This is a genomic window from Streptomyces sp. NPDC060000 (assembly GCF_042737375.1).
Lineage (GTDB): Bacteria > Actinomycetota > Actinomycetes > Streptomycetales > Streptomycetaceae > Streptomyces.
On the sequence record NZ_JBHWUU010000005.1, the window covers coordinates 1 to 57,671 of the forward strand.

Below are 57,671 nucleotides of genomic sequence, written 5' to 3' on the forward strand. Positions count from 1 at the left end.
GCGGAGGCGGATGCCGAGGTGGTGCGGGTGGAGGACCTCGCCGGTGAGCTGGCGGCCTGCCCGGCCGGCCGCCCCGCCGTCCCCCTCCACCCCGACAACCCGGCCTACGTCCTGTACACCTCCGGCTCCACCGGCCGGCCCAAGGGCGCGGCCAACTCGCACCGCGCGATCACCAACCGCCTGCTGTGGATGCAGGACCGCTACCGGCTCGACGGCACCGACCGCGTCCTGCACAAGACGCCGATCGGCTTCGACGTCTCCGTCTGGGAGCTCACCTGGGCCCTGCTGACCGGCGCCCGGATCGTCATGGCCGACCCGGACGGCCAGCGCGACCCCGAGTACCTGGCGCGGGCCGCCGCCTCCGCGGGGATCACCACCACCCACTTCGTGCCCTCGATGCTCAAGGTCTTCCTGGACACGGCCGAGTCCGGAACCCGGCCGGCACTGCCCGCACTGCGCAGGGTCGTCTGCAGCGGCGAGGAGCTGACCGCCGAGGTGGCCGCCCAGTTCCACCGGCTGTTCCCGGAGGCCGAACTCCACAACCTGTACGGACCGACCGAGGCCTCCATCGACGTCACCGCTCACGAGGTGACCGCGCCCGTCCCGGCGGGCCGGGTGCCGATCGGCGCACCGATCCGCGGCGCGCGCATTCACGTCCTGGACGGGGCGTTGCGGGTGCAGCCGGTCGGTGTGGCCGGTGAACTGTGCATCGGTGGGGTGCCGTTGGCGCGGGGGTATCACGGCCGGCCGGGGCTGACGGCGGAGCGGTTCGTGCCGGACCCGTTCACGGCCGGTGGCCGGTTGTACCGCACCGGCGATCTGGTGCGGTGGCGGGCGGACGGCACGGTGGAGTATCTGGGGCGGCTGGACCATCAGATCAAGATCCGCGGGCAGCGGATCGAGCCGGCCGAGATCGAGGCCGCGCTGACCGGTCATCCGGCGGTGGACCAGGCCCTGGTCACCACCGCGCCCGGCACGGACGGCACCCCCGAACTCGTCGCCTACCTCAACAAGCGTGACCTGCCCGCCCAGAGCGCGGAGAGCGAGGGAACGCAGGTCGGCCGGTGGGGAGAGGTCTTCGACCAGATCTACCGGGCCGGCGACCAGCAGACCGAGGACCCGACCTTCGACATCTCCGGCTGGATCAGCTCGTACACCGGCCGGCCGCTCGGCGCGGACGAGATGCGCGAGTGGGTCGACTCGATCACCGGGCGGGTCCTCGCCCTTCCGCACCGAAGGGTCCTGGAGATCGGCTGCGGCACCGGACTGCTGCTCTTCCGGATCGCGCCGCACACGGACTACTACTGCGGCACCGACGTCTCCGAGGTCGCCGTCCGCGACCTGACGGCGAAACTGCCTCTGCTGCCCTCGGGTTCGGGGGAGGTGGAGCTGCTCCAGCGCTCCGCCGAACAGTTCGACGGGGTGCCCGACGCCGCCTTCGACCTCGTACTGATCAACTCGGTGGCCCAGTACTTCCCGAACGCCGACTATCTGGCGGAGGTCCTGACCAAGGCCCTCCGCGTGGTGCGCCCCGGCGGCAGCGTGGTCATCGGCGACGTACGCGATCACGCCCTCCTGGAGACCTTCCACGCCTCGCTCCAGCGGGCGCAGGCGCACGGCCAGGACGCCGACGAGAACACGGAGTCCTTCGACCAGGCCGTCGCCGACCGGGTGGCGGCCGACGCCGAACTCGTCGTCGATCCGCACTTCTTCACCGCGCTGGCCGCCGACCGGCCGGAGATCGAGGCCGTCTCGCTGCTGTCCAAGCGGGGCGGCCACCGCAACGAGTTGACCAAGTACCGCTACGACGCGATCCTGCACCTGGCAGGCGGCCCCGCGGAGTCCGCCGACGCCGTCACCGGCACGGATGCCCTCACCGCCACGGACGCCGACGCCGAACCCGAGCAGTGGCCGGCCGCACCCGTCGCGGACCTCGCCGCCAGGCTGCGTGCCGAGCGCCCCCGCAGCGTTGTCGTCGGGGCGGTCACGGACGAGCGGCTCGCGGCCGACCTCGCGGGACCGACGGGAGACACCCTCGATCCCTCCGCGCTCGAAGCCCTGGTGGCCGAGATGGGCTACCAGGTCGTACCGGCACTCCACCTCGAGCGGCGCGGACGCCTCGACGTCCTGATCACCCGCTCGGCGGCCCGGGCCCTGCGTCCCGTGCGCGAACTCCCCCTGACCGCTCCTGAGCAGGGCTGGGGCGCGTACTCCAACAACCCCATGGAGGCGGCCTGGCGCAGCTCCCTCGTGCCCGAACTCCGTCATCATCTGCAGTCCCGGCTGCCGGCCTCCATGATCCCGCGCCACTTCCTGGTCCTGGACGCCTGGCCCCTGAGCGCCAACGGGAAGCTCGACCGCAAGGCACTGCCGAAGCCGGGCACCGGCCGGGAGACGGGCACCGCCGTGTACGTCGCACCGCGTACCGACACCGAGCGAGCCATCGCCACCGTCTGGTCGGACATCCTCGGTGTCGCCCGCGTCGGCGCCCTCGACAACTTCTTCGACCTGGGCGGGCACTCGCTGCTCGCGACCAAGGTCGCCGCCCGCATCGGGGACCTCTGCGCCACCGAGGTCCGCCTCGGTGCCTTCTTCCAGCATCCGACGGTGGCCGACCTCGCCGCCCACATCGACGAGGAGGCGGCCACTCAGGTCACCCGCGCACCGGTCCGGCGGGCCGACCGCAGCCGCTACCGCGGAGCCAGGACGGCACCCGTCCCGGCCTCCGCAGCCCTTCCCGCAGAGGTGGAGGCCTGAGAACCGGGCCGAGCCGAACAAGGAGAACGATCATGACTGTGATCCAAGAGACCGTTCAACGCGCGCCGGCGCCCCCCGGCCCGCCCTGCTGCGGCTGTGGGGCGACCGTCTGGCTGACCGGCCTGCCCAGCTCCGGCAAGAGCACCGTCGCCCGGAACCTCGCGGCGCGGCTGCGGGAGGCCGGTCGGCGGGTGGAGGTACTGGACGGCGACGAGATCCGCCGCTTCCTCTCCGCGGGACTCGGCTTCTCACGCCAGGACCGGGATGCCAACGTCCGGCGCATCGGGCTGGTGGCCGAAGTGCTCGCGCGCAACGGCGTCCTGGTGCTGGTGCCGGTGATCGCGCCGTACGCGGACAGCCGGGAGGCGGCGCGCGAGCGGCACGCGGCGAGCGGCACCACGTATCTGGAAGTGCATGTGGCCACTCCGGTCGAGGTGTGCGCCGAACGCGACGTCAAGGGCCTGTACGCCGCACAGGCGGCCGGCGAGCTGTCGGGGCTCACCGGGATCGACGACCCGTACGAGGCGCCGGACCACCCCGACCTGCGCCTTCAGACGCACCAGCAGAGCGCCGGGGAGTCGGCGGACGCGGTGTGGGACCTGCTCGTCGAGAGGGGACTGGTATGACGACCGTCGTGCCGACCGCGGAGCCGACCGCCGTCGGGGCAGCCGACCGCACCGCGTTGCGCAGTGCGCTGCGGCTCCCGCCGCTGACCCACCTGGACGTCCTGGAGTCGGAGGCGGTGCACATCTTCCGCGAGGTCGCGGGGGAGTTCGAGAAGCCGGTGCTGCTCTTCTCCGGCGGCAAGGACTCCATCGTGATGCTGCACCTCGCCCGGAAGGCCTTCGCGCCCGGGCCGGTGCCGTTCTCGCTGCTGCATGTGGACACGGGGCACAACTTTCCGGAAGTGCTGGAGTACCGGGACCGTGTGGTGGACGCACATGGGCTGCGGCTCCATGTGGCATCCGTACAGGACTACATCGACCGCGGTGTGCTGAAGGAACGTGCCGACGGGACGCGAAATCCGCTGCAGACCGTCCCGCTTACCGAGGCGATACAGCGGCACCGGTTCGACGCGGTGTTCGGCGGCGGGCGCCGGGACGAGGAGAAGGCGCGGGCCAAGGAGCGGGTGTTCAGTCTGCGGGACGAGTTCTCGCAGTGGGATCCGCGCCGTCAGCGCCCCGAACTGTGGCAGCTCTACAACGGCCGGCACGCCGTCGGCGAACACGTTCGGGTGTTCCCGCTGTCCAACTGGACCGAGCTGGACGTGTGGCAGTACATCGCCCGCGAGGGCGTCGAACTGCCCGGGATCTACTTCGCCCACGAACGCGAGGTGTTCCGGCGGGCCGGCATGTGGCTCACGGCGGGCGAATGGGGCGGCCCCGCCGACGGCGAGCACATCGAACGGCGGCTGATCCGCTACCGGACCGTCGGTGACATGTCGTGCACCGGCGCCGTCGATTCCGACGCGACGACCCTGGACACGGTCATCGCCGAGATCGCCGCGTCCCGGGTCACCGAGCGGGGCGCGACCCGGGCCGACGACAAGCTGTCCGAGGCCGCGATGGAAGACCGCAAGCGCGAGGGGTACTTCTGATGACGACGACCGACATCGGCGCGACGGACCCGGCGGTGACAGCGTTCGCCCACCGGCCGGGGGCATCCGCCCCCACCGTGGTCGACACACTGCGGCTCGCCACGGCGGGCTCCGTCGACGACGGCAAGTCCACCCTGGTCGGCCGGCTCCTGCACGACTCGAAATCCGTTCTCGCCGACCAGCTGGAAGCCGTGGAGCGGGTCTCGCGCAGCCGCGGCCGGGACACCCCCGACCTGGCGCTGCTCACGGACGGGCTGCGGGCCGAGCGCGAGCAGGGCATCACCATCGATGTGGCCTACCGCTACTTCGCGACGTCCCGGCGCCGGTTCATCCTGGCCGACACGCCGGGCCATGTGCAGTACACCCGCAACATGGTCACCGGCGCCTCCACCGCCGACCTGGCGATCATCCTGGTCGACGCCCGCAACGGCGTCGTCGAGCAGACCCGCCGCCATGCCGCGGTCGGCGCCCTGCTCCGCGTCCCGAACGTCGTCCTCGCCGTGAACAAGATGGACCTCGTCGGCCACCGGGAGAGCGTCTTCGCCCGGATCGCCGACGAGTTCACGGCGTACGCGGCCCGGCTCGGCATCCCCGAGGTGACGGCCATCCCGATCTCCGCGCTGGCCGGCGACAACGTCGTGGAGCCGTCCCGGCACATGGACTGGTACGCGGGTCCCACCGTTCTCGATCACCTGGAGACGGTCCCCGTCGGCAGCCGCACCACCGAGGCGGCGGCACGCTTCCCGGTCCAGTACGTCGTACGCCCGCAGACCGCCGGCCTTCCCGACTACCGCGGGTACGCGGGCCGGCTGGACCGTGGCGTGCTGCACGTCGGCGACCGGGTCACCGTCCTTCCTTCCGGCCGTACGAGCACCATCACCGGCATCGACGTCCTGGGCCGGGCGAGTGATGTCGCCAGAGCCCCGCAGTCCGTGACCCTGCTCCTCGCGGACAGTCTCGACATCTCCCGGGGCGACCTCATCGCCCCGGCCGGCGCCGGCCCCGCCGTCACCCAGGACGTCGAAGGCACCGTCTGCCATCTCACCGACCGTCCGCTGCGGCCGGGCGACAGGGTGCTGGTCAAGCACACCACCCGCACGGTCAAGGCGGTCGTCAAGGACATCCCCTTCCGGCTGTCCCTGGACGATCTCACCCAGCACCGGGATCCGGGGCAACTGGTCGCCAACGACATCGGCCGCGTCGTGGTCCGCACCGCGGAGCCGATAGCCCTCGACCCGTACCGCGACTCCCGCTCCACCGGCTCCTTCCTGCTGATCGACCCGTCGGACGGCACGACGCTGAGCGCCGGCATGGCGGGGGAGGGGGTCGGCGGCTGCTGAGCGGAGGCATGGCGGGCGAGGGGACCGGCGGCTGCTGAGCGGGGGCCCGGCAGGGCGCACCTCGGTGCACGGCCCGCCCGCCTCGTCCACGTGCGGGAGCCGGTACGCAAGCCGGGCCCAGCCCTCGATCGGTTGAGCGAAAGGCGCCTGCCGGGCGAAAGCCCCGGCCAGGCGCCTTCCTTCGGGTGCCTGGAAGAACGCCAGCCTCTTCGCGAGTAGCTCACCAGCAGGTTCTTCGCCTGAGGCACAACTCTCGCTTCAGGCACCCGACTTCGGGTCCTGGCAGAACCCGGGTTTCAGCGGTCTGGAACAACAAGGGACATTCTTCGTCTCCGGGTGTGACGCCTTGCATGTGGTTGACCTGTGGAAATAGCCTCTGCCAAAGCCGGTGGAGGGTCGCCGGCCCGGGAATGGTCCGGATCATGGTCGGAGGCGCGATCCGGCTGATGTCCGTAGTCCGCTTGGGCAGGAGGCCCCAGTCCGGATCCTCCACCGATTCCGGAGCGGTTCAGTGCGTGATGTCGGCCTTCTGGTGCTGGCGCTGTCAGCAAGTTGCGCAGTCCGGGCAGCGTGGTTCAACGCTCACGCTGCCGCAGCGGGCGGGAGGCGAGCCGATACGGGCCTGCCGCGTGACGAACGTGGGCCGAAGAACCGGCCGCCGGGCGAGGTTCGCGCTGTTCGGCTCCCGGCATACTCCGTCACCGGGCGGCGCGACGGCCTCGGCGCCCCGACCGATCGGCGCGGGCGTCCGGTGGCGGCACGCGCGAGAGCCGGCCAGTGGGCAGAGACGCCGACGTGGTGCGCGATACGCGAGTGGGCGCGACAGACGGGAGAGGCCCGGCCGTGACGCCTGCGCGGGTCCGCGAGTTCCAGGAGCCCTCAGGGCCACGAATTCCTCGGCGGGCTTGTACAGCGTCCGTACCGCACCGGGAAAGCCAACATGCCCGTACAGTCCTTCATCCTGCCGGCCCCCGCCTCACTGCAACCACTGCCATCGGTACCGCGCCGGGAACGCCGGTCGCCCGGACCGGCGAGGTACCGCGTCCCGCTCCTCGCCATCGTCGCCTTCCTCCCCCTGTACTGGGGGTGGGACGCCGTACTCGCGACGGGCGGCGGTGACCTCGCCGCGCAGTACGCGTGGGCGGGATTCGTGAGCAGGCACCCGGACACGCCCTTCGGGCTTTTCTGGTTCGGCGGGACCCACACCGTCAACTACAGCGTGATATCACCGCACCTGATGGCACTGCTTGGTGTCCGTGCTGTCTCCGTGCTGTCCGGGGTCACCGCCACCTGGCTGCTGGCCGTACTGCTGGAGCGCACCGTTGCGCGTGGGTCGCTGTGGCCCGCGCTGGTCGGTGCGCTGGCCCTCTGGTACAACGTCGTGCTCGGCCGCACCACGTTCGCCCTCGGTCTGGCCTTCGCTCTCGCGGGCCTGCTCGCGGTGGCCGGCCGTGCGCCCCGGCCCGCCCGGCTTGCCGCCGCCGTGTTCGGGGCGCTGTTCGCGACCATGGGCAGCCCGGTGGCCGGGCTCTTCCTGCTGGTGGCGGGTGCTGGATATCTGGTCGCCCGGCAGTACGGCAAGTGTCTCGCCCTGACTCTCCCGCCCGTCGCCGTTGTCGGCTTGACGACCCTGCTGTTCCCCTTCCAGGGCGAACAGCCCATGGCCGCGGGCCGCATGGTCCTGCCCGTACTGCTGTCCGCCGCCGTGGTGTGGGCGTCCCCGCGGGAGTGGCGGGTGGTGCGGGCAGGCAGCGCCCTGTATGCCGCCGGGGTCGTCCTCACCTGGCTGGTCCCCTCCCCGATCGGCAACAACGTGGAGCGGCTCGCCGTGCTCTTCGCCCCCGCGGTGTTGCTCGCGGCCGCGCTGCACCGCCGCTCCGGAGCCACCCGGAACGGCGTACGTCGAACCCGTATGCGCGCGATGGCTCTGGTGACTGCTCTTTCCGTCTCCTATCTCTGTGTGACGTCGCTGACGCATCTGCGCAGCCCCGACCCGGTTCCGGGCTGGGTCACGCACACCGACGGAGTGCTCGCCGCGCTCGCCCGGCTGGGCGCGGACCGCGGCCGGGTCGAGCTGCCGACGGATCTCGACCATCGCGGGGCCACCCTCCTCGGCCCGCACGTCGAACTGATGCGGGGCTGGAATCAGCAGTTGGACGTGGAACGGGGACGCCTGTTCTACGAGGGCCACCTCGACGGGCCGCGATACCACGCCTGGCTGCGCCACTGGGCGGTGAGCTACGTCGTCCTGCACGACGGCACGCCCGATCGGTACGCGGAGCGCGAGACCGCTCTGATCAAGGAGGGACAGAACTGGCTGGAGCCCGTCTGGCACGACCGCTACTGGAAGATCTATCGCGTCCGCGACACTCTGCCGCTGGTCTCCGCCCCGGCCGAGCTGCAGCACGCGGGAGAGGCGGAGCTGACGCTGAGGATGCCTCGCGCCGGGACGAGCGTTGTGCGGATCGCGTACTCGCCCTGGTTGCGGGCCGAAGGAGCGTGCGTCAGCGCGGACGGCCCGTGGACCCGGCTGACCGCGTCCCGGGCGGGCGTGTACCGGCTGACCTCCGACTACACCGAAGGACCTGTCGACGAACGCGGCTGCCGGCCGGCAGGGTGAGGGATTTCCGTCTCCGCCGGGTACGCATTCCACTGGATACGTCCGTTGCGTACGCTGAACGCAGCAGTGTCCGGTTCTCGCCAGTCCGCGGTAAATGCCTGGACCGAGGACCTCCCCCGACGGGACACTTCCGACTTGCGAACCTTCGGGAGTGTGATGGGGACCACAGACACGCAAGGGCCGACGCCGGGCAGGAGCGCGGTCGTTCTGGCACTGCGCCGCTACGGCCGGGAACTGCTGCGACTGCGACGGCTGGCCCTGCCCGCGCTGCTGCTGCCGGCCGTGGGCAACATCGGCATCCGCTACGTCGCCCCCCTGCTGATCGCCAAACTGGCAGGACAGGCCGCCGACGACGGTCTCACCCTCAGCTCGGCGCTGCCGTACGTGCTGGGCTTCGGCGTGACGCTGCTGCTCGCCGAGGCGGTGTGGCGGGTCGGGCAGCACTGCCTGAACCGCGTGGACGCCCTCGGCATGGAACGCCTGTACGTGAGCGGCATGGACGAACTCCTCGCCAAGGACGCGGCGTTCTTCCACGACAACTTCGCCGGCTCCCTCACCAAACGGGTGCTGAGCTACGGCAAGCGCTTCGAGGACTTCGTCGACACGGTGACGTACCGGATCGCGGGCAGTCTCATCCCCCTGCTGTTCGGTGCCGTGGTCCTGTGGAGCTACGAACCGATGCTCGTCGCCGGCCTTCTCGTGATGATCGTGCTGACTGTGGTGGTGGCGACACCGCTGATCCGTCGCCGACAGAGGCTCGTCAACGACCGTGAGGCGGCGATCGCCCGGGTCTCCGGCCACGTCGCCGACAGCCTCATGAACATGGAGACCATCCGGGCGTTCGCGGCCGAGCGGCGGGAGGCCGACGAACACCGCAGCCGTGTCGCGGAATCCCGGCGTCTGACGCTGAGGTCGTGGGACTACGGCAATCTGTGCGTCGACACCCTGATCGCCCCCATGTCCGTGCTGACCAACGTGCTGGGCCTGTTGGTCGCCATCGCCTTCGGTGGCCCGGGCCAGGGAGTGGAGGAGGTCATCGTCGCTTTCACCTACTACTCCAACGCGACCCAGATCATGTTCGAGTTCAACCAGATCTACCGGCGTCTGGAAAGCTCGATGACCGAGGCGGCGCAGTTCACTGAGCTGCTGCTGGATCCCCCCACCGTGCTCGACCCGACGGAACCCGAACCCCTCGCACCGGGGGACACCGGCATCCGCTTCGAGGCGGTGACCTTCGCCCACGCGGGCGCGAAACCGATTTTCCAGGCACTCGACCTGGACGTGCCCGCAGGCGCACGGATCGGTCTGGTCGGCAGGTCCGGCGGCGGCAAGACCACACTCACCCGGCTCCTGCTGCGGATGTCGGACATCGACGACGGACGCATCCTGATCGGTGGGCAGAACATCAGCCGGCTGCGTCAGAGCGACCTGCGTTCACTGATCGCCTACGTCCCGCAGGAACCCGCCATGTTCCACCGCAGCCTGCGGGACAACATCGCCTTCGCCCGGCCCGGCGCCACCGACGAGGAGATCCACGCAGCGGCCGCGGCCGCACACGTCACGGAGTTCGCCGACCAACTCCCCGACGGCTTCGGCACTCTGGTGGGGGAGCGGGGAGTGAAACTCTCGGGCGGCCAGCGCCAGCGCGTCGCCCTCGCCAGGGCCATCCTGCGCGACGCCCCGATCCTGCTGCTCGACGAGGCGACCAGCGCGCTGGACTCGGAGAGCGAGCTCCTCGTCCAGGACGCCCTGTGGCGGTTGATGGACGGACGTACGGCCCTCGTGGTCGCCCACCGTCTGAGCACCGTCGCCGGCATGGACCGTCTCGTCGTCCTCGACCGCGGAAGCGTCGTCGAGCAGGGCACCCATGACGGGCTGCTCGCGGCGAACGGCGCCTACGCCAAGCTGTGGCAGCACCAGTCGGGCGGTTTCCTCGGCGAGAGCACCGAATCGGCCCCCGGACGCCCGGTCCCAGCAGCCGGTTCCAGCGGGCTGCCCGGGCCGCCCGACACGGCGCCGGACGGGGACCGCAGGACGTCGTCGCATGCTCGTACGACCACCGGGTCCACGTGACCGAGTCGGCGGGGGAGCGGGCTTGTCGGGGCGTCCCCCGAGGACCTCGGCCTGTCCGTCCCCGCCGTCGACGACCGGCTGAGCGGCATGCTGCGCGACGGGCCGGGCCGCGACAGCCTCGACGGCCCGCGCACGCTTCAGGTCCTGGCCGAACTCGGCGGATCCTGCTGGCCGGCCGCTGCACCCTCTTGGACCAGTCGGCGCTGGACGACGTCCTGCGCGCCGCGCACGAACTCGGCAGAAGAGTGCTGGCGGTGGGTGTGTTCAACTCGGGACTGCTCTCCCGCGACCGGCCCGTCGGAGGCCTGAAGTACGACTGCCAGGACGCCCCGCCGGCTCTGGTCGCCCTGGCTCGGGCGAACGCCGAGGTCCGCGCGGCGCACGGCACCACTCCGGCCGCGGCCGCGATCGCCTTCCCGTACACGCATCCCAGTATCATCGGCGTCACCCTCGGCATGCGGACTCCGGAACAGCTCGGGCGAAACGTGGAACTCATGATCAGCGGGTCCCGGACGGTCTCTGGGACGATCTTCGCACTCAGGGGCTGATCGGGGCGGACGTGCTCACGGGGCACGGTGGGGGGAGGGATGAGCGGTGTCTCTGACGGACAAGGCCATCGAGGAGATCCGTGAGCTGATCCGGACCGGTGCCCTGCCTCCGGGCTCCAAACTCCCCCCGGAGCCGGACCTGGCCGCGCAGCTGGGGCTGTCCCGCAACCTCGCCCGCGAAGCGGTCAAGGCGCTGGCTGTCGCGCGGGTCCTGGAGGTCCGGCGGGGCGACGGCACCTATGTGACCAGCCTCCAGCCGAGCCTGCTGCTGGAGGGGCTCGGCGGCGCGGTGGAACTCCTGCAGGGCGACTCGGTCGCCCTGCAGGACCTCATGGAGGTACGGCGGCTCCTCGAACCGATCGCCACGGCCCTTGCCGCCACCCGGATCTCCGACGCCCAACTGGCCGAGGTGAAACGGCATCTGGACGCCATGCGCGAGGCCCGCGACGACGTCGGAGAGCTCAACGCCCACGACGCCGCCTTCCACCGCGCCGTCGTCTCGGCCACGGGCAACGAGACCCTCCTCACCCTCCTGGAAGGGATCTCCGGCCGCACCCTGCGCGCCCGTATCTGGCGCGGTCTGGTCGACGACAAGGCCGCGGGCCGCACTCTCGCCGAGCACGAGGCGATCTTCAACGCCCTGTCCACCCGTGACTCCGCCCTCAGCCAGGCCGCCGCACTGCTGCACGTGAGCAACACCGAGCAGTGGCTGAGGGAACACCTGCGCTCCGGTGAACCGTTCCTCTTCGGAACGACAGCGCGGAAGTGACGGGCGGGCGCTGCCTGCCGCGGTGTCCCGCAACGCCGGCGGACGGTGCGGCGGCGAGCGCCGGCGGCAGCGAGGAGAGTGCTGCCGCCAGGGTGGGCAGTCTGCGGCGCATGACGGTACCTCGGTTTCTCACAAAGAGGCGTCCGGTGGTCGGCGGTGGGTGTGGGGAGCGCGCCCGTCGGAAGCGCTCCCCACGGCACGGTCCGTCAGCAGGTCGAGTTGGTCTGGGTCAGGAGGCCGAGCCGCCACGGGAGGAGGTTGTAGTCGCCGCCCGCGTTCGGATTCAGGCCCTGGTAGAGGTACTGGAGCCGGCATGAGGGAATGGTGAGTGTCTGGTCGTAGCCCGCGCGGATCATCTCGCCGTGGCTGACGTCCCGGGTCCAGGCGCCCGCGGGGAAGGTGACGTTGTTCGCCCGTGCGAAGGGATTGCTCTCGGATGCGGCGAGCTGCGTCCAGGAGCCGGCGAGGCTGGTGGCGGTCCAGGAGCGGAAGTAGCGCCGCCCGTCGGAACCGATGGCCTCGACGAGGAGCAGGTACTGGTTGCTGCCTTGCACCTTGTACACGTTGCTCGCTTCGAACAACGCGTTCTTGGAGTCCTGCAGCGCGATGACCGTGTTCGTGAACCCGTTCGGGAACTGGCCGACGGTCGTCTGGGACCGGTACAGGTGTCCGTTGTCGTCGGAGGAGAACAGGTAGCAGTTGGCGCTGTCGCAGATGACCCACATGTCGACCCAGTAGCCGTTGCCGATGTTCTGCCGGATGATGTCCGGCATCGACGAGTAGAAGTTGCGCGGAGCGCTCCACCCGTTGGGGTTGCTGATGTCGGGGTTCGTGGAGTACGAGGCGTTGCCGGTCTGGTAGACGAGGTACCACAGGCGTTGCGGCGCGTTGTAGAAGACCTGTGGCGCGGCCCGGTAACCGGACCCGATGGCGGTGCGGTCCAGGTAGTGGTGTGTGGCCGAGCCGGCCTGGGACCAGTCGCTGAAGCTCAGGTAGACCAGGTTGTAGCCGGAGGAGCTCGCGGTACTGGCGAACACGTGGTACTTGCCGTTGTACTGGACGACCGTCGGGTCCTTGATGCCGGCGATGTTGTGCGTCGAGTCCGGCTTGGGTGCGATCAGCGGGCCGCTGGAGCTCCACGAGTACCTGCTGGGCAGGGCGGCGGCGTCGGGGGCGCCGCGGGTGGTGGCGGGCGTGCCGCCCAGCGTCGTCAGCGCCGCGTTGTACGCCGCCTTCTTGTTGCCGTTGCGGTCGAACAGCAGCGGGTTCTCGCTGCTGCGCCAGGAGTCGCTGTCGCGGATGCCCCAGACGGTGATGCCGGTGCAGCGCGAGACGTTCATGCATGCCCTGACCGTGTTCGCGTACGCGGTCGGCGACGCCTGCGCGATGTCCAGTTCGGTGATCTGGACGTCCACGCCGAGGGCGGCGAAGCTCGAAATCGTCGTCTGGAAGCTGCCGGGAGGACCGCCGGCGCCGAAGTGGGCCTGGAGGCCGACGCAGTCGATGGGCACGCCGCGTGCCTTGAAGTCGCGCACCATGCGGTAGACGCCCTGGGTCTTGGCGGCGTTCCAGTCGTCGATGTTGTAGTCGTTGTAGCAGAGCTTGGCCGCGGGGTCGGCGGTCCGGGCCGTGCGGAAGGCCTCTTCCAGGAAGCCGTTGCCCAGCACGTCCCGGAAGACCGAGCTGCGGAGCTGGCCGCTGCCGCCGTCGGCGAAGGCCTCGTTGACCACGTCCCAGGTGTAGATCCGGCCCTTGTAGTGGCCGGCCACCGTGTTGATGTGGTTGTTCATCACGCTGCGCAGGGTGTTCGCGTCCCTGATGGAGCTGACCCAGCCGGGCAGTTGGGAGTGCCACACCAGGGTGTGGCCGCGCATGCGCTGACCATGGGACGTCGCGCGGTTGACGATCTGGTCGCCGGGGCCGAAGTTGAACGAGCCGCGGGACGGCTCGGTCGTGTCCCACTTCATCTCGTTCTCGGGTGTGACCATGTTGAACTCACGGTCCAGGATGCGGGTGTACGTGCCGTCGCCGAGCCGGCCTGCGGCCACGGCGGTTCCGAAGTACCGTCCGGACTGGGCCGCCTGGGCGCCCAGGGTGGAGGCCCGAACGGTGTCGGTCGGGGCGGGCGCACCGGTCGCGGTCCCGGGTGTCACCAGGACGGTCGCGGCCAGCAGGCCCAGGATCGAGGCTCGGCGACAACCGAGCCGTTTCAGCGGGTTCATGGTTCTCCTCGTGGGGTGGGTGGGGGGTTGAGTGGTGCGATCGGTGGACCTCTTCAGGGCGTGGTCAGCTCGAACCGTGCGATGCGCACCGAGCCGCCGAGTGCCTGGGTGGCGTGGTTGAAGAGGGCGAATCGGTAGCCCATGAAGAACCGCCAGTCGTTGCCCAGGGAGAAGGCGGGGCCGAGACGGGTGAAGGTGGTGCCGTCGGTGCTGTAGGAGAAGGTGCCGAGGCGTCCGGTGCCGGGACGGATGTCCGCGCTCGCGCGCAGCCAGACGCGGCCGCCCGACACGGCCGCGCCCGCGACCTCGGTGCCGGTGCCGGTGGTGTTCCAGTTGGTGTCCATGGTCAGCCCGTTGACCATGGAAACCCGCGTCCCGGCGCCGTCGCGCTTGACGCCGATCCAGGCGGAGGAGTCACGCAGCAGCGCGAGTCCGGCCCGGTCGCCGTCCCGCATCGCCGTGTGGTCGAGCTGGACCGTGGCGGTGGAGGTGGGGCCCTGGATGCGGTGCGTGAGGGTGTTGCGGGCCCAGTAGAGATCGTTGGTGACGGTCGCGGTCCGCAGGGTCAGGCCGTTGTTCACCGACCATCTGGTGTTGTCCGGGTTGTGGTTCCACTCCCAACTCGGTTTGAGGGCTGTGCCGTCGAAGGTGTCGACGCCGATCATGGGGGTGACCTGCCGGGGCGGGGGAGGCACGGCTGGGCTGGGATAGGTGGAGCCCCATGCGCCGTTGGCGAGTTGGACGACGGGCCAGCCGTCGGGGGTCCAGGTGACCGGTGCCAGGGCGGGCATCCGGCCACCGGGGTAGGCGTCGACGAAGGCCATGTAGTACCAGGCGCCGTTCTGCGTCTGCACCAGCCCGCCCTGGTGCGGGACGCCGCCGCCGGGGATCGGCCCGCGCAGGTCGAGGAGGACCTGCCGCATCGTGTACGGGCCGAAGGGGCCGCTGGACGACTTGAGGATGTACTGGCCGTTCGCGGGGCGGGTCAGGAAGATGTAGTACTGCCCGTTGATCTTGTAGAAGCGGGAGCCCTCGAGGGTGCCGACGCTCGGCGGTGTGGTGAACACCTGCTGTGTGCGGACCTGGTCGCGGCCGTCGGGCGAGAGCTGGGCCACGTTGATGGTGGTGTTGCCGTACGCCACGTAGAGGGTGTCGTCGGTGTCGACGAGCAGCCCCGCGTCGTAGTAGGGGGTGCTGATCGTCGTGAGTCTGCTCCACGGCCCCTCGGCGGCGGTGGCGGTGTAGACGTACGTCCGGGCGAAGTCGATCTGGCCGAGCCAGTAGAAGGTCCGGTTGCTCGGCCGGTAGGCCAGCGACGATGCCCAGATGCCCCGGACGTAACCACGGGCGCCGTTCAGGTCGTACTTGGCGCCGAAGTCGAGGACGGGCACCGAGTGGCCGGCGATCTCCCAGTTGACCAGGTCGTACGAGCGCAGGACGGGTGCGCCCGGCGAGTAGTGCATCGTCGAGGCCGAGGCGTAGTAGGTGTCACCGACGCGGATGACGTCGATATCCGCGAAGTCCTGCCAGATCACCGGGTTCGCGAAGGCCGCCGCGGTCGCGAGGGCCGGTCCTCGGGCGGAAGCCGTGCCGGGGGCCGCTTCCGGAGGAAGCAGGGCACCGACGGCCAGGCCGGTGGCGGCCGTCAGTGCGCGTCGACGGGGCCAAGATTGATGAGTCCATGACATCTGCACGTGTGGCGATCCCCTTCCGTGGCCCAGCCGTTGGTGGCTGGAGTTGTCCGGAGGTGCCCTGCTGGTTCGCGCGGAGCGGCTGCTCGGTATACGAAATGTCGAACATGGATCGGCTTGTCGAGCATTCTGGATGATAGGGGGCCGGTGAATCCCGTCAATACCTCTCGCATGAATCGTCTGTGACTTCGAAACATTCGAAGAGGTTTGATCCCATGTCGCTGCCGGTCGGTTGCCCGGATGGTGCAGATCCGCCACCTTCCGCACGTCAGGATGGCCGGATCGTGGAGCCAGTGCGGTGATGGGTGTTGACATGTTCGACGGCCTCCCTAGTATCCGTGAGGCCTCAGTTTCCGATTGGCTCACGAAATTTCGAACCCCCCATCCTTCTTCTGGCAGTGTCATGGACGTGACATCGATCTTCGCGTCACCCGCCCGTGGCACCCTTCCGCGAAAGGAGCCCTTGGTGCCCAGACGGTCAGGCGGACGACTGTTCCGCCTCCTCGCGACCATCGTGCTGACGGTCACCGCGTCCGTGACGGCTTCCGCTCACTCCACTGCTTCGGCAGCGCCCGGCAGCCCGGCGCTCACTCCACCGTTGGGCTGGAACAGCTGGAACAGCTTCGGGTGCGGGGTCACGGAGGCGCAGGTTCGCCAGGCCGCCGACGCGATGGTGTCTTCGGGGATGCGGGACGCCGGTTACCGGTACGTGGTGGTCGACGACTGCTGGTTCGACCCGCAGCGTGACGCGGCGGGCAACCTGCGGGCCAACGCGGCCAAGTTCCCGAGCGGGATGAAGGCGCTCGGGGACTACATCCACGGCAAGGGGCTGAAGTTCGGCATCTACCAGGTGCCGGGCGAGCGTACCTGCGCGCAGTCCAGCGGCGCCTATCCCGGGTCGACGGGCAGCAGGGGGCACGAAGCCCAGGACGCCGGCACGTTCGCCGCGTGGGGTGTGGACTACCTCAAGTACGACTGGTGTTCCTCCAGTGGCACCCGTGACGAGCAGGTCGCACGGTTCACGGTGATGCGCGACGCACTGCGTGCCACCGGGCGGCCGATCGTCTACAGCATCAACCCCAACAGCTTCCACGCCATCACAGGCGCCACGTACAACTGGGGCGAAGTCGCCGACCTGTGGCGGACGACCGAGGACCTGCTCGACGTCTGGCAGAACGGCAACACCAACAGCTATCCGATGGGCGTCGGCAACGTCCTTGACGTCACCGCGCCACTGGCGGCGCAGTCGGGTCCGGGGCACTGGAACGACCCGGACATGCTGGTCGTGGGCCGTCCCGGCCTGTCGCTGACCGAGTCCCGCTCACACTTCGCCCTGTGGGCGCTGCTGGCTGCCCCGCTCATGGCCGGCAACGACATCCGCACCATGTCCGCCGACGTGAGCGCGATCCTGCGCAACCCGCGTCTGCTGGCGGTGAACCAGGATCAGCTGGGCGCGGGCGGGCGCAGGGTGCGCGACGACGGCAGCACCGAGGTGTTCGCCAAGCCGCTGTCCGACGGCTCGGTAGCGGTGGGCCTGTTCAACCGGGGAGGCGGCACCGCGGCGGTCAGTACGACAGCAGCTCAAGTCGGCTTGTCCGGCGGGCCGTTCACCCTCACCGAGCTGTGGACCGGCGGCACGTCGAGTTCGGCGGGGCAGATCTCGGCGAGCGTCCCCGCGCACGGCGTGGCCGTGTTCCGGGTGAGCGGTGGCAGCCCGTCGGCCGCCACTACTTCGCGGCTGCGCGGCAACGGTTCCGGCCGCTGTGCGGACGTGGACAACGCCTCCACCACCGCCGGGGCGACAGTACTGCTCTGGGACTGTCATACGGCCGCCAACCAGCTGTGGACCACGTGGGCCGGCGGCGAGATCCGCGTCTTCGGCGACAAGTGCCTGGACGCCTACGACCAGGGCACCACCGACGGCACCCGTGTCATCACCTGGCCCTGCAACGGCCAGGACAACCAGAAGTGGTCCGCCGGTTCCGACGGGTCGATCCGCAACGTCCACGCCGGGCTGTGCCTCGACGTCGACCGGTCCGGCACCGCGAACGGGACCCCGCTGGTGCTGTGGACCTGCAACGGCCAGGCCAACCAGAAGTGGACCCGCGCGTGAGCAACCGCGGCTTCAGAAGGGGAGGTTCACGATGACGAGGACAAGATCCCTCTTTGTTCCGCCGCGGTCGCGGTGGTGGTCGTCCTGAGCATGGGAGGCACGGCACTGGGCCGCGGCCAGGGCGAGAACACCCCGCGCGGTCTCCGCCACGGCAGCCGCATCCGCCGGCGCCGCCGCCCCCACCGCGGGGTGCGGCAAGGCTCCCGCCCTGGCGAGCGGGACGCACACGATCCAGAGCGGCGGCAAGCACCCGGAACTTCATCCTGCGCGTCCCCGACGGCTTACGACCGCAACCGCGCCCACCGGCTGGTCTTCGGGTTGCGCAGCGCGTCCTCGTACGTCTTCATCTCCGGGTCGGCGGGTCGGCGGGTCGGCGGGTCGGCGGCCCACTGCGGGTCGGCGGGGTCCTTGAAGGAGGACCGCGAAAGGAATTCGGCCCGGCGGCGAAGTGAGCCGGCGGGGGCGGTCCGCGTCGATGCCTCGACATCCGTCGGCCCTCCGCCCGTCGGCCCACCGGCCCGTTGCCTCACCGGCTCACCGGCCCGTCACCGGGGACCGCCCTCGACCCGTCACCGTTCCGGAGCCCTGCCTGTGTGCCCCATACGTGGACGACCCGGCGACTGCCGGGCAAGGCGGCGCCGGACCGGGCCGCCGACTGTGGAGGAGGTGGTCGCTGTCCGATGGACGCGAAGGAGCCACACCAGGCGCGGCGTCCGAAGACCCGCTGACAGCGGACCGTCGGGCCTGCGTGAACACCCGCGCCCGCCGCGGCGGCCGCGCGCGCGGCCCCACCGGGTTCACTAGGCTTAGGTGTATCAGCGGGTCAGCCGGCGGTGGAGATGCGGATGACGGAGCTCAGCGCAAGCCACGACGATCCGTTCGCCCCGCGCCTCGCCGCCCTGGCGGTGCTCGACGACCGGGGTGCCGTGGTCGGCTGGAACCGGCGGGCGGAGGAACTGCTCGGCCATCCGGCCGCAGCCGTGCTCGGCCGTCCGGCCTTCGAGGTCCTCGTCGACCCGCGCGATCTGCCGGCCGTCAGGGAGGCCGCCGCGAGTTGCCGCGGAGCCGGCGGTTGGTTCGGAGTGCTCAAGGTGCGGCACCGCGACGGACGGTTTGTGGAGATGGGACTCAGGGCCCAGACGTTCTCCCGCGACGACCGGGTCCGCGAGTGGCTTGTCGCCGGATCTCCCGCGGCCGACGTCCTGGACTGGCAGCGGGATCGCGCGATTCTCGACGGGTTGTACCACCAGTGTCCGATCGGCCTGGTCGTCCACGGCCCCGACCTGAGACTTCTCCGGGTCAACCGGGCCATCGAACGTTTCACCGGCGTACCGGCAGCAGATTTTCGAGGCCTGCCGAGCGGCTACATGCTCCTTCCCGACGACGCGCGCAGAGCCGCGGACCGTGTACGCCAGGTGCTGGAGACCGGGCGGGCGTTGATCTACTCCGAGCAGTTCGCCCGCCTCGAGCTGGACCCGGCACGCGAGCGGGTCGCACTGGTCTCGTCCTTCCGGATGGAGGACCCCTCCGGCCGCGTCCTGGGCGTGGCCGAGATGATCGAGGACATCACCGGACGCCACCGGGCCCAGCGTCGGCTCGCGCTCCTCGACCAGGCCGGCAGCCGTATCGGAACCACGCTCGACGTGGCAGAGACCGCCCGGGAACTCGCCGAGGTGATGGTGCCGCACCTCGCCGACCATGCGTCGGTGGACCTGCTTCAGCCGGTCACATGCGGTGAGGAACCGGCTCAGGCGCTGCCGGGACCTGTGGTTCGAGTGGGGACCTGCGGCGTCGGCGCGCAGCAGCCCGGCCCGCCCCACGGCCAGGGCGCGCCCGTGGAGTTCGCACCCGACACACCCCAGTCAAGGTGCCTGGCCGAAGGGCGGCCCGTCCTGGAACCGGTTCTGCCGTCCGACTCGGTCTCGACCGAAGGCCTCCTGGGGTCCCACGCCCCGGAACTGGGCGCCCACTCGCTGATCGTGGTACCTCTCGCCGCTCGTGGCCTGGTGCTGGGCGTGCTGACCCTGTGGCGTTCGCGCCGCCCCGATCCCTTCGAGGCGGACGATCTCACCCTCGCCCAGGAACTCGGCTCGCGCGCCGCCGTCGCCATCGACAACGCCCGGCGCTTCACCCAGCAGCAGCAGACCGCGTTCACCTTGCAGAGCAGCCTTCTGCCCCGGACGGTTCCGGACCAGTCGGCCGTCGAGGTGGCCCTGCGGTACCTGCCGGCCAGCGCGGCCCCGGGCCTGGGCGGCGACTGGTTCGACGTCGTTCCCCTGTCCGGGGCTCGGGTCGCCCTCGTCGTCGGCGACGTGGTGGGACGCGGCATCCACGCCGCTGCCACGATGGGCCGGCTGCGTACCGCCGTACACACGCTCGCCAGCCTCGACCTGGAGCCGGACGAGGTCCTCTCCCGCCTGGACGACCTGGTCACCCTGCTGGCGGCCGAACAGGAAGCATCCGGCGAACGGCCCGTGGGCGAGCAGGTCATCGGCGCCACCTGCCTGTACGCCGTGTACGACCCTGTCTCCCGGCAGTGCTCCGTGGCCCGCGCCGGCCACCCGCCGCCGGTGGTGACCGCTCCGGATGGACAGGTGGCCCTGCTCGACCTGCCCGCGGGCCCACCGCTCGGCCTGGGCGGCCTGCCGTTCGAGGCCCGCGAGATCGACCTGGCAGCGGGAAGCCTGCTGTGTCTGTACACCAACGGGATCATCGGCGAACGCCACATCGATGCAGACCTCGGCCTGAGCAAGCTGTGCGCAGCGCTCACCCGCCCTGCGGACGAGCTGGAACGGACATGCCAAGCCGTGGTGGACTCGCTCGTGCCCGCGCGCCCCAGCGACGACATCGTGTTGCTGATAGCCCGCACCCGCATGCTGCCACCGGAGGACGTCGCCACCTGGCAGCTGCCGCTGGAGCCCGCCGGCGCCGCCCGGGCGCGGGCGTTGACCTCCGCGAAGCTGACCGAATGGGGTCTGGAGCACTTGGCGTTCAGCACCGAGTTGATCGCCAGCGAACTGGTCACCAACGCCTACCGGTACGCCACCGGCCCTGCGACCCTGCGGCTGATCCGCGAACGCTTTCTGGTGTGCGAGGTCAGCGACACCAGCCACACCGCCCCACACCTGCGCCGCGCCCGCACCACGGACGAGGGCGGGCGCGGCTTGTTCCTGGTGGCCCAGATGGCCGACCGCTGGGGCACCCGCTACACCCGCGAAGGCAAAACGGTGTGGACCGAGCAACCCCTGGCCGCCACGCTCACCTGACCGTGGCCATGCGGCTGCCGACTCGCACAGCGGCATGCGTGTCGGCATCCGACCGCCATGCAGGCCCCGCGGGGGGCCGTGGGCCCTTGGGCGGACTGCGGCGGCGGCACCGAGGCCGTCTGCCCGGTCCGCCCCGCCACCCGGGTCATTCGGCTGCGGCGAGCAGACGTGCCTCGCTCTCCTCGTACAGCTGTCGGCTCTCCCGGCTGTCAGCGGCGCGGCGCCGGTGGTCCAGACGGCTGCCCAGCCAGCCCGCCAGGTAGCCGAACGGGATGGACACCAGTCCGGTGGACTGCAGGGGGAACCAGTGGAAGTCGGCGTTCGGGAAGACGGCGGACGGCGTGCCCGAGACGGCCTTGGAAAAGACCATCAGCACCAGCGCGCAGGCCGCGCCGCCATAGAGGGTGGCGAGCAGGCCGGTGCGCGTGAACCCCTTCCAGAACAGGGAGTAGGTCAGCGCGGGAGCCACCGCGGACGCCCCGATGCAGACGGCCAGAGTGGTCAGCACGCCGACGTCCCAGTTCTGGACCAGGGCGGCGAGCCCGATGGCGACGGTTCCCACGGCCACGCTCGTCCACGCCGCCACCGTCATCTCCGTACGCGGCTCCGCCTGTCCCCGCCGCGCCGCGTGGGCGAACAGGTCGTGGGCGAGCGACGAGGCCGCCGCCAGGGTCATCCCCGCGACCGAGGACAACAGGGTGATGAACACCATTCCCGCCACGGCCGAGTAGAGAATCGTCGCGCCCACGGAGGCGGGGGCCCCGCCCAGCACCTGCGACAGCATGAGCACCGACGTCCTGCCGTGCGGGTCGGCCGCGATGATGGACCGCGATCCCACCAGGGCTGCCGCGCCCGTACCCACGATGATCACGAGCAGGCAGAAGGTGGTGACCGTGCCGACGGCCCACGACATGGAGCGACGCACGGCCGGCACGTCCTGCGAGGAGTACAGACGCATGGTGATGTGGGGCAGGCAGGCCACGCCGAGGACCACGGTGACCTGGAGACCGACGAAATCCAGCCGGTCGGCGGCCGAGGTGCCCAACTGAAGGCCCTGCTGAAGGAAGGCGGGGCCCGTGCCGCTGCCGTGCTGGGCGGCCCTGAACAGGTTTCCGGGATTCCAGCCGAAGCGGTTCAGGACCAGGGCGGCGACGACGACGCTGGTGCCGAGCAGGATGACGATCTTGATCATCTGAAGGAGCGCGGTTCCCCTCATACCGCCGAGCGCCGCGTAAATGATCATCAAGCTGCCGACGATGACGATGCACGCCGTCCTGGCGCCCGCCCCGTGCGGCATGTCCAGGATGAAGGTGAGCAGCGACCCGGCCCCGGAGAGCTGGACGACCAGGAAGGGCAGGGTCGCCGCAAGTGTCACGACGCAGGAAGCGATGCGCACGGCCCGCCCGGGCATGGTGCGGGCCAGGACGTCGCCCATGGTGAACCTGCCGGCATTGCGCAGAGGTTCGGCCAGCAGGAACATCAGCAGCACCAGAGACAACGCGGTGCTGACCGTGAGGACATAGCCGTCGTATCCGGCGAGCGCGATGATGCCGGTGGTGCTCAGCACCGTGGCCGCGGAGATGTAGTCGCCGGCGATGGCCAGGCCGTTCTTGAACGGGGTGAGCGAGAGGTAGCCGGTGTAGAAGTTGGTCAGATCGTCGCGGTCCGGTCCCGTCATCACGCACATCATCAGCGTGACGGTGACCAGGGCGGTGAAGAGAACGAGGACGGTGGCCTGCGACCCGGAGCCGACGTCGGTCATCTCGCCACCCCCGCGGGCCGGCCGGCCGCCCGCTCCCTGACGGCGTGGGCCAACGGGTCCACCGAGCGTCGTGCGCTGCGCCCGTACGAGAAGACCGCCGCGAAGGTGACGACGAGCTGAAGGATCCCCAGGGCCATCCCCAGGCTCAGCTCCCCGGTGATCCTGGCCCCCGTCAGCCCAGGTGCGTAGCAGGACAGCACCACGTACACCACGAAGGAGCCGAGTGCGGTGAACGTCGAGACCCGGCGCAGGACGCGGTAGGCCGAGCGAAGGGCGGCGAGGTCGGCGCCGTGCCGATGCGTCTCGTGCGCGTGCGGTTCGTGCCGGGCGGCTTGCCCGTACCGGTCGTACGGGGAGTGGTCAAATGCGGCCGGGGAGGGCTCCTGTCCCGGATCCCGCCCGTACGACTCGTACCGAGGGGCGTGGCCGTACGGCTCGGTCCACGGCTGCGACCATTCCGGCTGCGGGTACCGCCTGTCATCGGGATATGTCATCGCGTGGCCTTCCGGTGTGGCTCGGATCCTTGGGGGGGAGGTGGCGGAGGAGGGTGCGGCGGCGCACGATACCGACTGGTTGGAATGCTGGACGAGCCTGCGGGAGGTCACGTTTTGGGCTCGACGTGGCATCCGGTGGGCGGCGTCGGTCGACGGCTCGACGACCTGCGAACCATAGGCAGCCGACGGGCGGAGCGACCTGTGGCACATATCACGGCAACCGACCTACCTACTGGTCGGTATGGTCAGGTGAGCCGCAACGACAGGAGGCGCGATGTCCGCGACCAACCGCCAGATCCGTCTGGCAGCCCGCCCCGTGGGCGAGGTCGAACCCGATGACTGGGAGCACTGTGCTGGGACCGTCGACGAACCGGGCCCGGGCCGGTTCGCGGGCCGCACGCGCGTCATCTCCCTGGACCCGGCGATGCGGGGCTGGCTGGACGACCGGCCCTCCTACCTGCCGCCGGTGGGCATCGGTGAGGTGATGCGCGCCGGATCGGTCATCGAGGTCACCGCCTCCGACCACCCTGACTTCCAGCCCGGTGATCATGTGGTCGGCACCTTCGGCGTCCAGGAACACGTGGTCTCCGACGGTAGGGGCGCCATGAAGATCGACACTTCCCTCGCCCCGCCCTCGACGTATCTCGGCGCGCTGGGCATGCCTGGAATGACCGCCTACTTCGGCCTGCTGGACGTAGGGGCGCTGAAGGACGGCGAGACCGTCGTGGTGTCGGGGGCGGCCGGCGCGGTCGGCACCATCGCGGGTCAGATCGCGAAGGTCAAGGGCTGCCGGGTGGTGGGCATCGCCGGAGGGCCGGAGAAGTGCGCGTTGCTCACCGACGAACTGGGATTCGACGCTGCGATCGACTACCGCGTCGACGACGTCAGGAAGGCGCTGCGCCGGCACGCCCCCGACGGCATCGACGTCTACTTCGACAACGTGGGAGGTGACATCCTCGACGCCGCCCTGACTCGGCTGGCGATGCACGCGCGCGTCGTGGTCTGCGGTGCGATCAGTCAGTACAACAACGCCACCCCGGTCAAGGGCCCCTCGAACTACCTGTCACTTCTGGTGCGCCGTGCCCGGATGGAGGGATTCGTCGTCTTCGACCATGCCGAGCGCTATCCACAGGCCGCGCAGGACATCTCCGCCTGGATCGCCGACGGCCGCATCAAGGTCAGGGAACACGTCGTGAGAGGGAGCGTGGACGACTTCCCCGAGGCGTTGCAGATGCTCTTCCGTGGCGAGAACGTCGGCAAGCTGGTCCTCGAGCTGGCATGACGGCCGCCGGGAGCGGGGCCGTGCTCCCGGGCAAGGTGGTGATCGTCACGGCCGGTGCCGGCGGACTGCGCCGGCACCTGTGAAGGAAGGGTCGCGCGCCGGTGGGCTACCGTCGCGCGCCGGGGGCGACCTCGACGGCGTGGTCTTCGGCACCCATGCGGTGCTGCCGACGCTGCGGCCCGCGGCGCCGGGGCGATCAATCATCAATCATGGCGGACCCAGTGCTGCGGATCGTCACGGGCGACGGCACCGGGGGCGCTGGTTCATGCAGGCCGGCCGCGAGCCGGAGCCGTTCAGTTGCCGAAACAGGCGCGTCCGAACGTGCCCCGCGCAGTACCGGGCAGCTCGCCATCTGTGGTGAGCTGCCCGGTGCGGCCGGACCGCCCGAGCCGTCCGGCCGACCCCGCAGCTTCTCCGAAAGGCATGTCCACGATGAGCACATCCGATCGCACCGACCACGCATCCGTTGTCACCCCGGTCGATCACCGCACGGCGGTCGCGGCGGAGACCGCCCGGTTCGTCGCAGCGGTCAAGGGCGCCGACCTGGCCACCGCGGTGGCCGGCTGCCCCGGCTGGACGCTCGCCGACCTGGTCAAGCACACAGGCAGTGTCCAGCGCTGGTTCTCGGCCCTGTTGCGGGCACGCATCCAGGAACCCCCGCGCAAGCGTGAGGTGGATTTGCGGCTCCCGGAGCGGGAGGACGGATACGCCGACTGGCTGGGCGAGAGCGCGACTGTGGCCGCGGACGCCTTCGCGGCCACCGACCCGTACCTGCCGATGTGGGCGTGGGGCGCCGACCAGCACGCGCGCTTCTGGGTACGTCGCATGCTCTTCGAGACGCTGCTGCACCGGGCCGACGCCGAGCTCGCGCTCGGCCGCCAGCCCGCCATCGACCGCCGGGTCGCCGTCGACGGGATCGACGAGTTCCTCGTCAACCTGCCTTTCGCCACCTTCTTCGCTCCCAAGGTCGCCAACCTGCGGGGCCCCGACAAGACCATCTGCTTCCGCACCACCGACGGGGACGATGCCTGGCTCGTCCGTCTGAAGCCCGACGGCTTCGGCCTGGACACGGCCCACCCGACCGCGGACACCGCTGATGCGACCGTCCGGGGAACCGCGGCCGACCTGCTCCTGCTCGTCTACGGGCGCCTGCCCTACGAGGCAGAGGCCCTCGCTCACGAGGGGGACGAGGACCTGCTGGCCCACTGGTTCGCGAACTCCGCCTTCTGAAGCCCGACGGGTGCTCGCGACCGGTCCGACAGCGGGTCAGGGATGCCAGGAGACGGTCTGTTCCGAGCTGTCGCGGGCAGGTGCATGTCTACGACACCCGTACCGGAGCGACCGTCGCCACCCTCCGACTCGGTGCCGGCACGAGCTTCTTCAACGACGCTGCTCTCACCCCGGGCGGTGCCCGGTTCACCGACTCCGACGGCTCCGGAGGGTCTTGCCGGGTGCCCTCGCCGCGTCATGCGTGAGGAGAAACGCGAGTTCGGGACGGTCCCGCGCCACAGCGGGTGGGTTCGCGGCCGCGGCCCCGGTGTGCACCGCACCCACGTGATGCCCGAATTCGTTGACGGGGGCGTCCAGCCGAGGCGAAACAACCGTGGGCTCAACCGCGGATCTGGTCCCTGACTGGTCCGAAAGCACTCGTCGGGAGAGGTACAGGTGCAGGAGTGACTGGGAGTCGGCGCGCAAGCCGGGATCAGGCGAGAGCGGGCTGAGCGAAAGGCGCCTGACGGATCGCCAGGTCAGGCGCCCTTTCGCAGGCGTCTAGAAGAAGCCCAGCTTCTTCGGCGAGTACGACACCAGAAGGTTCTTGGTCTGCAGGTGGTACAGGGTTCAGTAGGCCGTTGACCAGCGGAAACAGGCTCAACCGAAGCGAGGAGCGGCTTGTCGGCCCGGGAATGGTCCGGATCTTGACCGGGGGCCGATGCCGACGGATCCACTCCGCTCGTCCGAGGCGCGCACGGCCGGCCTGGCCCGGAATTTCGGCGTGCGGGTGGTCCAGCCTGCGTCCGCACCCCGCCGGGTACGCACGTTCAGGTGCGCTTCGGCGCCGTCCGCATCCGCCTGCACGGTCGAGGCGCGGATGTGCTGGACCGTACCGGCGCCCATCCGCCCCTGGCACTCTCGCCTGCGCCGAGACGGGGGAGCGCCACCGGCTGGAGGACCGTCTCCTGCTGTCGAGATGGGGCGCCGGGCCCGTGAAATGACGGCTGAAACGGCCCTGAGCCACGTCGCGGGACACACCGTGACACTGCGCCGCCAAGTAACCGACGCCCAAGCGCCGGTCGCCACACGGCAGAACGGACCAGGAGAGAGGCATGACCGAGCAGCCCGCGGCCGCGCGGCCGCGCCATCGGCTCCTCGTGGTCGAGGACGAGCCCAGCATCCGCACCCTGCTGGAGGCAACGCTTCGCCTGACCGGATACGAGGTGAGCAGCACGGACAGGCGGCCCTCCTGGAGGTCGAACGCCTTCAACCGCATCTGGTGCTGCTGGACGTGATGCTGCCCGACCTGGACGGCTTCGAGGTGACCCGCAGCTGCGGGCGGCAGGCAACGACTGTCCCATTCTGTTCCTGACCGCCCGCACCGGCACCGACGATCGCATCACCGGCCTCAGTGCCGGCGGGGACGACTACGTTGCCAAACCCTTCAGCATCGAGGAGGTGCTGCTGCGCATCGAGGCCATTCTGCGCCGCACGTCGGCGGCCGCCGAACGGCAGGCGGTACAGAGTGTTCTGCGCTACGCCGACCTCGAACTCGACGAGGGCGCCCACGAGGTGCACCGCGCAGGGCAGTACATCGCCCTGTCGCCCACCGAGTTCAAACTCCTGGCCTACCTCCTGTCGAACGCGGGCCAGGTGGTGAGCAAGGTCCAGATCCTCGACCACGTCTGGAGCTACTACTTCTCCGGCGACGCCCGGATCATCGAAACGTACGTCAGATACCTGCGTAGGAAGATCGATTGCTTCGAGCCGCCACTGATCCACACCGTGCGCGGGGTCGGCTACTGCCTGCGGCTTCCCCGCGACCACGCAGGGACGTCGGACCAGTGACCCGGTTCCTGCCCCGGCCGCCCAAATCGGTGCGACGGCGCCTCGTCCTCGGCGCCACCCTGCTCGCCACCGCGGCAGTCCTGACCTCCCAGGCGATCGGCTATGTGGTGCTTCGCTCCTGGCTGCTGGACCGCGTCGACGAGCAGCTCGTCGAGTTCCATACACCGGCTCCCGCCTATGACGACGCCCTCCACGGCAGGCTCCCGGACCCGGGGGAACGCCCGGACATACTTCCCTCGGACTTCCACGTCTACTTCTACGACTCCTCCGGGCGCCGTCTGAACGACTCTCTGGGCTCCGAGACCAAGCCAGGACCCCGGTTGGCCGATCAGGCGGAGGAGCTCGGACTGCGGGACGGCCACCCCGAAACAGTGGCCGCCGTCAGTGGTGACGGCCGCTGGCGGGTGCTGCTGAACCCCGGCCCGGACGGTATGAGCTCGGTGGTCATCCTTCCGCTCGACACCGTCGACGGTGCCACGTCGAAGCTCCTGTGGCTGAACGCCGTGCTGCTCGCCGTCACGATCGTCGCCCTGATCGCCCTGGGCCGATGGGTGGTCCGTCTGGGGCTGCTGCCCCTGACCAGAGTGGAACGGACGGCTCAGGACATCACCGCCGGCCGGCTCGATCTGCGGTTGGCCGACACTGATGCGCGTACCGAGATCGGGCGACTCGGCCACGTCCTGAACTCCATGCTCGACCGCCTGCAGAAGGCGCTGCTGGCCCGAGAGGCCTCGGACCCGCCTTCGCCGGTTCGTCGCCGACGCCGGGCACGAGCTGCGCACCGCTCACCGCCATCCAGGGCTACGCCCAACTCGCCCTCCGCCCGGAACCGCGCTCGGCCCTCGAACGAAACGAGGCCAACCGGGTCATCGCGCACAACGCGGAACGCATGAGTCTGCTCGTCGACGACCTCCAGCTGCTCGCGACCCTGGACCAGGAACCCTCCCACCGCAGGGAGCGGGTCGACCTGCTGTCCCTCGCGGCGGACGCCGTCAGCGCCGCCGCCCTCCACAGCGAGTCCCACCCCGTCGACCTCGGCCCGCTGCACACCCCGGCCGATCCCACCGGAGCCGAGGAACTCGATGTCACGGAGACCGTGGGCGACCCGCACCGGTTGCGCCAGATCCTCGAGAACCTGCCCGCCAACGCCCGCGTCCACACCCCGCCGGGCACCCGCGTCCACGTTCGCGTCCACACCCCGCCGGGCACCCGCGCCCACGTTCGTGTCGGCACGACCGAGGCGGGTCCCGGAACCGGCGCCACGGACCGGCCCGGACGCACCACCGCTTCACCGCCCCTGCCGGAGGGCCTGCCGATCACCGTGATCGAGGTGGCGGACGAAGGGCCGGGCCTCGAACCCGTCGACGCCGAGCTCGTCTTCGAGCGCTTCTACCGCGCCGACCCCGCCCGTTCCCGCATCCATGGCGGCAGCGGCCTCGGCCTGGCCATCGCCGAGGGCCACGGCGGCCGCCTCGAACTCGACACGGCCCCCGGCCGCGGCTGCACCTTCCGCCTGGTCATGCCCGCGGCCGGCTTCGGCGGCGAGGCCAGGAACCCCGCTCATCCCGCGCGCAGGGGTGTGCGGCCCTCGGGGGCCGAGATCGACGTGGCTGCCCGGACGTATGGACGGGACCGGGAGGACGACCCACAGCCGATGCGGCGGGGGAGCGTCAGTGGTCGGTGCGTTCAGCGGATGTGTGCGGAGGGAGTCGTGGCGTTGACAGGGCGGGATGCGAGCGGCCGACCGGTCACCAGGAGTGCGTCGACGGCGTGGCGCAGGTCGTAGACCGCGACACCGGCCCCGCTGTACACCGGTTCTACCGGAGCCGGTTCAACCGCACGGGGCCGCTGTGGACGGGGCTGCGGCGGAACAACGCTGACAATCGGCCTGTACGAGTTTCCCTCTGCCGCGTCGGGCAGCCCGACGGCACTGGTTCCGACAGCGACTTCGCGTGGTTCGGCCTGAGCAAACCCGCCGCAAGCGCCACCGGCGGCGGCGCCGCGTTGCGGGATGGCCCTCGGGCTGGTGAGCGTTGCCTGCCCCGCGCTCCGTCGCCGTATGAGCGCTGACATGGTCGCGTGACCGGGGGCGGGCACACCTTCCGCCGAGCCCGCCACGTCGGCTCCCTACCGGAGCCGGACTCGTGTCATGCCGTCAGCGCTGCAGTGTCAGCAGACCCGGACGGTAGGGCAGGAGGCCGTAATCGCCGCCGGAGTTGGGGCTGCGCCCCTGGTAGAGCAACTGCAGATTGCAGGGATCGACGGTCATGGTCTGATCGGCGCTGGTGCGGATCAGTTCGCCATGGCTGATGTCGTTGGTCCAGGTGGCGCCACTGTTGGCCTTGCCGGCGAAGGGATTGCTCTCGGTCGCGGCCTGGGGTGTCCATGAGCCGTTCAGACTGGTGGCCGTGAACGAGCGAAAGTAGCGGCCCTGCGAGCCGATCGCCTCGACGATCATGAGGTAGCGGTTCTGGCCCTGCAGCTTGTAGACCTGCGGGGCTTCGAACAGGTTGTTCGTCGTATCGCTCATGATCACTGTCGAGGTCGCGCCGAAGCTGCCCGGGAAGTTCCCGATCGGCATACTGGCCCGGTAGATCTTGCCGTTGTCACCGGCGAAGAACAGGTACATGTTCGTCCCGTCACCGATGAGCGTCTGGTCGATGGGTCCTGTTCCGGAGCCGGAGATGCTTCCGGAGAAGAGCACCTGCGGGGATGACCAGCCATTCGGGTTGGTGGGGTCGCTCGACGTCCGGTAGGAGAAGGCGGTCCCGCCCCACTGGTAGGCGAGCACCCAGATGTTCTTCGGCGCGAAGTAGAAGAGCGTGGGCGCGACGGTGGAAGACGACATCGTGTTCTGGCCGGCCGAGGCCATCTCCGACCAATTGGTGAACAGGCCGAAGTTCATCGAACCCCAACTCGTCCCCGTGTCGTGCGTCGTCGCATAGACGAGTTGCCTGCCGTTGTAGGGGACGACGGTGAAGTCCTTGAGCGAGACCCACCCCGGCTTGGGCTGCGCCAGCGCGCCCGTTGATGTCCAGCGGTATGTCGACGGAAGATCGCACGGGCCGGGGTTGTCGCCGCCGACCTTGACGAGCTGCCACTGCTGGTTGCTGCCGCCCCAGTCGTCGTACTGGACGATGTTCCCGTTGTCGGCGGTGGAGGCGCCCTGTACTTCGAGAGCCTTGTTGCTGTGGCGCGAGATGAACCTCACGTAGCCATCCGAGCTGTCGGCCAGCCGCCACTGCTGGTTGATGCCGTTCAGGTCGGCCCACTGGACGATCGAGCCGCCGTTCGCGGTGGACCAGTTGTGGACGTCCAGCACCTTGCCCGAGTGGCGGGACTTGATGCGGTAGTAGCCGCCCCCGGAATCGACGAACTGCCACTGCTGCTGGTTCTGATCGTTCCTGGTCCACTGGGTGATGCGGGCGCCGTCGTCGGTCGCCATGTTGTAGACATCCAAGGCCTTGCCGCTGTTGCGGTTGACCAGCACATACGAGGCGTTGGGGTCGACGGTCGCCGCGTCGGCGGGCTGGGCCCCGAGGAAGGTGGCCACGAGCAACAAGGGCGCGAGGACGGCGAGTAAGCGTCTGAGACGGACCGGGGATGGGTGGCGAAACCACATCAGAGGGCCTCCTTTGGGGGTGAGGTGACCCCGATGAGCCGCGGAGCGGACGCGCCGGGGCAGGGCCAATCTCGAAAGCTTTCGAAGGATTTCCGAATGCTTTGACGCCACAAGCTAGGAATGTGGGGCCCTCTGGTCAAGGCCTGTCGCCGATCTGTCCACAAAATGCCTCCCCTTTGGGCGTGACCAGATGGGCATCCGTCGAGAGCGGTGCCGGAGGTTCGCCGCCCGACTCGCCGGGATTTCCGAATGTTTCGGGCGAGGAATCGAAACTTCTTCTGCGGCGAGTATTGACGATCCGCCGTCAATCCCTCAATCATCCCTGTCTGAGAACCCGGCGACAGTTCGAGATATCGAGCCACGCCGGCCCTGAGCACTTTGTGCTGCACGGCAGATCCACGCACAGCTGCACGACAGACCGCGCACCAGAGCACCTGCGCCACCCCGTCACGTTCCGCTGAGATTCGCACCAGCGCCTCCTGGCTCTTCGCGCAGTTGGAGAGGTGCGCGACGTTGCGTGGCGGTCCCCGGCTGAGCCGCGATGGAGTGCCCCCATGCCTGTGTCGAAACACCGCCGCCGCCCGCCGCCCGCCGTAGTCACTCGACGATCGACCGGGTGCCGTCCGTGCCGGTTGAGACCGACCCGGTCCCATGACCGCGGTGTCCGGTGATTCCGTGCTGCCCGGGTTCCGGCCCGCCCTGTCCGTCTGCCGGGTGGGAGCAGATGACGGATTCCCCCCGCGCGTCAGTCCTTCCGTGATTTCTACCTTGGAGGCACAGTCATGGGCTCGTATGCCCTTCCCAGACCCGTTATCCGCCGGAAGATCCGCGGCCTGCTGTTGGCGCTGGTCGTCGGCGTCCTCGGTGTGGTCGCCGCACTGGTCGCGCCGCCGGCCGCACACGCCGCCGAGAACACGCTCGGCGCCGCAGCGGCGCAGAGCGGCCGCTACTTCGGCACCGCCATCGCCTCGGGCAGGCTGGGCGACTCGGCGTACACGACAATCGCCGGCCGTGAGTTCAACTCGGTGACGCCCGAGAACGAGATGAAGATCGACGCCACCGAACCGCAGCGGGGCCAGTTCAACTTCACCGCCGGTGACCGCGTCTACAACTGGGCGGTGCAGAACGGCAAGCAGGTGCGCGGCCACACCCTGGCCTGGCACTCCCAGCAGCCCGGCTGGATGCAGAGCCTCAGCGGCAGCACGCTGCGCCAGGCGATGATCAACCACATCAACGGCGTGATGGCCCACTACAAGGGCAAGATCGCCCAGTGGGACGTCGTGAACGAGGCCTTCGCCGACGGCAGTTCGGGAGCCCGGCGCGACTCCAACCTCCAACGCACCGGCAACGACTGGATCGAGGTCGCCTTCCGCACCGCGCGCGCCGCCGACCCGTCCGCCAAGCTCTGCTACAACGACTACAACGTCGAGGACTGGACCTGGGCCAAAACCCAGGCCATGTACGCCATGGTCCGAGACTTCAAGCAGCGCGGCGTGCCGATCGACTGCGTCGGCTTCCAGTCCCACTTCAACAGCGGCAGCCCCTACAACAGCAACTTCCGCACCACCCTGCAGAACTTCGCCGCCGTCGGCGTCGACGTGGCCATCACCGAACTCGACATCCAGGGTGCCCCGGCCACGACCTACGCCAACGTGACCAACGACTGCCTGGCCGTCCCGCGCTGCCTCGGCATCACCGTCTGGGGTGTGCGCGACACCGACTCCTGGCGATCGGAACAAACACCGCTGCTGTTCAACGGCGACGGCAGCAAGAAGCCCGCCTACACCGCCGTCCTCAACGCACTCAACGGCGGCACCTCCACGCCCCCTTCGGATTCCGGACCGATCAAGGGCGTCGGTTCAGGCCGCTGCCTGGACGTGCCCGGCACCGGTACCACCGACGGCACCCAGCTCAACCTGTGGGACTGCCACAACGGCACCAACCAGCAGTGGACGTACACCGCCGCCGGAGAGCTCAGGGTCTACGGCAACAAGTGCTTGGACGCCGCCGGCATCGGCAACGGCGCCAAAGTCCAGATCTACAGCTGCTGGGGCGGCGACAACCAGAAATGGCGCCTCAACTCCGACGGATCCATCGTCGGCGTCCAGTCCGGCCTCTGCCTCGACGCCGTCGCAAGCGGCACAGCCAACGGCACCCAGATCCAGCTCTACTCCTGCTCGAACGGCAACAACCAACGCTGGACCCGCACTTGATGGGACCCCACAAACGAAAGGGTGAGTCGATGAAGACCTACGGTGCGGCTTCCCCCGCCCCTCCACGCAGACATCGCTGGTGGTCCAGGGGCGCCGCCGTGGTGGCGGCGACCCTCGCGATCGGCATGCTCGCGGCGGTGAATCCGGCGCCCGCCGAGGCGGCGACGGTGGATACCAATGCCTGGTATGTCCTGGTCAATCGCAACAGCGGCAAGGCGCTGGACGTCTCTGGCGCGTCCACCGCCGACGGCGCGCGGGTCGGCCAGTGGACGCGCAACGACGCAGCCAACCAGCAGTGGCAGTTCGTGGACTCCGGCGGCGGCTTCTACCGCCTCAAGGCCCGGCATTCGGACAGAGTTCTCGACGTGGCCGGCGCCTCGACCGCAGACGGTGCCGCGATCCAGCAGTGGGCCGACCACAACGGGGCCAACCAGCAGTTCCGCCTGGCCGACTCCGACGCGGGCCACGTCCGGCTGATCAACCGCACCAGCAGTAAGGCGGTGGAGGTGCAGGGCGCCTCCACCGCCGACGGCGGCAACGTCGTCCAGTACACCGACTGGGGCGGCGCCAACCAGCAATGGCAGATGATCAAGCTGTCGTCCGGTGGCGGCGGGTGCGGCAGCACCCCGACTCTGGCGAGCGGTACGCACACGATTCAGAGCGGCGGCAAGAGCCGCAGCTTCATCCTCAAAGTTCCCGCCAACTACGACAACAGCCACCGCTACCGGCTGATCTTCGCGTTCCACTGGCGGGGCGGAACCGCCGACGACGTCGCCTCGGGCGGCACGAGCGGGAACGCCTGGTCCTACTACGGCCAACAGGAACAGTCGAACAACGGCGCGATCCTCGTCGCCCCCCAGGGCCTCGGCAACGGCTGGGCCGATTCGGGTGGTGAGGACATCGCCTTCGTCGACGACATGATCAGGCGAATCGAGGGCGGCCTCTGTGTCAACCCGGCACAGCGTTTCGCCACGGGATTCAGCTGGGGCGGCGGTATGAGCTACGCACTCGCATGCAGCCGGGCGAACGTCTTCAGGGCCGTCGCGGTCATGTCCGGCGCCCAGATCAGCGGGTGCAGCGGCGGCACCCAGCCCATCGCCTACTTCGGAATCCACGGCGTCAGCGACTCCGTCCTCAACATCGCGCAAGGACGGTCCCTGCGCGACAGATTCGTCAGCAACAACGGCTGCACCCCCCAGAGCCCGCGGGAGCCCGCACCGGGCAGCCGAACGCACATCACCACCACCTACTCGGGCTGCCGTGCCGGATACCCGGTCCAATGGGCCGCTTTCGACGGAGGCCACATACCCGGTCCGGTCGACGGCTCCACCGGCGAAAGCGGCATCGCCACCTGGACCAAAGCTGAGATCTGGAGGTTCTTCGCACAGTTCCAGTGACACGCCCGCACCACGGAGTGGAGCCAGGATGATCCTGGCTCCACTCCGTGGTCGTCTGTCCCGGATTGAAGGACGGAGAGGTCTTGCCGCGGCCGCGGGTTTGCTGAACGAGGGCGACGGTGGCGGTGATCTCGGCGGCCACGCATTCTACGCACCAGTTGCCGCGAATGGCCCTGTCCCGGACCTGAACCCCTCGAACGGGACAGCGCTCTCGACCTTGTTCGGAAGGGCGCGTATCACCGCGGAAAGGGTCCCGGCTTCACGCACATCGCCGCCTCTGGATTCCGCAACGCGGAGAAGACCACCATCAGCGCCGCCTTGTCGGGACGGTTCTGGTCAATGCAGACCGCCCCCAACCTCAAGGCCTGGACCGACTGGTGTGACGAACAGGGGGCCAAGCTCACCGACGCCAGCATCGACCTGGCCAGCGTCATGGACGGGTTCATCGGAACCAGGCTGGCAACTACGTGGACGCAGCTGCATATGGCACAACGTGGGCGCGGGCACGCAAGTACGTCCTGACCCGTACAGAACTCGCCTCCAAGCTGGCAAAGCGGCCCTACGACCTCCGGCACGCCGGGATCTCGTTCTGGCTGTACTCCGGTGTGGACCCCGCCGAGTGCGCTCGTCGCGCGGGCCAGAGCATTGAGGTCCTCTTCCGCCACTACGCCAAATTCCTGGACGGCGTCCGAGAACAGGCCAACCGCCTCATCGAGCAGTCCATGCAGGAGTGGGACCGCGTCAGCCAGGGCGCGGAGTCTGAAGGGTGAGCCGGAGTTTGGTCCTTGCCCCGGACCGGTCGAGAGGAAGGCGCCTGATGGGCAAAAGCCCAGGTCAGGCGCCTTTTTTCGTGCCTCTAGAAGAAGCCCAGCTTCTTCGGCGAGTACGACACCAGAAGGTTCTTCGTCTGCTGGTAGTGCTCCAGCATCATCTTGTGCGTCTCGCGGCCGATGCCCGACTGCTTGTAGCCGCCGAAGGCGGCGTGCGCCGGGTACGCGTGGTAGCAGTTCGTCCAGACGCGGCCCGCCTGGATGGCCCGGCCCGCGCGGTAGGCCGTGTTGATGTCGCGCGTCCACACCCCGGCCCCGAGGCCGTATGACGTGTCGTTGGCGATGGCGATGGCGTCGTCGAAGTCGGCGAACGAGGCCACCGACACGACCGGACCGAAGATCTCCTCCTGGAAGATCCGCATCCGGTTGTCACCCTCGAAGATCGTCGGCTGGACGTAGTAGCCGCCCTTCAACTCGCCTTCGTACTCGGCGCGTTCGCCGCCCGTGAGGATCTTGGCGCCTTCCTTCCGGCCGATGTCGATGTAGGAGAGGATCTTCGCGAGCTGGTCGCCGGACGCCTGCGCGCCGATCATCGTGTCCGTGTCGAGGGGATGGCCGGGCTTGATGAGCTCGGTGCGGGCCACGGCCGCCTGGAGGAAGTCGCCGTAGTTGCCGCGCTGGATCAGCCCGCGCGACGGGCAGGTGCAGACCTCGCCCTGGTTCAGCGCGAACATGGTGAAGCCCTCGAGTGCCTTGTCGCGCAGGTCGTCGTCCTTCTCCCACACGTCGTCGAAGAAGATGTTCGGCGACTTGCCGCCGAGTTCCAGGGTGACCGGCTTCAGGTGTTCCGCCGCGTACTGCATGATCAGCCGGCCGGTGGACGTCTCGCCCGTGAAGGCGACCTTGGCCACCCGCGGACTGGACGCGAGGGGCTTGCCCGCCTCCGGCCCGAAGCCGTTGACGATGTTCACCACGCCCGGCGGGAGCAGATCCGCGACCAGGCTCATCCAGTAGTGCAGCGAGACCGGGGTCTGTTCGGCGGGCTTGATCACCACCGCGTTCCCCGCTGCCAGGGCCGGCGCGAGCTTCCATGTCGCCATCAGGATCGGGAAGTTCCACGGGATGATCTGCGCGACGACGCCGAGCGGCTCGTGGAAGTGGTACGCCACCGTGTCGTTGTCGATCTCGCTGAGCGAACCCTCCTGGGCCCGGACCGCGCCGGCGAAGTAGCGGAAGTGGTCGATGGCCAGCGGGATGTCCGCCGCCAGTGTCTCGCGCACGGGCTTGCCGTTCTCCCAGCTCTCCGCGACCGCCAGGGGCTCCAGGTGCGCCTCCATACGGTCCGCGATCTTCAGCAGGATGTCGGAGCGCTCGGTCGCCGAGGTGCGGCCCCAGCTCGGCGCGGCCGCGTGCGCCGCGTCGAGCGCCCGCTCCACGTCCTCCGCCGTGCCGCGCGCCACCTCGGTGAACGTCTCCCCGTTCACCGGAGACGGGTTGTCGAAGTACTGGCCCCGGGCCGGGGGCACGTACGCGCCGCCGATGAAGTGGTCGTAACGCGTCTGGTAGGAGACGATCGCGCCCTCGGTGCCGGGCGCCGCGTAACGGGTCATCCTGCTCTGCCTCCTCAGCAGCGCCGCCCGCCGTTGGGCAGCTCTGCGCCGGAGGCTAGGGAAGCGGACGTTGCATCCACGTTGCGGCGCCCGCCGGGAGCCTTGCCTGTGGACGCCTCACTCGCGCATGCCCCGCTTGCGGACGGGGTGCCCGGCCTACGGGTGCGGCCACCCGGCCGGCGCTGTCAGTTCCGACTGGAGCGACACGAGGCGGGCCCGTATCGCGGCCGTGGGGCGGACCGCCGCCAGCGCCCGCAACACCTCCAGGTCGTCCTCGCCCCACGGTGCGTGCGCCCAGTCGGCCAGCAGATCGGGGTCGCCGCAGGCGATCAGCGCGGCGCGCAGCCCGTCGGCGAGACGGGTTCTGAGCCGGACCACCGCCGGTGCCCGGGACGACGGCAGCGGTGGCCCGGTGTACGCGGTCACGGCCGCCGTCACCGCGCCGGCTGCCAGCCTTCGTTCGACGACGGCGACGTCCGACTCGAACGGAGCGGTGAGCCGGTAGGGGCGCGAGACCAGCAGCCCGGGACCGAGCACCCCGCGCAGCCGGGCGAGTTCGGCCCGCAGCGTCACCGGGGTCACCGACTCGTCCTCGTACAGGGCGCACAGCAGCTCGTCGCCCGTCAGGCCCTCGGGGTGACGGGCGAGCAGTGCCAGGATCTCGCTGTGCCGACGGCTCAGCCTGAGGTCACGGCCGTCGGTGACCAGACGGGCCTCGTCCCGGCCCAGCACGGTCAGCCGCGGTGTGTCCGCGGCGGGCCGCTCCGGGGCGAGCAGCGCCAGGTGTGCCTCCGCGGCCCGCGCCACCGCCTGGACGAAGCCCAGGCTGTGCGGATGCGCCAGTCCGTTCCCGCCCGTGATGTCCACGGCGCCCAGCACGCTCCCGGTCCGCGGATCGTGCACCGGGGCGGCGGCGCAGGTCCAGGGCTGCACCCGCCGGATGAAGTGCTCGGCGGCGAACACCTGCACCGGTCGGTCCAGGGCGACCGCCGTGCCCGGCGCGTTCGTCCCGACCGCGCTCTCCGCCCAGCGCGCACCCGGCACGAAGTTCATCCGCCCCGCCTGCCGCCGTGTCGCCGCGTGGCCCTCGACCCACAGCAGCCTTCCGTGCACGTCGCACACCGCCAGCAGGTGCTCCCCGTCGGCGGCGAACGTGCCCATCAGCTCGCGGAACAGCGGCATCACCCGCGCCAGCGGATGCTCGGACCGGTAGGCGCCGAGATCGCCGTCGGTCAGTTCGACGCTCGCCGTGCCGTCGGGCCCGACGCCGGCCCGCGCGGAACGCCGCCACGAGTCGGCCACCACGGCACGCACCGGACGCGGCACGGTGCCCGCCTCGGTGAACGCCTCATGCGCCCGCCGCAGGATCCGTACCCGCTCGGCCGGGTCGGCGCCCGGCTCCAGAGCCACCCAGGAATCGGTCAACTCGTCCTCCCGGAAGGCGATACGGCTGGAGTGCGACGAACTACGACTGGTGTACGACGGCGTGCAACCGGTGTACGGCTGGGGACATCGTCACTCCAGGTGCGTGGGCCGACAACCGTTTGGACGACGGTCACCCGGAAGTGGGCACCCGGTGTCGGTCCGGTTCGCGCCCAGGCGCGGTTGACGAGACTCAGATAGCGGCTCCAGTCCCAGTTCGGACCGGGATCGGTGTGGTCGCTCCCCGGCACCTCGTAGTGGCCGATGATGTGTGCCCGGTCCTTCGGGATGCCGTACGGGTCGCAGACCGATGACGTCAGCCGAGCGGACCACTCGTAGAGCGCGTCGGTGAAGTAGGCCGGTCTGTCCACCCACCCTTCGTGCTCGATCCCGACGCTGCGTGTGTTGTAGTCCCAGTTCCCCGCGTGCCAGGAAACGTCGCACTCTCGTACGCACTGCGCCACACGACCCGTCCACGGAGCGCACGACGTAGTGGGCGGACACCTTCTTGCGCGGGTTCCGGAAGACGTCCGGGATGCGGCACCGCATCGCACGGGGCGCCGGTCGCACAACGCCGTCGCCCGTTCCCGCCGCACGCCCCGATGCTTTCCGTTTCCGCCCTCACGACTCGACGGCTGCCGTGTCCCGCACCCACCAAATTACGGCGCCGACGGGTTGGGCATGAGGGCACGCCGTGGTTCCGTGGAAGAGCGCGGCCTTGTGGACAACTCACTCACCCGAACGTGGAGTTCCGCTCTGGGCGGCTGCTCGGTCGACATGCGGGTGGACGGGGACCGTCGGCGCGAGCGGGCCGTGGCCCAGGCCGCTCAGGACCGTTCCGAGACCACCGAAGGATCGTCGAGCACGGCCCGCACCACCGAATGCGCGGCCCCCAGCAACGGGCCCTCGGGGCCCAGCCGGGAGACGGACACGGGACGGGCGGGGCCCGCCGTACGCCGGGACAGTTCGGTCTCCAGGGACGGCAGCAGCCACGGGGCGAGCCCGGCCAGTGCGCCACCGAGCACCACGCCCTCCGGGTCCAGGAGATTGAGTGCCCCGGTGAGAGCGATGCCGAGGGCCGTTCCCGCCTCGCGCAGCGCGCGCCGCACGTCCGGGTCGCCCTCCGCGGCACGTCCCGCGAGGAGCCCGACGCGGCCCTCGCCCGGTTCCAGCCCGGCCGCCCGCAGCACCGCCTCCTCGCCGGCGTACTGCTCCAGACATCCGCGCCCGCCGCACCCGCACTCCGGCCCGTCGGGGTGGACCGGCACATGGCCCAGCTCGCCCGCGAAACCACGGGTGCCGCGCAGCAGGCTGCCGTCCACGACCAGCGCGGCGCCGATGCCGATCTCCGCCGACACGTGCAGGAAGTCCCCCGGAGTGTCCGCGCCGAGCCAGAGTTCGGCCAGGCCGCCGAAGTTGGCCTCGTTGTCCACGGTCAGCGGGAGCTCGCCGGGCAGCAGCGCGCCGAGATCGACGTCCTGCCAGTCGAGGTTCGGCGCGCGGACGACCGTACGGGCGTCGCGGGCGACCAGGCCGGGGACGGCCACGGCGAGTCCGGCCGGCCACAGCCCCTCGCGCTCGGCCTCGGCGATCACCCGGCGCACGAGCCCGGTCAGCTCCTCTACCACCGGCCCGGGGGAGCGGCCCCGGTTGGTGCCGTGCCGCACGGCACGCGCCCGCACCTCGCCGCGCAGGTCGACGGCGCAGGCCGCCAGGTGGTCGACGCCGATCTCGGCACCTATGCCCGACGGACCACGCCCGCTGACCGCCAGCGCGGAACCGGGCCGGCCCACCCGACCGGGCCGCTCGGGGCCCAGTTCCTCGAGCAGTCCGGTGCGTATGAGTTCGTCGACGAGGGTCGAGACCGCCGCCCGGGTCAGGCCGATGCGTGAGGCGACCGCCGCCCGCGAGAGCGGTCCCTCGGCGCTGACGGCGTGCATCACCCGCGCCAGGTTGCGGCGGCGCATGCCCTGCTGGGTGTCGGGCAGCGCACGACCGGGGCCGGTCGGCCGGGCCTCGTGCAGCGATGCGGTCATGCCTTCGTCGATTCGTCGATTCGTCGATGTTCAGCGGGCGTCCGCGCTCCGGTCCAGCAGCGGGGCCGCGTCGGAGAGTACCCCGGCGATCCTGGCCAGCGTCGCCTCGTCCCGCTCGACGGCGTCGAGCACCGGCCCACGCGTGGTGTTCCAGCGGCGCGCGACGGCGGCCGGGTCCTCGCCGGTCAACAGGCCCGCCGCCTGCGCCGCGGCACCCAGCGCGACGAGTTCCCTGGCCTCGGGCACCTGGACCGGCCGCCCGGACAGCCGGCGCACGGTCCGCTGCCAGGCCGTGCCCCGGGCGCCACCACCGATCAGCAGCAGGGGAGCCGAGCGGTCCGCGTCCTCGTCGAGGACCAGGTCGAGCGCGCCGAGCAGGGAGTGCACGGCGCCGTCGTAGGCGGCCTGGAGCAGCTGGCCGGCGGTCGTGTCGTGGCGCAGACCGTGCAGGAGGCCCGAGGCGTTCGGCAGGTTCGGGGTGCGCTCGCCGTCCAGGTAGGGCAGCAGCGTGAGGTCCGCGGTGGGCTCCACGGCTTCGCGGTCCAGGCCCAGCAGGGCGGCGACGCGGTCGACGGCGAGTGTGCAGTTCAGGGTGCAGGCCAGGGGCAGCCAGTCACCGTGGGCGTCGGCGAAGCCGGCCACGGTGCCGGTGGGGTCGGTGGGGCGGCGCCTGGCCACCGCGTACACCGTGCCCGAGGTGCCAAGGCTCAGTACGGGCGTGCCGGGGCGCAGCCCGAGGCCCAGCGCCGCCGCGGCGTTGTCACCGGTGCCCGGCGCGACCAGCGTCCCCTTGGCGAAGGGCAGGTCGTGACTGTCGCGTACGGTGCCCGCCACCTCCCCGGGTCGCACGACGCGGGGCAGCAGCGCGGGGTCGAGCCCCACGTGGGCGAGGATCTCCGCGTCGTACGTCTCGGTCGCGGACGCCCACCATCCGGTGCCGGAGACGTCCCCGCGGTCGGTGGTGCCCTCGCCGGTGAGGCGCTCGGTGAGGTAGTCGTGGGGGAGGCGTACGGCCTTCGTGGCGCGCAGGGCCTCCGGCTCGTGCTCGGCCAGCCAGGCCCACTTCGTGACCGTGAAGGAAGCGGCCGGGACGGACCCGGTGCGCTCTGCCCAGAACTTCGCCCCGCCGAGTTCCTCGGTCAGCCGGCGGGCCTGCGGCGCCGAGCGCACGTCGTTCCACAGCAGCGCCGGACGCACCGGCTCACCGCGCTCGTCCAGGGGGACGAGCCCGTGCTGCTGCCCGCCGACCGACACCGCGGCGGCCTCGCGCGCCGCGTCACCGCACTGGTGCAGCGCTTCGCGGAGGGCGTCCCACCACTGGCGGGGGTCGCTCTCCCGGCCGGCTCCGGAGGACACCGTGTGCGGCGCCTGGCCGCTCGCGACGACCTCGCCGGTGGCCGCGTCGACGACCAGCGCCTTGGTGGACTGGGTGGACGTGTCCACGCCGACGACGAGCGGACCCTCGGCTGCTGACATCGGGTTCTCCCTCAAGTTTTTCCGCGGCTCTGCGGGATCTGTCTTCCCAGAGATGCGTCCGCATACTAATTTGTAAACTGCCATGACGAAATAGTCGGCGACACACTCGGCGACACAGTCTTCAAGCAAGGAGCCGCGGCATGAGCTACCAGCCCACCCCCGATGACAGGTTCACCTTCGGCCTCTGGACCGTCGGCTGGCAGGGCAGGGACCCGTTCGGCGACGCCACCCGGCGTGCCCTGGATCCGGTCGAATCGGTGCAGCGCCTGTCCGAGCTGGGCGCCTACGGCGTGACCTTCCACGACGACGACCTGATCCCCTTCGGATCCTCCGACAGTGAGCGCGAGGAGCACATCAAGCGCTTCCGCCAGGCCCTGGACACCACCGGCATGACCGTGCCGATGGCCACCACCAACCTCTTCACGCACCCGGTCTTCAAGGACGGCGCGTTCACGGCGAACGACCGTGACGTACGTCGCTACGCCCTGCGCAAGACGATCCGCAACGTCGACCTGGCCGTCGAGCTCGGTGCGAAGACCTACGTCGCCTGGGGCGGCCGTGAAGGCGCGGAGTCCGGCGCCGCCAAGGACGTACGGGTGGCCCTCGACCGCATGAAGGAGGCCTTCGACCTCCTCGGGGAGTACGTGACCTCCCAGGGCTACGACCTGAAGTTCGCCATCGAGCCCAAGCCGAACGAGCCGCGCGGCGACATCCTGCTCCCCACCGTCGGCCACGCCCTGGCCTTCATCGAGCGCCTGGAGCGCCCGGAGCTCTACGGCGTCAACCCCGAGGTCGGCCACGAGCAGATGGCCGGGCTGAACTTCCCGCACGGTATCGCCCAGGCACTGTGGGCGGGCAAGCTCTTCCACATCGACCTCAACGGCCAGTCCGGCATCAAGTACGACCAGGACCTGCGCTTCGGCGCCGGTGATCTGCGCTCCGCGTTCTGGCTGGTCGACCTGCTGGAGAGCGCCGGTTACGCGGGCCCGAAGCACTTCGACTTCAAGCCGCCGCGCACCGAGGACCTCGACGGTGTGTGGGCCTCGGCCGCGGGCTGCATGCGCAACTACCTCATCCTCAAGGAGCGTGCGGCCGCGTTCCGTAGCGACCCGGAGGTCCAGGAGGCCCTGCGCGCATCCCGTCTGGACGAGCTCGCCCAGGCCACCGCAGCGGACGGCCTGGAGAGCCTGCTCGCCGACCGCACCGCCTTCGAGGAGTTCGACCCCGAGGCGGCCGCCGCCCGCGGCATGGCCTTCGAGCACCTCGACCAGCTCGCCATGGACCACCTCCTGGGCGCCCGAGGCTGAACCGGCACGCACGTGTGTGTGCACGGGTGAGGGTGCACACACGCGTGCCGCCGGTCGGTCGGTCGGTCTTCGAACGATCCCCGCCTGGATCCCGTCCGGCATCTGGGCCGGCATCTCCGCCTGGATCTCCGCCTGGGAACTCCGTCTGGATCTCTGCCTGGGATCTCCGAGGGGAATGCGCCGGAATGATGCGGTCCATGGCATGGGTCGGTATCAACAAGTATCAACTTCCGTGCGGGGCTCGCATCGTGAGCGGTTCGCCGCGACGCTGGACGGTATGGCCATGCCGCCCGTACCGCCCCAGCCGCCCGGACCGCCGGGCGACACGCCGCCTCCGGGTGGCTTCGGATCGCCCCACTCCGGCTTCGGACCCGTTGACGGGACCGGAGGGGGCGGCTGGTCGCCCCCTCCGCCGTCGCAGCCGCCAGGCGGCCCCGGAAGGCGCAGGAACCCCCTCTTCGTCGTCCTCGCCCTGCTGGTTGCCGCCGGGGCCGTCCTTGCCGTCGTGCTGATGGCCTCGGACGGCGGCGACTCGCCGGATGACGAGCCGGGCGCCGGCAGCAGCACCGGCAGCGGCTCCGCTCCCGCCCCGTCCCTCAGCCTGCCGGTAGAGCTGCCCAGCGGCCTCCCGAGCGAACTGCCGTCGCGGCTCCCCACGAAGCTGCCGTCCGAGTTGCCGAGCGATCTGCCGTCGGAGCTGCCGAGTGATCTCGAGTCACTGCTGCCGTCCCTGGGGGAGCTGCTTCCCTAGCGCTCTGGCCGCATCGGTTCGCCGGGTTGGTGGTCGTGGCAGTTGGATGGGCGGTGACGTTCGTTCCGACTGCTGGAGTGCGGTGGCCGAGCCTGTGCGAGTGCGCCGACTGACCGACCAGGAAGGGAAGAAGCTGCAGCAGATCGTGCGCCGGGGCAGTACCAGCTCGGTGCGCTATCGCCGGGCCATGATGCTGCTGGCGTCCGCCGGCGGGAACCGGGTGCCGGTAATCGCCCAGCTGATCCAGGCCGACGAGGACACGGTGCGGGAGGTGATCCACCGGTTCGACGAGATCGGCCTGGCCTGCCTGGACCCTCGATGGGCGGGAGGCCGTCCCCGCCTGCTCAGCACTGACGTCGAGGACTTCGTCGTCCAGACGGCCACTACCCGCCCGACCAAGCTCGGCCAGCCCTTCACCCGCTGGTCGATCCGCAAACTCGTCGTCTACCTGCGCCGCGTGCACGGACGCGTCATCCGCATCGGCCGGGAAGCCTTACGGTGCCTGCTCCGCCGCCGGGTGCTTCACCCCGACCTACGCCTCCTGGGCCAACCCGATCGAGGCGCACTTCGGCCCGCTGCGGCAGTTCACCCTTGCCAACTCCCACCACCGAAGCCACCCCTCGCAGACCCAGGCCCTGCACGCCCACCTGCGCTGGCGCAACGCCAACACCCGCCACCCCGACATCCTTGCCGCCCAGCGCAAGGAACGCGTTCGCATCCGTAGCGAGAAAGGCATCCGCTGGGGCGGACGCCCCCTCGAGACCTCAGCCTGACCAATCCGGCGAACTGATGGGGTGGCAACACCAGGTCGCATCCGTCAGGGGCAGTCCAGGGTTGTGATCAGGGTGATCACTGATGGGCAACGGCGGCTGCACGCAGCAGAGTTGACGCTGTCAACAAATCCCATCAGCGCCGTGGAGGAAGAAACTTCGATGCGCATCCGCCTCGCCGTCACCACTCTCGCCCTGGCCACCGCTCTTACCGCCGTCGCCCTGCCCATGGCCGCCGCCACGCCTGGTGCCAGCGCCCCGGCGTCCGCAAACCCCACCGTCCAGGACATCCTCGACCACCTGCCCGACGACGTCGTTGCGGGCGCGCTGATCAGATGGGACGGCGTGGGCGCCACTGCTGGCCCGGTCACCGCTGACGCCTATGTCCGGATCGGCAGTGTCACCAAAGCGTTCACCAACACGGTGGTGCTCCAACTCGTCGCCGAGCACCGGATTAACCTGGACACACCGGCGCGGAGGTACGTCCCCCAGGTGCTGCCCGAGGCGTACAACCGCGTCACCGTGCGCCAGCTCCTCGACCACACAAGCGGCCTGCCCAAGCCCGCCCCGACCCCCGGCCCGGCCGACGGACCCGGATGGCAGCTCAAATCTGTGACGCCTGAAGACTTCCTGCGCAACTCGTTCGCCGCAGCCACCGAGGCGCCGCCCGCACCCGGCTCCGAGCAGCAGTACAACGGTCTCAACTCCTTCGTCCTCGGTCTGATCGTCGAAAAGGTCACCGGCCACTCCTTCACCGACGAACTGCAGCGCAGGATCATCCGGCCGCTGCATCTGAGCCACACCAGCCTGCCTGCCGCCGACGATCCGGTGATCCCCTCGCCCCACGCGGAGGTGTACCTCGACGGGCAGGACGTGACCGAGCAGAGCCCATATCCATGGGCCGAGGGAGGCATGGTCTCCACCGCCGCCGACCTGGACCGCTTCATCACCGCGCTGTTCCGGGGCCGCCTGCTCCCACCCGCTCAGCAGAAGTTGGTGTTCGAAGTGCCGAACGTGCAGAGCGCCGCCGACAATACGAACTGCGTCGGCCCCGCAGCCTGCTACAGCATCGGCGGACTCCTGCGTTACCAGCTGCCGAACGGCGAGTACGCCTGGGGTAAAACCGGTTCCCGCCCCGGCTGGGACAACGGAGTCTTCGCCACCCGGGACCTCGAACACCGCGTGGTGTACTCCCTGAACCCAACGGGGAACCCCAATGACCTTCCGTACATCAAGGCGATCGTGAACGCCGCGCTCGCCGACGGGCAGTCGGACCACGCATCCAGCCCGGTGCACGGAAATAAGTGACCGCCGCCTGGGCAACCCGGCAAACCTATGCGGTCAGAGCACTAGCCGTCACGCGCGCGTGGGCACCGCACACGCCACGCGCGCGTGCCGACGCACGACCACCACCCGCGCGTGCCGGCGCACCGTCCCTCACAGGCTCGGCGGCGCGCGACACCGAGAGGGGGTCGGGCCTGGGAAAGCGCTTCCTCGCCGTCGGCTCGGGCCACGGCCACGGCCAAGGCCGTCGCCGGGGCGTGGGCCGCGTCCCCGGCCGGCATCCAGCGCCCGTCCACGGTACGGCCACCATCTGCCGTCCCGCCCCAGCCGCAGTTCCATCCCCTGCACGGCGACGAGGTACTCCTCAAACTTGACTACCGGAGGCGGGGCCGCCGAGGTTGCAGCACTTCGGCCGGGGAAGGCGCACCACCCCGGGCATCACCCCTGGTCCGCCGGCCCGAGTGGGTGTTCTCAGGGGCCTCTCGGGGATATAGCTCAGGGGCGAATCAGGGTCGCGTCCGGAACCGCGGGCGGCGTGGAGCCGTTTTCATGGCAGAGAGCGGCAGTGGCCGCGAAGGAGGCGACGCACATGTCGAAGAACGCGAAGATCGCCGCAGGCGGTGTGGCGGTGGGACTGCTGTTGCTGATCTGGTTGCCCTGGTGGGCGTCCCTGCTGATCGTGCTGGGGGTTCCGGCGGCGGCCTACCTCACGTTGGATCCTTCTCAGCGGCGCAGACTGCGCCGTGTCACGCGCAAGGAACTCGGCCGGTGAGTGACGGGGACCGCGCCGCGGTCCCCGTCGTCCCGCATCCAGCCCGTCGGAGCCCATGGGCGTAGCGGCCTCGGCGGGATCGGAGCGGCCTCAGAGCGGGCGTACGGCCATCTTGTCGAGCGCCTCCAGGAGGCCGGGCAGTTCGGGGCCGCGGCCGACCGGCAACACCTCGCCGGGCTCGTCGTCGAGCAGAACGAACGCGATGTCGTCGGTCCTGGCCACCAGCGACCAGCCTGGACCGTCGGCGCGCAGGGTACGCGCGTCGCCGGGAGCGAACGACGAACGCACGCGGCCGAGCGGAGGCGGGGCATCCACATAGGCGCGTACCTCGGCCAGCACGCGCCGGATGCCGCTGTGACCCTTCGCCGTGCCCTTCTCGGCCCTGTTGTCCCCGCCGGCCCGGCCGGCGGGGCCGGACCCGCCCACCTCGCCGTCCCGAACCCCCTGGTCGGCACCGGCGCCGACGTCGGCATCCGTCGCAGTGTCCTCCCGCCGGCGAGTGAAGTCCGCGTCGTCGATCTGCTCGCGCCACAGAGCCCACTGGAGGGCGATCTCGTCGGCTCCCAGCCGTCGCTGGGCCGGACCCCACCTGCTCGTGTCCGGAGGCGACAGCACAGGGCCGTCCGCGACCTCGGGGCCGGGATCGTGCGGCGCGGGCACACCGGGAGCCGCGACGGCGACCGCGAGCGGCCAGCCGGGCAGCGCGGCGACGACCGTCCGCTCGCCGGGCGACAGGTCGTACTCCATGCCGCAGTCCCACGACGCGATGGCCACGGCCACCAGGGACACGTCGTCGATGACGACCGTCCACCGTGCGCCTTCGCCGTCCTGGCCCAGCACCAGTCCGTACCCGTCGGCGAGCGGCGGGAGGCCGAGCGCCGCACAGGCCTCCGGGTAGTCGTCGCCCAGCGCGCTCGGGAACTTCGCAGGCGTCAGCAGTACCGCCGTGAGCACATAGAGCGCGTCGTCCCCGGCGGCGACGGCGTCCTCGTCCGTCCCGGCCATCCCAGCCTCCCCATAGGTTTGTCCAACGGCGCGCACCCTAGTGCGGCGGGAAGGCGCTTGTCACGACTCACCGACATACCCGGAGCTGCGGTTTTCCGGTCGGACGGGGCGAATCGACCACCCCGGGCCCTCGGATGCGTCACGCCGACGGCAGTCCGAGGAGCTCACGAGCCACCACCCGTGGCGACTCGTCGCGCTCCCGCGCGAGCGCGATGACCGCGCGACAGGCCAGTTCGTTCACCCCGAAGGACAGCGCCTCCGGCGACACCCAGCCCGCCGCCTCGTCGATGCCTTCCTGATCGTCCTCCGCGCACGCCGAGATGTACGCGGCGGCCGCCTCGAACAGATTGTGCGGGCGCTTTCCGCCGCCGCGCGACCCCCGCTCGGAACGCCCCTCCCCACCAGGACCCGGCCATGCGCGCAGCGCGTGGCCCAATCTCCCGTAAGCCTTGCGGACCGAGCCGAACATACCGACCACCCTGCCCCTGTGTCCCTGCGACGGATCGACCATCCCTGCTGTCCAACCTAGAGTCGGAGCTCCGGCGGCAGAAGGGGGACGGTGCGGTGGAGCGCTTCGAACGGCTCAGGCAGATCCGGCGGATGGACCCGTACGAGGACGCGGTCGAGATCTACCGGCTCACCGCGGCGTACGAGTTCCCCTGGGACTTCAGCCGTGCCCTTGAACTGGCCCTCTACCGCACGTACGCGGTGCCGGGCATCGGGCGCCTGCTCGCGGAGACGGCCGAACTCACGGACCGCACCCAGAAGCGCTACGACGACACCGCGCTCCTGCTCGACGCCGTCGTCGAGCACGGCTTCGACAGCGAGCAGGGCCGGACGGCCGTACGGCGCATCAACCAGATGCACCGCTCCTACGACATCGGCAACGACGACATGCGATATGTGCTCTGCACCTTCGTCGTGATGCCGAAGAGATGGATCGACGCCTACGGATGGCGCAGGCTGTCACGCCACGAGATCGTGGCCTGCGCGGAGTACTACCGCACCCTGGGGCAGCGCATGGGCATCAGGGGCATCCCCGGGACCTACGAGGAGTTCGAGGCCTGTCTCGACGCCTATGAAGAGGCCCACTTCGCCTGGGACGAGGGGGCGCGGCGGGTCTCGGACGCGACGCTCGCCATGATGGCCTCCTGGTACCCGGGGCCGCTGGCGCCCGTCCTGCGCACCGCCACGCTCGCCCTGCTCGACGAACCGCTCCTGAGGGCGTTTCGCTACACCCCGCCGGGCCCCGCGGCCCGCGCGGTGGTGCGTGCGGCGGTACGCGCGCGTGGCCGGGTGGTGCGGCTGCTGCCGCCGCGCCGCGCACCCCACCACGCGCGGCAGAACCGGGAGATCAAGGGCTACCCGAACGGCTACCGGCTGGGCGAGCTGGGCACCTGCCCGGTCCCCGGCGTCCGGGGCTGCCCCGTCCGCCCCACGGGCGGCTCAGCCGTCGAGTGAGGCGAGCGTGTCGCGCAGCCAGTCGAGCTCGGCCCGGGACGTGGCGCGCGCGATGGTCAGGACACCGCGCCGGAACGGGTCCTCCAGCTCTTCCGCGGGCAGCGGCCGGTCACCGTCGTAGAAGAAGCTCGCCGGCTCCTCCAGGAAGGCCAGCCGGCGGCGCAGTACGGCCGACTGGGCGGCGGCGTCGTCCAGATGCCGCAGGAAGGCGAGCACCGTGAACCACCGGTTCTCGTCGGTGATGTCGTGCGGGGCGGGTTCCGCGAGCCGTCGGCGCAGTTCGCTGCCGCCCTCCGGCGCGGAACCGACCCCGTCATGCGCGAGATCCTGGTCGGCCTCAAGGGGGTCGACCGTGTCTACCTGCAGGGTGAGCTCACCGGTGAGCTGGACTGCGCGGACGCCCTCGAGGCGGCGGGGGTGCGGGTGGTGACGGTCCCGGGAGCCGGCCACAACGTCATGTTCGACAACCCCGACGCCTTCGTACGGGCGGTCGCCGGAGCGGCGTGAGTCCTCAGGGTTCGCGGACGGCCAGGGCGAGGAAGCGGGCGTCCTCGTCGGCGTACGACGTCATGCGCCAGCCCGAACGGCCCAGCACCGGGCGGAGGTTGGGTTCCGCCCGCAGGTCCTGCGGTGTGAGCTGCCGTCCCTGACGGGCCGCGAGCGCCGCCCGGCCGATCGGGTGGAACAGCGCCAGGGTGCCGCCGGGGCGTACCACTCGTGCCAGTTCCCGCAGGTTCTCCTCCGGCCGGGGCAGGTGGGCGACGAGGCCCGCCGCGAACACGGCGTCCAGCGATGCGGAGCGAAAGGGCAACGCGGTCACGTCGGCGAGTATCAGCTGCCCGTCACGGTCGCGTCCGGCCCGTACGGCGGCCGCCAGCATGGCCGGGGTCAGATCCGCCCCGGCGACCACTCCGGAGGGTCCCACGGCCGCACGCAACGGCGGCAGGGCCCGTCCGGTACCGCAGCCCGCGTCCAGCACCCGGTCCCCTTCGCGCAGGCCGAGGTCGCCGACCGCGGCGGCGTAGGCGGGACCGTCGTCCGGGAAGCGGCTGTCCCAGTCCGCGGCCCGGGCGCCGAAGAACTCCTGAACGTGTGTGTGGTCGTCGCTCATGTTCCGCATGATCCCTCACCGACACGGACGATGCCTCAGTGCACACGTTCGAACGTGACCCGATCGTTCCGGCGCACTACTGCGCCACATTCCAACAGCTTTCGAAATGCGCCCCCTTTGTGCTCCTGTGCCCCGGCTAGCGTCCCGTGGCCATGGGACACCTGGACCACGCCGCCTTCGGCTGGCTGACCCCCGTGCTGTCGTACGTCATGGCCTGCGTCGGCGCCGCCCTCGGGCTGCGCTGCACCGTGCGCGCGCTCGGCGCCACCGGACGCTCGCGCCGCAACTGGCTGATCACCGCGGCCTCGGCGATCGGCACCGGCATCTGGACCATGCACTTCGTGGCCATGCTCGGCTTCGCCGTCAGCGGCACCGACATCCGCTACGACGTTCCGCTGACCGTGCTCAGCCTGCTCGTCGCCATGGCCGTCGTCTGCGCCGGCGTCTTCGCCGTGGGCTACGGCCGCGACCGCACGCGCGCGTTGCTGATCGGCGGGCTCACCACCGGCCTGGGGGTGGCCAGCATGCACTACCTGGGCATGGCCGCCGTCCGGCTGCACGCCGACGTGACGTACGACCCCGTGCGTGTCGGGCTGTCCGTGCTGATCGCCGTCGTCGCGGCGACCGCGGCCCTCTGGGCGGCGCTCAACATCAGGTCGCCGATCGCGGTCACCCTCGCCTCCCTCGTCATGGGCGCGGCGGTGAGCAGCATGCACTACACCGCCATGTTCGCGGTGAGCGTCCATGTCACGCCCTCCGGGGAGGCGCTGCCCGGGGCCACGGCGATGCAGTTCATCTTCCCCCTCGCCGTCGGCCTCGGCTCCTACCTCTTCCTGACCTCGGCCTTCGTCGCGCTGTCACCCACCTCGGGGGAGCGCGAGGCGTCCGCCTCGGCACAACAACCGGTGGACAGCCTCACCGGACGACAGCAGGCCCGGCCCGTCTGACGTGACCGGCAGCCCCCGAACCACTTCCGAGCGAGGAGGCCATGCGTACACCCCGTAGGACCCCCACGGCAGGCGCCGACGCGCCGCCCACGCGTGGGCGCCGCGCCCACGCCGGACCGCCCGCCGACGAGAGCCCGCACGAGCGGACGGACGAGGAGACGGACCCACTGGAGGACCCGAGCGCGATACCCCCGCGCGCGGAACGCTGGCGCATCCGACCGCGCACCGTACGCGCCAAGATCGTCTGCCTGCTGATGGTGCCGGTCGTCTCGCTGCTGGCCCTGTGGGCGTACGCCACCGTCAGCACCGCCCAGGACGTGTCCGGGCTGCGCCAGTTGCAGCGCGTGGACGCCCAGGTCCGGGCCCCCGTAGCGGCCGCGGTGGCCGCCCTCCAGACCGAGCGGGCGGCCGCCGTACGGTACGCGACCGACCCCGCCCCCGGGCAGGACGACGACCTCAGGACGCTCGCGGAGCGTACGGACCGCGCGGTGGCCGAGCTGCGGCTCGGCGACGACAGCACCGTCGCCGACGGCGAGGAACTGCCCGAGGGAGTGGCCCAGCGGCTCGAGACCTTCGTCTCGGGGGCCGAGGAACTGCCCTCGCTGCGGACCGCGGTCCTCGACGGCGGCGCCGGCTGGGAGGAGACCTACGGCCGGTACACGAGCACGATCTCGGCGGCCTTCGCGGTCGGCGGTGCCCTCTCCGGCATCCAGGACGCCGAACTCGGCTCCGACGCGCGCGTACTGCTCGAGTTCTCCCGCGCGGGCGAGGCACTGGCCCAGGAGGGCGCCGTGCTCGCCGGCGCGCGCCTTGCCGGACGCCTCGACGGAGACCGACTGCGGCTCTTCACCGGCGCCGTCGACACGCGCCGCACCCTGACGGAGTCGGCCGTCGCGGACCTGCGCGGGCCCGAACGCACCGCCTGGCAGCGCCTCGCCGCCGGCAGCGCCTACGGGGCCCTGTACGCCGCCGAGGACAAGGCGCTCGCCCACGGGCCCGGCGCGAAGGCGATCGCCGCCGCTCCCGCGAGCAACTGGGACAAGGCCCACGCACGCGTGCAGAACGGGATGCGGACCATCGAGGCGGACGCCGGACGCGGGGTCGCCGACCGCGCCGACCCGTTCACCCGGGGTCTGCTCACCTCGGCCGGCGCCGCGGTCCTGCTGGGTCTCGCCGCCGTCGTCGCCTCGCTCGTCATCTCCGTGCGCATCGGCCGCGGGCTCGTCGTCGAACTGGTCAGCCTGCGCAACAGCGCCCTGGAGATCGCCCGGCGCAAACTGCCGGAAGCCATGCGGAAACTGCGCGCCGGGGAGGAGATCGACGTCCGCACCGAAGCGCCGGTGGGACCTCCGGCCGAGGACGAGACCGGCCAGGTCGCTGAGGCCCTGGGCACCGTGCACCGCGCCGCGCTCCGGGCCGCCGTGGAACGCGCCGAACTCGCCGGCGGCATCTCCGGGGTGTTCGTCAACCTCGCTCGCCGCAGCCAGGTCCTGGTCCACCGTCAGCTGAGCCTCCTGGACAGCATGGAGCGCCGTTCCGACGACCCGAACGAGCTGTCCGACCTCTTCCGGCTCGACCACCTCACCACCCGTATGCGGCGCCACGCGGAGAGCCTGATCATCCTCTCCGGGGCGGCGCCCGGCCGGGCCTGGCGCATGCCGGTGTCCCTCACCAACGTGGTGCGTGCCGCCGTCTCCGAGGTCGAGGACTACGCGCGCGTGGAGGTGCGGCAGCTACCTGAGGCAGCCGTGATCGGCACCGCCGTCGCCGACCTCACCCACCTGCTCGCCGAACTCGTCGAGAACGCCGCCCAGTTCTCGCCCCCGCACACACGTGTACGGGTCACCGGCGAACCAGTGGGCAACGGATACGCCGTCGAGGTCGAGGACCGGGGCCTGGGGATGGGCAAGGAGACCTTCACCGAGGCCAACCGGCGCATCGCGCAGTCCGAGGCCCTGGACCTCTTCGACAGCGACCAGCTCGGACTGTTCGTCGTCAGCAGGCTCGCCGCCCGGCACGGCATCAAGGTGCACCTGCGGACCTCGCCGTACGGCGGCACCACGGCGGTGGTCCTGTTGCCGACGGCCCTGCTGCACAGCGGCAAGCCGGGACGTTCCGCCCATGAGGTGACGGAGGCGAAGCAACCCGCGGAGCGCGTGTACGCGCGTGTGCCCACCGCCGACCGGCACACCGCCCCGACGCGCCAGGAGGCCGTCGCCGCCTCCGCCGACCGCCCCGCGCTGGTGGCCCCCGTACGGGCCGCCGCCGAACCGGCGGCCGCCGACCCCCCGCCTCCCGGAGTCACCGCCTTGCGCCTGCACCGTCCCCCGGACGACTCCGACGGATCGGACGATCTCCCACGCCGGGTACGGCAGGCCAACCTCGCCCCGCAACTGCGCAGGACACCCACCGAGGAACCGGCACAGCCGCCCGGCCCGCGCGGCGAGGAAGGGCGCACCCCCGAGCTCGTACGGGACCGGATGTCCGCGTACCGGGAGGGCTGGGCCCGGGGCGGCGGCAGGCAGCCCGGCCACGGAGCCGCCCCGGAGCCCGAACCGGGCAGTGACAGCAGCGAAGGAGACCACGGATGATCCAGGACCCGAGCACGAGGCCGGCCCAGCAGTCCGGCGAACTCGACTGGCTGCTGGACGATTTGGTGATGCGCGTGACCGAGGTACGGCACGCGGTGGTGCTGTCCAACGACGGCCTCGCCGTGGGTGCCTCGACCGACCTAAGAAGAGAGGACGCCGAGCACCTTGCCGCCGTCGCCTCCGGCTTCCACAGCCTCGCCAAGGGCGCGGGGCGGCACTTCGGCGCGGGCGGAGTGCGCCAGACCATGGTGGAGATGGACGACGGCTTCCTGTTCGTGGCCGCCGCGGGCGACGGCTCCTGCCTGGCCGTTCTCACCGCGGTGACCGCCGACATCGGCATGGTCGCGTACGAGATGGCCCGGCTGGTCAAGCGCGTCGGGGAACACCTCTACTCGGCGCCACGCCTCGCCGCGCGACCGCCCACCGCCGGATGAGGCGAGAGAGCGACCCGCGCAGATGACCGAGGACATGACCGGCGCCCCGCGTGAGCTGGGCAGCCAGTGGTACGACCACGAGGCCGGCCCGCTCGTCCGCCCCTACGCCATGACGGGCGGACGCACCAAATCGGGACCCGCCGGAGTGCGTTTCGACCTGATAGCCCTGGTCACCCTGGATCCGGGCGCACCGGCCACGGAAGGCGTACCGCTCGGACCGGAACACCTGGCCCTCATCGACCTCTGCCGCAAGGAGACCCAGTCCGTCGCCGAACTCTCGGCGGGCGCGGACCTTCCCGTGGGCGTGGTCCGGGTGCTCCTCGGAGACCTGCTGGAACTCGGCTGCGTCACGGTCAGCCGCCCGGTCCCACCCGCTCAGCTGCCCGACGAACGGATTCTGCGCGAGGTGATCGATGGGTTGCGAGCGCTGTAGATGAACCTTCAGACCGTTCCGGACGCGTGCGGACCCACGGCACACCGACTCGCGCACGCCTTCGGACACCGAACAGCCAAGAGTCGGTCACATCGGGCAGACAACGGTCGAACCCCCCGGAAACGGGTCGTGGTTGTCATGATGCTGACTTCGCACTCCGGCGCCGAGACCCAGCGCGAACGCCGCGCCGGGGCAAGGCGCCCCGTACCTACCCCGACCGTTGCCGACACTCCCGAGAGAAGTGATCCATGGTCTCCGAGCACTCCGATGCCACGGGCGGCGACACCCCCCTGGCGTTGAAGATTCTGGTCGCCGGCGGGTTCGGCGTGGGCAAGACCACCATGGTGGGCGCGGTCAGCGAGATCAAGCCGCTGCGCACCGAGGAACTGCTCAGCGAGGCCGGCCAGTCGGTGGACGACACCGACGGCGTGGACCAGAAGGTGACGACGACCGTCGCCATGGACTTCGGCCGGATCACCATCCGTTCCGGCCTCTCCCTCTACCTGTTCGGGACGCCGGGGCAGGACCGCTTCTGGTTCCTCTGGGACGAGCTGTCGCAGGGTGCCCTGGGCGCGGTGGTCCTCGCCGACACCCGGCGTCTGGAGGACTGCTTTCCCGCAGTCGACTACTTCGAGCACCGGCACATCCCGTTCGTGGTGGCCGTCAACTGCTTCGTGGGCACGCGGACATACGGCGCCCAGGACGTCTCGCGCGCTCTCGACCTCGACGGCGGCACCCCCGTCGTCCTGTGCGACGCCCGTGACCGCGACTCGGGCAAGGAGGTGCTGATCCGGCTGATCGAGTACGCCGGGCGGATGCACACCGCCCGGCTGCTCGACTCCGTGAGCTGACAAGCGCCGTCACCGGCTGTGTCAGTCCGCGACGCGCTTCTGCGCCAGGACCTTGTCGACGGCGACACGCACGAGGAGTTCGCCCGGAACGCCGTTGCGGGCACCGAACTCCTCGGCGCGCTCCTCACCCATGTAGCGCGCCGCGAGACGAGTCGCCCAGTGCCGGACCTCGTCGAGGTCCTCCGAGACGCGGGCCCGGCCCTGCAGCACCACGAAGTCGAACGGCGGCCGGTCGTCGTCCACACACAGGGCGATCCGGCCGTCGCGCGCCAGATTGCGCCCCTTCACGGTGTCCTTGCCGGTGTTGAACACCACCTCGTCCCCGTCGAGCAGGAACCAGATCGGCGCCACGTGCGGACTTCCGTCAGCCCGTACGGTGGAGAGCTTTCCGGTGCGGGTTCCGTGCGTGACGAAGGCCCGCCATTCCTCATCGGTCATCTTCTGTGCCATGCCGCCATCCTCCTTGCTCCTGCGGCCGCTCGTGGGGAAGGCTGGCGGGCAGATTCTCCGGCGAGGTGGAGGGTCACACGGGGAACGTCACACGGGGAGCGGGACATGGCGCAGAACCAGGGGCTGGGCTGGCTGCTGGACGACTTGACCGAGCGCGTCGACCATGTGCGGCACGCACTCGTCCTGTCCAACGACGGGCTGGTGGCGGGTGCGAGCACCGGACTGCCCCGGGAGGACGCGGAGCACCTCGCCGCCGTCTCGTCCGGACTGCACAGCCTGGCCAAGGGATCGGGGCGCCACTTCGGCGCGGGCCGGGTGCGCCAGACGATGATCGAGTTCGACGAAGCGGTGCTGTTCGTCACCGCCGCAGGCACCGGCAGCTGTCTGTGCGTGCTCAGCGGGGCGGAGGCCGACATGGGCCAGATCGCCTACGAGATGACCCTGCTCGTCAACCGGGTCGGAGAGCACCTCACCGTGGACGCCCGACAGCCCGACCGCGCACCACTGGAAGGCCTCTGACCTGCACTTTTATGCTTCTCCGTGGAGTTATCCACAGGCTCGCCACGCGTTCGGCGATTCCGGCTACGGTTTTTCCCGGGGCCATCGCGGACAGCGCGGGCCCGTTCCACTCCACTTCACTCCACGGGGGAGACCGATGTCCGGCAACACCGTCACGCGACCACACTCCGACTCCTGCACGCCGGGCCGAGCGGCGCGGGAACTGGAGTTGAAACGGAGCGAGTTCGACCTCGCCGTGCACCTCGGGCGCCTCAGGACCTTGCCCGACGAGGGCGGCGGGGGCCGTCGGGTGGCCCGGGCGGAGATCGACCGTCTGCGCTCGGAGCCCGGCTTCCCCGAAACGCTGCGCAAGAGTGTGCTGGCCGTGGGCACTCGGGAGGGCGCCACCCTTCTGGGCGTGCCTCCCGCCCGGTTCACCCGCCTGGCGCGGCTGGGACTGGTGGTGCCGGTCAAGTTCTATCTCAATCGCTACCGCGCCGTCGTCTGGCTGTATCTCGCTGACGAACTGAAGCAGTTCGCCGACGAGCGGAGCAACGCCTTCCTGCTGACCGGTCGCACTCCCGAGGTGCTGCGGAGCCAACTGGCCGCAGGCGTCGATCTGCGGCCCCGGAACTGGCGCGGCCGCCACCTGGGCTTTCTGTACCGACAGGCCGACGGACCCTGGCAGCGTGCCGGAGTCCTGGCCGGATTCCTCGACCCGTTCCAGGTCTCGGAGATCGTCAAGGACCCCTACGAACGCTCCCACCTGAACAGGTTCCGGCCGGGACCGCCGGCCCACAGCACCCCCGGCACACCTGCCGCGCATCTCATCGAGAAGATCATCACGGCGGAGCACCCCGACGAGA

At 70.5% G+C, this 57,671-nt stretch carries 40 protein-coding genes and 7 pseudogenes (1 of these 47 running past the window's edge); 31 read left to right on the forward strand and 16 right to left on the reverse strand.

Annotation, left to right across the window (positions count from 1 at the left end):
• From ACFWBB_RS04455 to ACFWBB_RS04490, 8 genes and pseudogenes are all read left to right on the forward strand, one after another.
• A partial coding sequence (locus tag ACFWBB_RS04455) for an amino acid adenylation domain-containing protein (protein WP_385266829.1) occupies positions 1–2,757 on the forward strand: 2,757 nt, incomplete at its 5' end.
• Positions 2,758–2,789: 32 nt separating this feature from the next.
• A complete protein-coding gene (cysC, locus tag ACFWBB_RS04460) occupies positions 2,790–3,383 on the forward strand; it encodes an adenylyl-sulfate kinase (RefSeq protein WP_385266832.1) in 594 nt (197 codons plus the stop codon).
• Positions 3,380–4,354, forward strand: a complete 975-nt coding sequence (gene cysD / locus ACFWBB_RS04465) for a sulfate adenylyltransferase subunit CysD (RefSeq protein WP_385266834.1) — start codon at positions 3,380–3,382, stop codon at positions 4,352–4,354. Before cysC ends, cysD begins: the two co-directional genes overlap by 4 nt.
• Positions 4,354–5,694 carry a sulfate adenylyltransferase subunit 1 gene (locus ACFWBB_RS04470; protein WP_385266836.1) on the forward strand — a complete coding sequence of 447 codons (1,341 nt, stop codon included), beginning with the start codon at positions 4,354–4,356 and terminating at the stop codon, positions 5,692–5,694. The genes cysD and ACFWBB_RS04470 overlap by 1 nt, the downstream gene beginning before the upstream one ends.
• 940 nt (positions 5,695–6,634) lie before the next feature.
• Entirely contained in the window at positions 6,635–8,314 is a 1,680-nt protein-coding gene (locus ACFWBB_RS04475; RefSeq protein ID WP_385266839.1) for a hypothetical protein, read from the forward strand.
• Positions 8,315–8,470: 156 nt separating this feature from the next.
• Positions 8,471–10,387: an ABC transporter ATP-binding protein gene (locus ACFWBB_RS04480; protein WP_385266841.1), complete on the forward strand. Its 1,917-nt coding sequence runs from the start codon at positions 8,471–8,473 to the stop codon at positions 10,385–10,387.
• 161 nt (positions 10,388–10,548) lie between these two features.
• Positions 10,549–10,991, forward strand: a pseudogene (locus tag ACFWBB_RS04485) (aldo/keto reductase); the annotation flags it as partial.
• Positions 10,982–11,704 carry a FadR/GntR family transcriptional regulator gene (locus tag ACFWBB_RS04490; protein WP_385266844.1) on the forward strand — a complete coding sequence of 241 codons (723 nt, stop codon included), beginning with the start codon at positions 10,982–10,984 and terminating at the stop codon, positions 11,702–11,704. The pseudogene ACFWBB_RS04485 and the gene ACFWBB_RS04490, both read left to right, overlap by 10 nt.
• A gap of 206 nt (positions 11,705–11,910) precedes the next feature.
• Here ACFWBB_RS04490 and ACFWBB_RS04495 read toward each other — a convergent pair whose 3' ends face one another.
• Together ACFWBB_RS04495 and ACFWBB_RS04500 are read right to left on the reverse strand one after the other, a co-directional pair.
• A complete protein-coding gene (locus tag ACFWBB_RS04495) occupies positions 11,911–13,926 on the reverse strand; it encodes a non-reducing end alpha-L-arabinofuranosidase family hydrolase (RefSeq protein WP_385266846.1) in 2,016 nt (671 codons plus the stop codon).
• 53 nt (positions 13,927–13,979) lie between these two features.
• Positions 13,980–15,614: a glycoside hydrolase 43 family protein gene (locus ACFWBB_RS04500; protein ID WP_385266848.1), complete on the reverse strand. Its 1,635-nt coding sequence runs from the start codon at positions 15,612–15,614 to the stop codon at positions 13,980–13,982.
• Between the two features lie 469 nt (positions 15,615–16,083).
• Here ACFWBB_RS04500 and ACFWBB_RS04505 point away from each other — a divergent pair, with 469 nt between their 5' ends.
• Positions 16,084–17,730 carry a glycoside hydrolase family 27 protein gene (locus ACFWBB_RS04505; protein ID WP_385266851.1) on the forward strand — a complete coding sequence of 549 codons (1,647 nt, stop codon included), beginning with the start codon at positions 16,084–16,086 and terminating at the stop codon, positions 17,728–17,730.
• A 281-nt stretch (positions 17,731–18,011) separates the two neighbouring features.
• On the opposite strand, the gene ACFWBB_RS04510 is transcribed toward ACFWBB_RS04505, so the two are convergent.
• Entirely contained in the window at positions 18,012–18,260 is a 249-nt protein-coding gene (locus ACFWBB_RS04510) for a hypothetical protein (protein WP_385266854.1), read from the reverse strand.
• 315 nt (positions 18,261–18,575) lie between these two features.
• Between ACFWBB_RS04510 and ACFWBB_RS04515 the strand changes: the two genes are divergently transcribed.
• Entirely contained in the window at positions 18,576–20,996 is a 2,421-nt protein-coding gene (locus ACFWBB_RS04515; RefSeq protein ID WP_385266857.1) for a SpoIIE family protein phosphatase, read from the forward strand.
• Positions 20,997–21,141: 145 nt separating this feature from the next.
• Here ACFWBB_RS04515 and ACFWBB_RS04520 read toward each other — a convergent pair whose 3' ends face one another.
• Positions 21,142–22,758, reverse strand: a complete 1,617-nt coding sequence (locus ACFWBB_RS04520) for a cation acetate symporter (RefSeq protein ID WP_385266859.1) — start codon at positions 22,756–22,758, stop codon at positions 21,142–21,144.
• Positions 22,755–23,252: a DUF485 domain-containing protein gene (locus ACFWBB_RS04525; protein ID WP_385266861.1), complete on the reverse strand. Its 498-nt coding sequence runs from the start codon at positions 23,250–23,252 to the stop codon at positions 22,755–22,757. Before ACFWBB_RS04525 ends, ACFWBB_RS04520 begins: the two co-directional genes overlap by 4 nt.
• A 274-nt stretch (positions 23,253–23,526) precedes the next feature.
• Between ACFWBB_RS04525 and ACFWBB_RS04530 the strand changes: the two genes are divergently transcribed.
• The 4 genes and pseudogenes from ACFWBB_RS04530 to ACFWBB_RS04545 all read left to right on the forward strand — a co-directional run.
• Positions 23,527–24,534 (forward strand): NADP-dependent oxidoreductase, encoded by a 1,008-nt coding sequence (locus ACFWBB_RS04530; protein ID WP_385266864.1) that lies wholly within the window; start codon positions 23,527–23,529, stop codon positions 24,532–24,534.
• 432 nt (positions 24,535–24,966) lie between these two features.
• Entirely contained in the window at positions 24,967–25,764 is a 798-nt protein-coding gene (locus ACFWBB_RS04535) for a maleylpyruvate isomerase family mycothiol-dependent enzyme (protein ID WP_385266867.1), read from the forward strand.
• A gap of 1,094 nt (positions 25,765–26,858) precedes the next feature.
• Positions 26,859–27,594, forward strand: a pseudogene (locus ACFWBB_RS04540) (response regulator transcription factor).
• A pseudogene (locus tag ACFWBB_RS04545) lies at positions 27,591–29,122 on the forward strand (sensor histidine kinase); the annotation flags it as partial. The pseudogenes ACFWBB_RS04540 and ACFWBB_RS04545, both read left to right, overlap by 4 nt.
• A gap of 627 nt (positions 29,123–29,749) precedes the next feature.
• Here the strand turns inward: ACFWBB_RS04545 and ACFWBB_RS04550 are convergent.
• Entirely contained in the window at positions 29,750–31,216 is a 1,467-nt protein-coding gene (locus ACFWBB_RS04550) for a non-reducing end alpha-L-arabinofuranosidase family hydrolase (RefSeq protein WP_385266869.1), read from the reverse strand.
• 782 nt (positions 31,217–31,998) lie between these two features.
• Here ACFWBB_RS04550 and ACFWBB_RS04555 point away from each other — a divergent pair.
• The 3 genes from ACFWBB_RS04555 to ACFWBB_RS04565 all read left to right on the forward strand — a co-directional run bounded on the left by ACFWBB_RS04555 (position 31,999) and on the right by ACFWBB_RS04565 (position 35,596).
• A complete protein-coding gene (locus tag ACFWBB_RS04555) occupies positions 31,999–33,429 on the forward strand; it encodes an endo-1,4-beta-xylanase (RefSeq protein WP_385266872.1) in 1,431 nt (476 codons plus the stop codon).
• Between the two features lie 98 nt (positions 33,430–33,527).
• Entirely contained in the window at positions 33,528–34,826 is a 1,299-nt protein-coding gene (locus tag ACFWBB_RS04560; protein ID WP_385267140.1) for an RICIN domain-containing protein, read from the forward strand.
• A gap of 467 nt (positions 34,827–35,293) precedes the next feature.
• Positions 35,294–35,596: a hypothetical protein gene (locus tag ACFWBB_RS04565; protein WP_385266874.1), complete on the forward strand. Its 303-nt coding sequence runs from the start codon at positions 35,294–35,296 to the stop codon at positions 35,594–35,596.
• Between the two features lie 86 nt (positions 35,597–35,682).
• Here the strand turns inward: ACFWBB_RS04565 and ACFWBB_RS04570 are convergent, their stop codons facing one another.
• From ACFWBB_RS04570 to xylB, 5 genes and pseudogenes are all read right to left on the reverse strand, one after another.
• A complete protein-coding gene (locus tag ACFWBB_RS04570) occupies positions 35,683–37,206 on the reverse strand; it encodes an aldehyde dehydrogenase family protein (RefSeq protein ID WP_385266876.1) in 1,524 nt (507 codons plus the stop codon).
• Positions 37,207–37,362: 156 nt separating this feature from the next.
• Complete coding sequence (locus tag ACFWBB_RS04575; protein WP_385266879.1) at positions 37,363–38,631, reverse strand: GAF domain-containing protein; 1,269 nt, start codon at positions 38,629–38,631, stop codon at positions 37,363–37,365.
• Positions 38,632–38,810: 179 nt separating this feature from the next.
• Positions 38,811–39,156: pseudogene (locus tag ACFWBB_RS04580) on the reverse strand (N-acetylmuramoyl-L-alanine amidase); the annotation flags it as partial.
• Positions 39,157–39,455: 299 nt separating this feature from the next.
• Positions 39,456–40,664 carry an ROK family protein gene (locus tag ACFWBB_RS04585; RefSeq protein WP_385266881.1) on the reverse strand — a complete coding sequence of 403 codons (1,209 nt, stop codon included), beginning with the start codon at positions 40,662–40,664 and terminating at the stop codon, positions 39,456–39,458.
• A 30-nt stretch (positions 40,665–40,694) separates the two neighbouring features.
• The gene (gene xylB, locus ACFWBB_RS04590; protein WP_385266883.1) at positions 40,695–42,140 is read right to left on the reverse strand and encodes a xylulokinase; all 1,446 of its coding nucleotides are present in this window, start codon (positions 42,138–42,140) and stop codon (positions 40,695–40,697) included.
• 140 nt (positions 42,141–42,280) lie between these two features.
• Between xylB and xylA the strand changes: the two genes are divergently transcribed.
• From xylA to ACFWBB_RS04615, 5 genes and pseudogenes are all read left to right on the forward strand, one after another.
• Positions 42,281–43,447 (forward strand): xylose isomerase, encoded by a 1,167-nt coding sequence (gene xylA / locus ACFWBB_RS04595; protein ID WP_385266885.1) that lies wholly within the window; start codon positions 42,281–42,283, stop codon positions 43,445–43,447.
• Between the two features lie 232 nt (positions 43,448–43,679).
• The gene (locus ACFWBB_RS04600; RefSeq protein WP_385266886.1) at positions 43,680–44,198 is read left to right on the forward strand and encodes a hypothetical protein; all 519 of its coding nucleotides are present in this window, start codon (positions 43,680–43,682) and stop codon (positions 44,196–44,198) included.
• A gap of 82 nt (positions 44,199–44,280) precedes the next feature.
• A pseudogene (locus ACFWBB_RS04605) lies at positions 44,281–44,971 on the forward strand (transposase).
• Positions 44,972–45,112: 141 nt separating this feature from the next.
• Complete coding sequence (locus ACFWBB_RS04610) at positions 45,113–46,276, forward strand: serine hydrolase domain-containing protein (protein WP_385266889.1); 1,164 nt, start codon at positions 45,113–45,115, stop codon at positions 46,274–46,276.
• Positions 46,277–46,841: 565 nt separating this feature from the next.
• A complete protein-coding gene (locus ACFWBB_RS04615; RefSeq protein WP_130440180.1) occupies positions 46,842–47,024 on the forward strand; it encodes a hypothetical protein in 183 nt (60 codons plus the stop codon).
• Positions 47,025–47,114: 90 nt separating this feature from the next.
• Here the strand turns inward: ACFWBB_RS04615 and ACFWBB_RS04620 are convergent, their stop codons facing one another.
• Entirely contained in the window at positions 47,115–48,029 is a 915-nt protein-coding gene (locus tag ACFWBB_RS04620) for a hypothetical protein (protein WP_385266892.1), read from the reverse strand.
• A gap of 139 nt (positions 48,030–48,168) precedes the next feature.
• Positions 48,169–48,498: a hypothetical protein gene (locus ACFWBB_RS04625; RefSeq protein WP_385266895.1), complete on the reverse strand. Its 330-nt coding sequence runs from the start codon at positions 48,496–48,498 to the stop codon at positions 48,169–48,171.
• Positions 48,499–48,593: 95 nt separating this feature from the next.
• Here ACFWBB_RS04625 and ACFWBB_RS04630 point away from each other — a divergent pair, with 95 nt between their 5' ends.
• Complete coding sequence (locus tag ACFWBB_RS04630; protein WP_385266897.1) at positions 48,594–49,490, forward strand: oxygenase MpaB family protein; 897 nt, start codon at positions 48,594–48,596, stop codon at positions 49,488–49,490.
• Here ACFWBB_RS04630 and ACFWBB_RS04635 read toward each other — a convergent pair.
• Positions 49,476–49,784 (reverse strand): annotated as a pseudogene (locus ACFWBB_RS04635) (PadR family transcriptional regulator); the annotation flags it as partial. The gene ACFWBB_RS04630 and the pseudogene ACFWBB_RS04635 sit on opposite strands and share 15 nt — an antisense overlap.
• Here ACFWBB_RS04635 and ACFWBB_RS04640 point away from each other — a divergent pair.
• Positions 49,773–49,997 (forward strand): annotated as a pseudogene (locus ACFWBB_RS04640) (alpha/beta fold hydrolase); the annotation flags it as partial. The pseudogenes ACFWBB_RS04635 and ACFWBB_RS04640 sit on opposite strands and share 12 nt — an antisense overlap.
• Before the next feature lie 4 nt (positions 49,998–50,001).
• Here the strand turns inward: ACFWBB_RS04640 and ACFWBB_RS04645 are convergent.
• The gene (locus ACFWBB_RS04645; protein ID WP_385266899.1) at positions 50,002–50,601 is read right to left on the reverse strand and encodes a class I SAM-dependent methyltransferase; all 600 of its coding nucleotides are present in this window, start codon (positions 50,599–50,601) and stop codon (positions 50,002–50,004) included.
• Between the two features lie 152 nt (positions 50,602–50,753).
• Here ACFWBB_RS04645 and ACFWBB_RS04650 point away from each other — a divergent pair, with 152 nt between their 5' ends.
• The 5 genes from ACFWBB_RS04650 to ACFWBB_RS04670 all read left to right on the forward strand — a co-directional run bounded on the left by ACFWBB_RS04650 (position 50,754) and on the right by ACFWBB_RS04670 (position 55,857).
• A complete protein-coding gene (locus ACFWBB_RS04650; RefSeq protein ID WP_385266902.1) occupies positions 50,754–51,548 on the forward strand; it encodes an MHYT domain-containing protein in 795 nt (264 codons plus the stop codon).
• A gap of 41 nt (positions 51,549–51,589) precedes the next feature.
• On the forward strand, positions 51,590–54,139 hold the full coding sequence (locus tag ACFWBB_RS04655; protein ID WP_385266905.1) for a nitrate- and nitrite sensing domain-containing protein: 2,550 nt from the start codon (positions 51,590–51,592) through the stop codon (positions 54,137–54,139).
• The gene (locus ACFWBB_RS04660; RefSeq protein WP_385266907.1) at positions 54,136–54,573 is read left to right on the forward strand and encodes a roadblock/LC7 domain-containing protein; all 438 of its coding nucleotides are present in this window, start codon (positions 54,136–54,138) and stop codon (positions 54,571–54,573) included. The genes ACFWBB_RS04655 and ACFWBB_RS04660 overlap by 4 nt, the downstream gene beginning before the upstream one ends.
• A gap of 22 nt (positions 54,574–54,595) precedes the next feature.
• Complete coding sequence (locus ACFWBB_RS04665; RefSeq protein WP_385266910.1) at positions 54,596–55,006, forward strand: DUF742 domain-containing protein; 411 nt, start codon at positions 54,596–54,598, stop codon at positions 55,004–55,006.
• 248 nt (positions 55,007–55,254) lie between these two features.
• Positions 55,255–55,857, forward strand: coding sequence for an ATP/GTP-binding protein (locus ACFWBB_RS04670; protein WP_385266913.1), 603 nt, complete (start codon positions 55,255–55,257; stop codon positions 55,855–55,857).
• Positions 55,858–55,878: 21 nt separating this feature from the next.
• On the opposite strand, the gene ACFWBB_RS04675 is transcribed toward ACFWBB_RS04670, so the two are convergent.
• A complete protein-coding gene (locus tag ACFWBB_RS04675; protein WP_385266916.1) occupies positions 55,879–56,307 on the reverse strand; it encodes a PPOX class F420-dependent oxidoreductase in 429 nt (142 codons plus the stop codon).
• A gap of 105 nt (positions 56,308–56,412) precedes the next feature.
• Between ACFWBB_RS04675 and ACFWBB_RS04680 the strand changes: the two genes are divergently transcribed.
• Entirely contained in the window at positions 56,413–56,826 is a 414-nt protein-coding gene (locus tag ACFWBB_RS04680) for a roadblock/LC7 domain-containing protein (RefSeq protein ID WP_385266919.1), read from the forward strand.
• Between the two features lie 136 nt (positions 56,827–56,962).
• Positions 56,963–57,671 carry the 5' portion of a DUF6397 family protein gene (locus tag ACFWBB_RS04685; RefSeq protein WP_385266922.1) on the forward strand. The gene runs 179 nt beyond the window's last position, so only the first 709 of its 888 coding nucleotides appear in the window; its start codon is at positions 56,963–56,965; the stop codon falls past the right edge of the window.

What these genes read in the sequence shown, in the direction of transcription:
- cysC (WP_385266832.1), top strand. Translation starts at nt 2,790, where the DNA reads ATGACTGTGATCCAAGAGACCGTTCAACGCGCGCCGGCGCCCCCCGGC.
- cysD (WP_385266834.1), top strand. Translation starts at nt 3,380, where the DNA reads ATGACGACCGTCGTGCCGACCGCGGAGCCGACCGCCGTCGGGGCAGCC.
- ACFWBB_RS04470 (WP_385266836.1), top strand. Translation starts at nt 4,354, where the DNA reads ATGACGACGACCGACATCGGCGCGACGGACCCGGCGGTGACAGCGTTC.
- ACFWBB_RS04475 (WP_385266839.1), top strand. Translation starts at nt 6,635, where the DNA reads ATGCCCGTACAGTCCTTCATCCTGCCGGCCCCCGCCTCACTGCAACCA.
- ACFWBB_RS04480 (WP_385266841.1), top strand. Translation starts at nt 8,471, where the DNA reads ATGGGGACCACAGACACGCAAGGGCCGACGCCGGGCAGGAGCGCGGTC.
- ACFWBB_RS04495 (WP_385266846.1), bottom strand. Translation starts at nt 13,926, where the DNA reads ATGAACCCGCTGAAACGGCTCGGTTGTCGCCGAGCCTCGATCCTGGGC.
- ACFWBB_RS04500 (WP_385266848.1), bottom strand. Translation starts at nt 15,614, where the DNA reads ATGTCATGGACTCATCAATCTTGGCCCCGTCGACGCGCACTGACGGCC.
- ACFWBB_RS04515 (WP_385266857.1), top strand. Translation starts at nt 18,576, where the DNA reads ATGACGGAGCTCAGCGCAAGCCACGACGATCCGTTCGCCCCGCGCCTC.
- ACFWBB_RS04520 (WP_385266859.1), bottom strand. Translation starts at nt 22,758, where the DNA reads ATGACCGACGTCGGCTCCGGGTCGCAGGCCACCGTCCTCGTTCTCTTC.
- ACFWBB_RS04525 (WP_385266861.1), bottom strand. Translation starts at nt 23,252, where the DNA reads ATGACATATCCCGATGACAGGCGGTACCCGCAGCCGGAATGGTCGCAG.
- ACFWBB_RS04530 (WP_385266864.1), top strand. Translation starts at nt 23,527, where the DNA reads ATGTCCGCGACCAACCGCCAGATCCGTCTGGCAGCCCGCCCCGTGGGC.
- ACFWBB_RS04535 (WP_385266867.1), top strand. Translation starts at nt 24,967, where the DNA reads ATGAGCACATCCGATCGCACCGACCACGCATCCGTTGTCACCCCGGTC.
- ACFWBB_RS04550 (WP_385266869.1), bottom strand. Translation starts at nt 31,216, where the DNA reads ATGTGGTTTCGCCACCCATCCCCGGTCCGTCTCAGACGCTTACTCGCC.
- ACFWBB_RS04555 (WP_385266872.1), top strand. Translation starts at nt 31,999, where the DNA reads ATGGGCTCGTATGCCCTTCCCAGACCCGTTATCCGCCGGAAGATCCGC.
- ACFWBB_RS04570 (WP_385266876.1), bottom strand. Translation starts at nt 37,206, where the DNA reads ATGACCCGTTACGCGGCGCCCGGCACCGAGGGCGCGATCGTCTCCTAC.
- ACFWBB_RS04585 (WP_385266881.1), bottom strand. Translation starts at nt 40,664, where the DNA reads ATGACCGCATCGCTGCACGAGGCCCGGCCGACCGGCCCCGGTCGTGCG.
- xylB (WP_385266883.1), bottom strand. Translation starts at nt 42,140, where the DNA reads ATGTCAGCAGCCGAGGGTCCGCTCGTCGTCGGCGTGGACACGTCCACC.
- xylA (WP_385266885.1), top strand. Translation starts at nt 42,281, where the DNA reads ATGAGCTACCAGCCCACCCCCGATGACAGGTTCACCTTCGGCCTCTGG.
- ACFWBB_RS04615 (WP_130440180.1), top strand. Translation starts at nt 46,842, where the DNA reads ATGTCGAAGAACGCGAAGATCGCCGCAGGCGGTGTGGCGGTGGGACTG.
- ACFWBB_RS04620 (WP_385266892.1), bottom strand. Translation starts at nt 48,029, where the DNA reads ATGGCCGGGACGGACGAGGACGCCGTCGCCGCCGGGGACGACGCGCTC.
- ACFWBB_RS04625 (WP_385266895.1), bottom strand. Translation starts at nt 48,498, where the DNA reads ATGTTCGGCTCGGTCCGCAAGGCTTACGGGAGATTGGGCCACGCGCTG.
- ACFWBB_RS04645 (WP_385266899.1), bottom strand. Translation starts at nt 50,601, where the DNA reads ATGAGCGACGACCACACACACGTTCAGGAGTTCTTCGGCGCCCGGGCC.
- ACFWBB_RS04650 (WP_385266902.1), top strand. Translation starts at nt 50,754, where the DNA reads ATGGGACACCTGGACCACGCCGCCTTCGGCTGGCTGACCCCCGTGCTG.
- ACFWBB_RS04655 (WP_385266905.1), top strand. Translation starts at nt 51,590, where the DNA reads ATGCGTACACCCCGTAGGACCCCCACGGCAGGCGCCGACGCGCCGCCC.
- ACFWBB_RS04660 (WP_385266907.1), top strand. Translation starts at nt 54,136, where the DNA reads ATGATCCAGGACCCGAGCACGAGGCCGGCCCAGCAGTCCGGCGAACTC.
- ACFWBB_RS04665 (WP_385266910.1), top strand. Translation starts at nt 54,596, where the DNA reads ATGACCGAGGACATGACCGGCGCCCCGCGTGAGCTGGGCAGCCAGTGG.
- ACFWBB_RS04670 (WP_385266913.1), top strand. Translation starts at nt 55,255, where the DNA reads ATGGTCTCCGAGCACTCCGATGCCACGGGCGGCGACACCCCCCTGGCG.
- ACFWBB_RS04675 (WP_385266916.1), bottom strand. Translation starts at nt 56,307, where the DNA reads ATGGCACAGAAGATGACCGATGAGGAATGGCGGGCCTTCGTCACGCAC.
- ACFWBB_RS04680 (WP_385266919.1), top strand. Translation starts at nt 56,413, where the DNA reads ATGGCGCAGAACCAGGGGCTGGGCTGGCTGCTGGACGACTTGACCGAG.